Origin of the sequence: Acinetobacter sp. YH12241, assembly GCF_013417535.1 — a bacterium.
In the GTDB taxonomy this organism is placed as follows: Bacteria; Pseudomonadota; Gammaproteobacteria; order Pseudomonadales; family Moraxellaceae; genus Acinetobacter.
Genome location: NZ_VPDQ01000018.1, coordinates 1 through 51,624, shown reverse-complemented (window position 1 = coordinate 51,624; position 51,624 = coordinate 1). Strand labels below are relative to the sequence as shown.

The 51,624-nt window shown below is 41.8% G+C and carries 43 protein-coding genes and 1 tRNA gene; 20 read left to right on the top strand and 24 right to left on the bottom strand.

Annotation, left to right across the window (positions count from 1 at the left end):
- Positions 1 to 167: 167 nt before the first annotated feature.
- Both FTV18_RS10925 and FTV18_RS10920 read right to left on the bottom strand, forming a co-directional pair.
- A complete protein-coding gene (locus FTV18_RS10925) occupies positions 168 to 1,472 on the bottom strand; it encodes a DcaP family trimeric outer membrane transporter (protein ID WP_179993363.1) in 1,305 nt (434 codons plus the stop codon).
- A 359-nt stretch (positions 1,473 to 1,831) separates the two neighbouring features.
- Entirely contained in the window at positions 1,832 to 3,070 is a 1,239-nt protein-coding gene (locus FTV18_RS10920) for an MFS transporter (RefSeq protein ID WP_180017932.1), read from the bottom strand.
- A gap of 137 nt (positions 3,071 to 3,207) precedes the next feature.
- Here FTV18_RS10920 and FTV18_RS10915 point away from each other — a divergent pair, with 137 nt between their 5' ends.
- From FTV18_RS10915 to putP, 5 genes are all read left to right on the top strand, one after another.
- A complete protein-coding gene (locus FTV18_RS10915) occupies positions 3,208 to 3,837 on the top strand; it encodes a 1-acyl-sn-glycerol-3-phosphate acyltransferase (RefSeq protein WP_180017934.1) in 630 nt (209 codons plus the stop codon).
- Positions 3,838 to 3,901: 64 nt separating this feature from the next.
- Positions 3,902 to 4,819 carry a patatin-like phospholipase family protein gene (locus FTV18_RS10910; protein ID WP_004783071.1) on the top strand — a complete coding sequence of 306 codons (918 nt, stop codon included), beginning with the start codon at positions 3,902 to 3,904 and terminating at the stop codon, positions 4,817 to 4,819.
- Positions 4,820 to 4,920: 101 nt separating this feature from the next.
- Positions 4,921 to 5,403 (top strand): NfeD family protein, encoded by a 483-nt coding sequence (locus FTV18_RS10905; protein ID WP_004783073.1) that lies wholly within the window; start codon positions 4,921 to 4,923, stop codon positions 5,401 to 5,403.
- Positions 5,404 to 5,406: 3 nt separating this feature from the next.
- Positions 5,407 to 6,258, top strand: a complete 852-nt coding sequence (locus tag FTV18_RS10900; protein WP_005234507.1) for an SPFH domain-containing protein — start codon at positions 5,407 to 5,409, stop codon at positions 6,256 to 6,258.
- 213 nt (positions 6,259 to 6,471) lie between these two features.
- Positions 6,472 to 7,983, top strand: a complete 1,512-nt coding sequence (gene putP, locus FTV18_RS10895; RefSeq protein WP_004783075.1) for a sodium/proline symporter PutP — start codon at positions 6,472 to 6,474, stop codon at positions 7,981 to 7,983.
- A gap of 83 nt (positions 7,984 to 8,066) precedes the next feature.
- On the opposite strand, the gene FTV18_RS10890 is transcribed toward putP, so the two are convergent.
- Positions 8,067 to 8,975 carry a farnesyl diphosphate synthase gene (locus tag FTV18_RS10890; protein WP_180017936.1) on the bottom strand — a complete coding sequence of 303 codons (909 nt, stop codon included), beginning with the start codon at positions 8,973 to 8,975 and terminating at the stop codon, positions 8,067 to 8,069.
- Positions 8,976 to 9,198: 223 nt separating this feature from the next.
- Positions 9,199 to 10,389: a 2-methylaconitate cis-trans isomerase PrpF gene (prpF, locus tag FTV18_RS10885; RefSeq protein WP_180017938.1), complete on the bottom strand. Its 1,191-nt coding sequence runs from the start codon at positions 10,387 to 10,389 to the stop codon at positions 9,199 to 9,201.
- A 332-nt stretch (positions 10,390 to 10,721) separates the two neighbouring features.
- Here prpF and FTV18_RS10880 point away from each other — a divergent pair, with 332 nt between their 5' ends.
- The 4 genes from FTV18_RS10880 (at position 10,722) to FTV18_RS10865 (ending at position 15,640) form a co-directional block, all read left to right on the top strand.
- Positions 10,722 to 12,074: an amino acid permease gene (locus tag FTV18_RS10880; RefSeq protein ID WP_179993356.1), complete on the top strand. Its 1,353-nt coding sequence runs from the start codon at positions 10,722 to 10,724 to the stop codon at positions 12,072 to 12,074.
- Between the two features lie 90 nt (positions 12,075 to 12,164).
- Positions 12,165 to 12,240 (top strand) — tRNA-Arg (locus FTV18_RS10875).
- A 337-nt stretch (positions 12,241 to 12,577) separates the two neighbouring features.
- The gene (locus tag FTV18_RS10870; protein WP_179993355.1) at positions 12,578 to 14,098 is read left to right on the top strand and encodes an outer membrane protein transport protein; all 1,521 of its coding nucleotides are present in this window, start codon (positions 12,578 to 12,580) and stop codon (positions 14,096 to 14,098) included.
- A gap of 321 nt (positions 14,099 to 14,419) precedes the next feature.
- Positions 14,420 to 15,640 (top strand): OmpP1/FadL family transporter, encoded by a 1,221-nt coding sequence (locus FTV18_RS10865; RefSeq protein ID WP_180017940.1) that lies wholly within the window; start codon positions 14,420 to 14,422, stop codon positions 15,638 to 15,640.
- Between the two features lie 74 nt (positions 15,641 to 15,714).
- On the opposite strand, the gene thrH is transcribed toward FTV18_RS10865, so the two are convergent.
- The gene (gene thrH, locus FTV18_RS10860) at positions 15,715 to 16,332 is read right to left on the bottom strand and encodes a bifunctional phosphoserine phosphatase/homoserine phosphotransferase ThrH (protein WP_179993412.1); all 618 of its coding nucleotides are present in this window, start codon (positions 16,330 to 16,332) and stop codon (positions 15,715 to 15,717) included.
- A gap of 208 nt (positions 16,333 to 16,540) precedes the next feature.
- On the opposite strand from thrH, the gene FTV18_RS10855 reads away from it, so the two are divergent.
- Positions 16,541 to 17,275, top strand: coding sequence for a phosphoadenylyl-sulfate reductase (locus tag FTV18_RS10855; RefSeq protein WP_180017942.1), 735 nt, complete (start codon positions 16,541 to 16,543; stop codon positions 17,273 to 17,275).
- A gap of 172 nt (positions 17,276 to 17,447) precedes the next feature.
- Positions 17,448 to 18,830, top strand: a complete 1,383-nt coding sequence (locus FTV18_RS10850; RefSeq protein ID WP_159122852.1) for a wax ester/triacylglycerol synthase family O-acyltransferase — start codon at positions 17,448 to 17,450, stop codon at positions 18,828 to 18,830.
- A 157-nt stretch (positions 18,831 to 18,987) separates the two neighbouring features.
- Here the strand turns inward: FTV18_RS10850 and FTV18_RS10845 are convergent, their stop codons facing one another.
- The 6 genes from FTV18_RS10845 to FTV18_RS10820 all read right to left on the bottom strand — a co-directional run bounded on the left by FTV18_RS10845 (position 18,988) and on the right by FTV18_RS10820 (position 23,740).
- A complete protein-coding gene (locus tag FTV18_RS10845) occupies positions 18,988 to 19,161 on the bottom strand; it encodes a PA1571 family protein (RefSeq protein ID WP_004783090.1) in 174 nt (57 codons plus the stop codon).
- Between the two features lie 132 nt (positions 19,162 to 19,293).
- Complete coding sequence (rng, locus tag FTV18_RS10840) at positions 19,294 to 20,748, bottom strand: ribonuclease G (RefSeq protein ID WP_005234484.1); 1,455 nt, start codon at positions 20,746 to 20,748, stop codon at positions 19,294 to 19,296.
- Between the two features lie 39 nt (positions 20,749 to 20,787).
- Positions 20,788 to 21,354 carry a Maf family nucleotide pyrophosphatase gene (locus tag FTV18_RS10835; protein ID WP_166139625.1) on the bottom strand — a complete coding sequence of 189 codons (567 nt, stop codon included), beginning with the start codon at positions 21,352 to 21,354 and terminating at the stop codon, positions 20,788 to 20,790.
- A complete protein-coding gene (gene mreD / locus FTV18_RS10830; RefSeq protein WP_166139624.1) occupies positions 21,342 to 21,833 on the bottom strand; it encodes a rod shape-determining protein MreD in 492 nt (163 codons plus the stop codon). Before mreD ends, FTV18_RS10835 begins: the two co-directional genes overlap by 13 nt.
- Positions 21,820 to 22,677, bottom strand: coding sequence for a rod shape-determining protein MreC (gene mreC, locus FTV18_RS10825; RefSeq protein ID WP_166139623.1), 858 nt, complete (start codon positions 22,675 to 22,677; stop codon positions 21,820 to 21,822). Before mreC ends, mreD begins: the two co-directional genes overlap by 14 nt.
- 16 nt (positions 22,678 to 22,693) lie before the next feature.
- The gene (locus tag FTV18_RS10820; RefSeq protein WP_005234480.1) at positions 22,694 to 23,740 is read right to left on the bottom strand and encodes a rod shape-determining protein; all 1,047 of its coding nucleotides are present in this window, start codon (positions 23,738 to 23,740) and stop codon (positions 22,694 to 22,696) included.
- A gap of 132 nt (positions 23,741 to 23,872) precedes the next feature.
- Between FTV18_RS10820 and gatC the strand changes: the two genes are divergently transcribed.
- The 3 genes from gatC to gatB are packed head-to-tail and all read left to right on the top strand — an operon-like array spanning position 23,873 to position 27,193.
- Entirely contained in the window at positions 23,873 to 24,187 is a 315-nt protein-coding gene (gatC, locus tag FTV18_RS10815; RefSeq protein ID WP_005234479.1) for an Asp-tRNA(Asn)/Glu-tRNA(Gln) amidotransferase subunit GatC, read from the top strand.
- A gap of 52 nt (positions 24,188 to 24,239) precedes the next feature.
- Complete coding sequence (gatA, locus tag FTV18_RS10810; protein WP_004783101.1) at positions 24,240 to 25,718, top strand: Asp-tRNA(Asn)/Glu-tRNA(Gln) amidotransferase subunit GatA; 1,479 nt, start codon at positions 24,240 to 24,242, stop codon at positions 25,716 to 25,718.
- Entirely contained in the window at positions 25,718 to 27,193 is a 1,476-nt protein-coding gene (gene gatB, locus FTV18_RS10805) for an Asp-tRNA(Asn)/Glu-tRNA(Gln) amidotransferase subunit GatB (RefSeq protein ID WP_180017944.1), read from the top strand. Before gatA ends, gatB begins: the two co-directional genes overlap by 1 nt.
- A gap of 49 nt (positions 27,194 to 27,242) precedes the next feature.
- Here the strand turns inward: gatB and FTV18_RS10800 are convergent, their stop codons facing one another.
- Positions 27,243 to 27,944: a DUF4145 domain-containing protein gene (locus FTV18_RS10800; RefSeq protein ID WP_257218589.1), complete on the bottom strand. Its 702-nt coding sequence runs from the start codon at positions 27,942 to 27,944 to the stop codon at positions 27,243 to 27,245.
- Between the two features lie 1,355 nt (positions 27,945 to 29,299).
- Here FTV18_RS10800 and yddG point away from each other — a divergent pair.
- The gene (gene yddG / locus FTV18_RS10790; RefSeq protein ID WP_180017947.1) at positions 29,300 to 30,235 is read left to right on the top strand and encodes an aromatic amino acid DMT transporter YddG; all 936 of its coding nucleotides are present in this window, start codon (positions 29,300 to 29,302) and stop codon (positions 30,233 to 30,235) included.
- A 42-nt stretch (positions 30,236 to 30,277) separates the two neighbouring features.
- Here yddG and FTV18_RS10785 read toward each other — a convergent pair whose 3' ends face one another.
- The 5 genes from FTV18_RS10785 to sbmA all read right to left on the bottom strand — a co-directional run bounded on the left by FTV18_RS10785 (position 30,278) and on the right by sbmA (position 38,424).
- On the bottom strand, positions 30,278 to 30,772 hold the full coding sequence (locus tag FTV18_RS10785) for a hypothetical protein (RefSeq protein ID WP_180017950.1): 495 nt from the start codon (positions 30,770 to 30,772) through the stop codon (positions 30,278 to 30,280).
- A gap of 156 nt (positions 30,773 to 30,928) precedes the next feature.
- A complete protein-coding gene (locus tag FTV18_RS10780) occupies positions 30,929 to 32,977 on the bottom strand; it encodes a M13 family metallopeptidase (protein ID WP_180017952.1) in 2,049 nt (682 codons plus the stop codon).
- A 195-nt stretch (positions 32,978 to 33,172) separates the two neighbouring features.
- Complete coding sequence (locus tag FTV18_RS10775; protein WP_180017954.1) at positions 33,173 to 35,215, bottom strand: M13 family metallopeptidase; 2,043 nt, start codon at positions 35,213 to 35,215, stop codon at positions 33,173 to 33,175.
- A 412-nt stretch (positions 35,216 to 35,627) separates the two neighbouring features.
- Positions 35,628 to 36,611 (bottom strand): hypothetical protein, encoded by a 984-nt coding sequence (locus tag FTV18_RS10770; RefSeq protein WP_180017956.1) that lies wholly within the window; start codon positions 36,609 to 36,611, stop codon positions 35,628 to 35,630.
- Positions 36,612 to 37,230: 619 nt separating this feature from the next.
- Positions 37,231 to 38,424 carry a peptide antibiotic transporter SbmA gene (sbmA, locus tag FTV18_RS10765; RefSeq protein WP_179993171.1) on the bottom strand — a complete coding sequence of 398 codons (1,194 nt, stop codon included), beginning with the start codon at positions 38,422 to 38,424 and terminating at the stop codon, positions 37,231 to 37,233.
- A 513-nt stretch (positions 38,425 to 38,937) separates the two neighbouring features.
- On the opposite strand from sbmA, the gene FTV18_RS10760 reads away from it, so the two are divergent.
- The 3 genes from FTV18_RS10760 (at position 38,938) to FTV18_RS10750 (ending at position 41,973) form a co-directional block, all read left to right on the top strand.
- A complete protein-coding gene (locus FTV18_RS10760) occupies positions 38,938 to 39,132 on the top strand; it encodes a hypothetical protein (RefSeq protein ID WP_125279298.1) in 195 nt (64 codons plus the stop codon).
- 569 nt (positions 39,133 to 39,701) lie between these two features.
- Positions 39,702 to 40,547, top strand: a complete 846-nt coding sequence (gene otsB, locus FTV18_RS10755; protein ID WP_180017958.1) for a trehalose-phosphatase — start codon at positions 39,702 to 39,704, stop codon at positions 40,545 to 40,547.
- Positions 40,540 to 41,973 (top strand): trehalose-6-phosphate synthase, encoded by a 1,434-nt coding sequence (locus FTV18_RS10750; protein WP_180017960.1) that lies wholly within the window; start codon positions 40,540 to 40,542, stop codon positions 41,971 to 41,973. Before otsB ends, FTV18_RS10750 begins: the two co-directional genes overlap by 8 nt.
- A gap of 29 nt (positions 41,974 to 42,002) precedes the next feature.
- Here the strand turns inward: FTV18_RS10750 and FTV18_RS10745 are convergent, their stop codons facing one another.
- The 7 genes from FTV18_RS10745 to katE all read right to left on the bottom strand — a co-directional run bounded on the left by FTV18_RS10745 (position 42,003) and on the right by katE (position 48,968).
- Positions 42,003 to 43,250, bottom strand: coding sequence for an MFS transporter (locus FTV18_RS10745; RefSeq protein WP_180017963.1), 1,248 nt, complete (start codon positions 43,248 to 43,250; stop codon positions 42,003 to 42,005).
- Between the two features lie 196 nt (positions 43,251 to 43,446).
- Complete coding sequence (locus FTV18_RS10740; RefSeq protein WP_180017965.1) at positions 43,447 to 44,169, bottom strand: glycosyltransferase family 2 protein; 723 nt, start codon at positions 44,167 to 44,169, stop codon at positions 43,447 to 43,449.
- Positions 44,166 to 44,780, bottom strand: a complete 615-nt coding sequence (locus FTV18_RS10735; protein WP_159122866.1) for a class I SAM-dependent methyltransferase — start codon at positions 44,778 to 44,780, stop codon at positions 44,166 to 44,168. The genes FTV18_RS10740 and FTV18_RS10735 overlap by 4 nt, the downstream gene beginning before the upstream one ends.
- Positions 44,770 to 45,555 carry a PIG-L deacetylase family protein gene (locus FTV18_RS10730; RefSeq protein ID WP_180017967.1) on the bottom strand — a complete coding sequence of 262 codons (786 nt, stop codon included), beginning with the start codon at positions 45,553 to 45,555 and terminating at the stop codon, positions 44,770 to 44,772. The genes FTV18_RS10735 and FTV18_RS10730 overlap by 11 nt, the downstream gene beginning before the upstream one ends.
- Complete coding sequence (locus tag FTV18_RS10725; protein WP_180017969.1) at positions 45,543 to 46,526, bottom strand: acyl-CoA dehydrogenase; 984 nt, start codon at positions 46,524 to 46,526, stop codon at positions 45,543 to 45,545. Before FTV18_RS10725 ends, FTV18_RS10730 begins: the two co-directional genes overlap by 13 nt.
- Positions 46,527 to 46,577: 51 nt before the next feature.
- Entirely contained in the window at positions 46,578 to 46,787 is a 210-nt protein-coding gene (locus FTV18_RS10720) for a hypothetical protein (RefSeq protein WP_034705508.1), read from the bottom strand.
- Between the two features lie 57 nt (positions 46,788 to 46,844).
- Positions 46,845 to 48,968 carry a catalase HPII gene (gene katE, locus FTV18_RS10715; protein WP_125279290.1) on the bottom strand — a complete coding sequence of 708 codons (2,124 nt, stop codon included), beginning with the start codon at positions 48,966 to 48,968 and terminating at the stop codon, positions 46,845 to 46,847.
- 665 nt (positions 48,969 to 49,633) lie between these two features.
- Here katE and FTV18_RS10710 point away from each other — a divergent pair.
- Together FTV18_RS10710 and FTV18_RS10705 are read left to right on the top strand one after the other, a co-directional pair.
- The gene (locus FTV18_RS10710; protein WP_004783133.1) at positions 49,634 to 50,131 is read left to right on the top strand and encodes a Dps family protein; all 498 of its coding nucleotides are present in this window, start codon (positions 49,634 to 49,636) and stop codon (positions 50,129 to 50,131) included.
- A gap of 507 nt (positions 50,132 to 50,638) precedes the next feature.
- Entirely contained in the window at positions 50,639 to 51,502 is an 864-nt protein-coding gene (locus FTV18_RS10705; RefSeq protein ID WP_257218591.1) for a cache domain-containing protein, read from the top strand.
- The last annotated feature ends 122 nt before the right edge of the window (positions 51,503 to 51,624 follow it).

Genomic DNA, 51,624 nt, shown 5'->3' with positions numbered 1-51,624 from the left:
TAATGGAGAAATCTAATCGGTATGTTATACCTGAGAGAAGAGTGAGGAGTTATCCAAGGGTTGTAAAAGGAAAACCTCAAAAATACCCAAGAAAAAGCCAGTCAATCTCTTAACTGACTGGCATTACACCAAGTGGTGGGATTTTTTATTTAGCTTCACATCATCAATTAGAAGCTATATTTGCTCATTAAACCAATACGGTTATCTTTGAATTTTCCATTATTAAAGGTTTTACGCTCACCGTTGACATACTCAACACCAAACTCAAGCGGTTTAACTGGTGAATACACCAAGTTTAACCAAGCTTGTTGTACCTCTTTGTTTGCAGTAGGATTGAGGTCTGCATAGTCTGAGTCTTTATCGGCAAACAATGCACCATAACCAAGTGATGTTTTTAAGTTAGATAAAATGCTGTACGTTAAGCCCGTTTGTACCGCCCAAATTTCATTTTGTTCAATATTACGGTTACCTTCATCATCTACGAATGCAGCATTGGCATTGGTACCATACAAAATACCGTTTACACCTTTGGTATAGCTGACATCCAGCGTCGCTTTTAAAGGATCAAGTACTTGATACGTTGTACCTGCTGCTAGACCCCAACCTGCTTTACGTTTATTAGTGTCTTCATCTTTATAAACTTCAACTAAAGCACGCGCAGACGCATTACCTTTTTTGTCATCAAAGTTGTGTGCCAATTTAGCAGTCAATGTTGGTACACTTGATTTGATATGTTCAACACTTACTCTTTCGCCTTGGGCATTTAATTCAGTCTGTGCAGCACTTGAGTTTGGCTTTTCTGCCGCCAGGAATAATTGCGTTGCCGGTGTCAAATCAAACCCATAACGAACCATTGGTAGACGGGTAGTCCCCCCACCGACGTTGGTGCTGAAGTCAATCATAAACGGTGCATGATTTGACAAGAAGTTAGATTGGGTTTGACCAATCAACCAATTTTCATAGGTTAAATATGCTTGACGTATACGGAATGAATCGTTAGTACCTGCGAAATCACTTTCAAGTTTACCGCCAACCTCTGCACCGTTAACACTGGTTTTAAAATCTAAACCCAATCGTGTTGTTTTTGCTGTTGCGACTAACTTGTCTCTGGTTTGACCATTGGTTTTAGCAACGTCAGAGAAGTCACCTGCTGAACCTTCAATGATATAGTTCGCATCACCACGAACGAAACCATATAGCTTCACTTCAGTATCTGATTTTGTACTTAGTGCTTTCGGTGCAGCTGCTGATGGTTGTGGTGCTGCTTTAACTTGTTCAATCTGCACGGCTTGATTATGCTGAACTTGTTGCTGCTGTGTTACTAATGCTTTTAGTGCTTCAACTTCTTGACGCAGCTGCTTAATTTCTTTTTGCTCTTGTGTTTCAGCATGTGCAACCGTCCCCATCATCAAGGTTGTTACTGCAACTGCTAATCCCTTAGCTAAAAACTTTCGTGTTAAAACTTGATTCATTAAATTCTCCATATTGAACAAACGTTCATTGGCTTTGAAAGCTCACTGATTCCCACTAAAATCTAAAGCGTGTGGAATATCTATAATTATAAATTGACTTATTTTATTATCTCGTGAGATCACTCACGAACAATGTGCATAGTTAAAAACCATCCTTATCATGTTACATGATTTTACTGGATTTATGTTTTTTAACTATACCTACATAATAAGCCGTATAAAAACATCAGAAATTTAACAATTTTAGACTCAGTTTGAAATCATTTTTATCTCATACTTTTAGCTAAAATATGTATTAACGACACTTTTAAAATAATTTGATTGTTTTTAATACGGCTTTAATTGATGCGTTGCAATGATCAGGAGTCTTGCTGTGTTCTACCCCAAAATACAATAGGCCATAATAAAAACACGCTGATCCATACAATATATGTTAAATACTGTGCATACCCCCAATAATCCCCTAGTAGCCCGCTCAGGCTATAAAGTCCCCCGCTTACAGTAGCCATCAAGGCGACCTGAAAAGTGAAATCAGTTCCTGCCAGATGCTTGCGGCTGTATTGCATCACCAAGGTCAACATAACGACTAAGAGCATGGCCGATATCATATCCTCGGCAGCATTAATGAGATAAATGATCCAGTTTTCTACTTTATTTTGGATTTCATACTGGCCAGCCAGCCAGGCATAAGCCATTAAAGTCATGATTTTCAGGACAGAGAAAATCAGTAAACTCCGGCTGCGCGACCAGTATTTCAGACACCAGCCAGCCAATCCTGCTCCAATCAGTGCCGCAAATGCACCAAGCATGGTGACATAAAGGCCAATCTGGCTAAAGCTCAGTCCGAGATCTACCATTAACGGTTTTAATAAAGGCCCGGATAAACCATCGGCGATTTTAAAGGTCAGTAAAACCAGAAGCCACCTCGCCAAGGTTAAATCTGACCAGAAGTATTGAAAATAGGTTTTTATATTGCTGAGTGCAGGTCCTTTATCAGCTGGCGTGATAATTTTTGAATGCTGAGGTTCTCTAAAAAGTAAAATGGGTAAAGTATTAAGAAAAACCAGCGCAGCCAGTAACAGAAAGGTACTTTGCCATTGCAGCAGATCGAGCAGCCATAATATGGCCCCGCCTCCGACAATGAATCCCAGACGAGAACCAATCACCTGAAAGGTATTGCCCCAGTGCTGTTGTTCATTTTTTAGAATATTGACTGCCAGTCCATCTGTAGCAATATCCTGAGTAGCGCCGATCCCATTCATCACTAACAACGTGATAAAAAAGATCAACAGGTACAGCGGCTGGTTTAAGGCTTGGATCGGCAAGAAGGACAGCCCAATCAGTACAGCGACAGAAAGCCATTGCAAAGGAATAATCCAGCTACGGTAATGACCTTTGGCACTCGATCCATGCCGATCAATTAAAGGCGCCCAGAAGATTTTAATCGACCATGGCAGCATGAGCAGGCCAAAGCCACCAATATGTGCCAGAGATACGCCTTCAGCCCGCAGAATGACCGGCAAGGCATGGGTCATAAATCCGACCGGAAGCCCCTGTGCCCAATACAGCGAAAACAGTAAGATATAGATATTCCGCATATGCAGGCCAAGTCCTTAGGGTGAAAATGCATTAACGGCATTTAAGATGCCATACATTTTGCCAATGATCCGGATTTTACAACAGTCTAATATAATCAAAAATAAAGAAAAATTAGTTTCAGGAAGAGACAGAAGTAATGACCCAGACACGTTTCCCCCGGTTACCGCCACATGTCCCGGCTCGTGGCAGCAAACTGAGCCGGACTTTTTTCAGGCAACTTTTCTTGGCTCAGGGCTGGCGTCTGGAAGGAGAATTTCCCGATTTGCCCAAAGCTGTGGCCATTATTTCTCCGCATACTTCAAATATTGATGCCTGGCTCGGTTTTAACGCCTTGCTCGGTCTCGGTATTCAGATTACGATTTTTGGTAAAGATAGCCTATTTCGCACTCCCCTCAAGCCGGTTCTGGAATGGATTGGGGTCGTTCCAGTCGTGCGGGATAGTCCACAAGGTCATACCCGACAGATTGTCGAGATTATTGAAAAATCACCTCAAATCTGGGTCGGTATGGCACCAGAAGGCTCACGCAAGGGTCCTGAAAAAATCCGCAGTGGTTTTTATCATATTGCCAAAGCGGCGCATTTGCCGATTGTGATGTTTTCCTTTGACTATGACATCAAGACCGTTCATATCCTCGGTGTATATCACCTGACAGGTGATTATGAATATGATCTGGAACAGATCTATAAGCATTATGAAGGTAAATTTTCGGCCAAAAATCCGGATTGGGTCGCCAAGCCGTTACAAAAGCTTTTGAAAAAAGACTAGGCAAAACTGGCTTTTTTTGATGTGATAGCCTGAATTTTGTTGATTTAATCGCCAGTTTTTTATAATGAAATTAACCCGTTATGCTCTGATTGGCTGCTTGGGTTTAAGCCTTGCAGCATGTGATAAAGCTACTAAAACCCCAACAACCTCTACTCCTCTTCAGGCTCGTGAACCTGTGGTGGCTATTGCGCTCGGTGGTGGCGGTGCCAAAGGCTTTGCCCATATCGGGGTACTCAAAGTCCTCGAATCGCACGGCATCAAACCGAAGATTGTTACTGGAACTAGTGCCGGAAGCTTCGTGGGCAGTCTATATGCCAGCGGCAAATCTCCTTATCAGTTGCAGCAAATCGCCTTGAACTTTAAAGAATCCGATATTCGTGATTTAACCCTGAACCGCCAAGGGATTATTGCCGGACAGAAACTGCAGGATTTCGTCAATAAAAATGTGGCGAATAAACCGATTGAACAGTTCCCGATTCGCTTCGCGGCAGTGGCAACCCGCCTAGACAATGGCCGTAAAGCTGACTTTATTAAAGGCAATGCCGGACAAGCCGTGCGTGCCTCTTGCAGTATTCCGAATGTCTTTGTGCCCGCTGTAATTGGCGGTACAAAATATGTCGATGGCGGTCTGGTTAGTCCAATTCCAGTAAAAACGGCCAAAGATATGGGAGCAGATATTGTTATTGCCGTAGATATATCTGCCCGTCCGGACAGCAATAAAGCACTCAACATGTGGGGCGTACTGGACCAGACTATTAATATTATGGGTCAGCAAAGTATCAATGAAGAACTCAGGCAAGCTAATATCGTGATCCAGCCTAAAGTAGGTCATATTGGTACGCTGGATTTAAAAGCCAGCAATGAAACCATTCTCGAAGGTGAAAAAGCCGCGCAACTAAAAATCCGTTCAATTGAAAAAGCCATCAGTGATTTTAGGCAGTCTCCGGCTGCATTCAAGCCTGCACGACCGGCAAAATTTTAATCAGAAATTTTTTATATTCATCTGCTGCAGCATCTGCTACATTGGAAGTAAATCATATAAAGATGATGATTAATTAAATACTTAGCAATATAGGTCACGATATGGAATTAGTTCTTGAACCTTGGCACTGGTTTGTATTGGGAATACTTCTTATTCTGTCAGAATTACTCCTGCCCGCTTTTGCTGCCCTCTGGTTCGGGATTGGTGCCATTATGGTCGGCATTCTGTACTGGATGTTCCCGATGATGGGACTGACCACCCAGATCCTGACCTGGATCATCCTGTCTGTTCTTTGTACCTTGCTTTGGTTTAAGTTTATCAAGCCGCTTTCTATCGACAAGACCAAAGCCGGCCTGTCGCGTGAAGCCACTATTGGTCAGATTGGTATGGTGATTCAGACCGATCTTGAACAGGATCAGATCCGGGTCCGGTTTCCGCTGCCTGTTTTAGGCTCGGATGAATGGGATTGCCGTGCTCTGGATAAAGTTCAGGTTGGGGATCGTGTCCGTGTTGTCGATATTCTGGGAAATGACCTGGTTGTACAGCCCCACAGCACTCAATATCAAAACGAAAAAGGTGAATAAATTATGTCTGCTGGCACTATCATTGTTATTGCGTTCTTGGCCTTTGTTGCGATTACCATTTTTAAAGGTGTACGGATTGTTCCACAAGGCTATAAATGGATTGTGCAACGTCTGGGTAAATATCACACCACGCTTAATCCTGGCCTGAATTTTGTCATTCCTTACGTAGATGAAGTGGCTTATAAAGTCACCACCAAAGATATCGTTCTGGATATTCCTTCTCAGGAGGTAATTACCCGCGATAACGCCGTCTTGCTGATGAATGCGGTGGCTTATATCAACCTGACAACTCCTGAAAAAGCGGTGTACGGGATTGAGAACTACTCATGGGCAATTCAGAACCTGGTACAAACTTCGCTACGTTCAATCGTGGGTGAAATGGATCTGGATGATGCCTTATCTTCGCGTGATCATATCAAGGCACGTTTAAAGTCCAGCATTTCTGATGATATTTCAGACTGGGGAATCACCTTAAAGACGGTTGAAATCCAGGATATCAAACCTTCTGTAACCATGCAGACGGCGATGGAAGAACAGGCAGCGGCAGAGCGTCAACGTCGTGCAACCGTGACTAAAGCGGATGGTGAAAAACAGGCCGCCATTCTGGAAGCTGATGGTCGTCTGGAAGCGTCACGTCGTGATGCAGAAGCGCAAGTCGTACTGGCAGAATCTTCACAGCGTGCGATTGATATGGTGAGTCAGGCAATTGGTGACAAGGAAATTCCTGTGGCTTATCTGTTGGGTGAACAATATGTCAAAGCCATGCAGGATATGGCCAAGTCTCCAAATGCCAAGACTGTGGTCTTGCCTGCCGATGTGCTGAATACCATTCGCGGTGTGATGGGACGTCACTAAATTTCAGAGATACTTCACAATAGGCAGCCAATTGGTTGCCTATTTTCTTTCAAAATAAGAAAATCTCAGCAAAGATTGTGAATTTATGGTTAAATTTCGCGTTTATTTTTGAAATCCTCTGGATTCGATGTTGCTTGGCTTTCGGATTAAAGTCTTTCGCATCTGTCATAATCCTTGTTTCGATCTACTGTCCAACTTAAAAATGGATACCGTATGAGCTCCCTAAATCCAACCTTAATTACCTTTCTTTTTTATATTGTCGGCATGGTCGTGATTGGCCTGATGGCATACCGTGCGACAAACAACTTTTCTGATTACATCTTAGGGGGCCGACGTTTAGGTAGTTTCGTAACTGCACTTTCTGCAGGGGCTTCCGACATGAGTGGCTGGCTGCTGATGGGCTTGCCGGGCGCAATTTATCTTTCAGGTTTGTCCGAAATGTGGATTGCGATTGGTCTGATTATCGGTGCATGGCTGAACTGGCTGCTGGTTGCGGGCCGTTTACGGGTCCATACCGAAGTCCAGCACAATGCCCTGACCCTACCGGATTATTTCTCGAACCGTTTTAATGATCAGAAAAAAGTGCTGCGTGTGGTTTCGGCATTTGTCATTCTGATTTTCTTTGCAATTTATTGTGCTTCAGGCATGGTGGCAGGTGCACGGCTGTTCGAAAGCATGTTCGACATGTCTTATAGTACAGCGCTCTGGATCAGTGCGATTGCAACGATCAGTTATGTGTTTATTGGCGGTTTCCTAGCAGTCAGCTGGACGGATACCATTCAGGCAACCCTGATGATCTTCGCCCTGCTTCTTACGCCAATCGTAACCATCCTGACTTTTTCAGATATGTCGCAAGTTACGCTCGCTTTGGAAGCCGCACGTCCACAGGCCATGAACTTGGTCGGTGATCTGAGTACCATCGCGATCCTGTCATTAATGGCATGGGGTTTGGGTTATTTTGGTCAGCCGCATATTTTAGTGCGTTTCATGGCCGCCGATTCAGTGAAGTCGATTCCAAATGCACGCCGTATCGGGATGACCTGGATGACGCTTTGTTTGGGTGGTGCAGTGGCCGCAGGTTTCTTTGGTATTGCCTATTTCCAGCAACATCCGGAACTCGCTGCTGTGGTGAATGCCAATCCTGAAACCGTGTTTATGGAACTGACTAAAATCCTGTTCAATCCATGGATTGCCGGTGTGGTTCTGGCGGCAATTTTGGCCGCGGTGATGAGTACGCTTAGCTGTCAGTTACTGGTTTGTTCAAGTACCCTGACTGAAGACTTCTATAAATCATTCCTACGTAAAAATGCCTCACAAAAAGAACTGGTTTGGGTCGGTCGTTTGATGGTGCTTCTCATTGCTTTATTGGCGATCTGGATGGCTGGTAATCCTGAATCTAAAGTCTTGGGTCTGGTGGCGTATGCTTGGGCAGGTTTTGGCGCTGCTTTTGGTCCACTGATTATTCTGTCTTTGTTCTGGAAGCGCATGACCTTGAATGGCGCCTTGGCAGGCATGATCGTTGGCGCATGTATGGTGATTCTGTGGAAGAATACTATTGGTGGAACAGGTCTTGGTTTTATTCCAGCCGGCATCTATGAAATTATTCCAGGTTTTATCTGTTCATGGATTGCGATTGTGGTTGTGAGTCTATTAGGCAAAGCGCCAACAGCTGAAATTACGACACGCTTTGAACAGGCAGAACGTCTGTATAACGAAAGCAAGTAATTCAATATAAAAGAAAAGAGGACTTTAAGTCCTCTTTTTTATGCTTGTTTTAAGCTGATTTCAGGAAGATTAGTTTATTAAAATCAGCTTTTACGTGTCAGCAGGAACTGGGTAATCTGCATCAGGTCATCGGCTTGACTTTCAAAATGATTCAGTGCAGTCATGGCCTGATCATGTAATTGCTGTGCATAGGCTTGGGCTTTCTCTAAACCCATCAATGCTGGATAAGTTGACTTCTCCACCTGTTCATCCTTGCCCGCCGTTTTACCCAGCACTTCTGTATCAGAAATAATATCCAGAATATCGTCCTGCACCTGGAAAGCAAGACCAATGGCTTGCCCGAATTCACGCAATTTTGGAATGGCCAGATCAGTCCCTTCAAAGATCGTCACCGCTGCCATCATGATCGCTGCACTGATCAAGGCACCGGTTTTATTTCGGTGAATGGTTTCCAATGCTTTCTGATCAATTTTTTTCCCTTCCGCCTGTAAATCAAGTACCTGACCATTGACCATTTTCGAGGAAGCAGTCGCCAGAATCTGCATCTGCTTCAAGACAATCGCAGGTTCTACTGCAGGCCCCTGATCAAACAGACGACTACCCAGAATTTCAAACGCCATAGATTGCAAAATATCACCCGCCAAAAGAGCCGTATCTTCTCCATAGGCAGCATGACAGGTTGGCTGACCACGACGTAACAAGTCATTGTCCATACATGGCAAGTCATCATGCGCTAGCGAATAGCAATGAATAAACTCGATCGCAACTGCGGCACGGCGTACCGCAGCACTATTCTGATTCGGCTTTAATGCAGCAGTGGCATAACAGAGCGCTGGACGTACCCGCTTTCCTCCTAGCATTACGGCATGATGTACTGCCGACTTTAACGGTTCTGGGATAGAAAAGGCTTCCAAAGCAGTCAGTAAATCGTGTTGAATCCGTTGTTGTGCTTGAGTTAGTGCATGGGTTGATACGTCAGTGATAGATGACACATTCGCCTCGAATACGTAGCCAGAATAATAAAATGACAGTTTATAAGTGCCTGTCTGTTATCAGGCATTGTACCTAGAATTGCATTGAATTTTCAGTCTTAAATCCAAATGTTGTTCCATAATTCTGTATTGAGACTGAAAATTTAAGGTAGAAAATCTGCATCAATAAAAAACCACCAGAGAACTGATGGTTTTACTTAGGCTAATTTCTCAAGGAATAATTTTAAGAGAGAACATCTTCAGGGACACGCACCCAACCTTCCATTAGCACACGCGCACTACGGCTCATAATGGCTTTTTTCACTTTCCACTCTCCATTTTCCTGCACTGCTTGCGCACCCACTCTTAAGGTGCCGGAAGGATGACCAAAGCGAACTGATTCATGCTCCCCGCCACCTGCAACACGATTTACTAAAGTTCCCGGAATCGCTGCCGCTGTCCCAATCGCTACAGCCGCTGTCCCCATCATGGCATGATGCAACTTACCCATTGATAAGGCACGAACCAGAATATCGCTATCTGCTTCAGTGACTTCCTTACCACTAGAGGACGTATAAGTCTTTGGCGGAGCCACAAAGGCGATCTTTGGCGTATGCTGACGTGTAACAGCTTCACTAATGTCCTGAATCAGACCCATCTGTTGAGCAGCATAGGCTCGAATGGTTTCAAACTTCACCAAAGCGGCTGCATCATTATTGATATGGTCCTGTAACTCGGTACCGTTATAGCCCAGATCTTCTGCCTTTAAGAAAACTGTCGGGATCCCGGCATTAATCATTGTCACTTCAAAACTGCCAATATTCGGTACTTCCAGCGTATCGGTTAAATTTCCGGTCGGGAACATTGAACCGCCCTCGGCATCATCATCGGCAGGATCCAGAAATTCAATCTGTACTTCGGCTGCTGGGAAAGTTACGCCATCCAGCTCAAAATCACCTAATTCCTGAACCTGACCATTCTGCATCGGTACATGGGCAATAATGGTTTTCTGAATATTCGCCTGCCAGATTCGCACCGTACACAGCCCATTTTCAGGAATACGTGCAGGATCGACTAGACCATTGGAGATCGCAAATGCCCCAACTGCTGCAGTCAGATTGCCACAATTACCACTCCAGTCCACAAAAGGTCGATCAATCGATACCTGACCAAACAGATAATCCACATCATGATTTTCTTGCTGACTTTTAGACAGAATCACAGTTTTGCTGGTACTTGAACTGGCACCGCCCATCCCATCAATCTGCTTGCCATATGGATCCGGGCTGCCGATCACTCTTAATAATAACTGGTCCCGAATTCGGCCTGCCTGTTGTGCAGCAGCAGGTAAATCGTCCAGTTTAAAGAACACCCCTTTACTGGTGCCTCCGCGCATGTAAGTGGCCGGGATTTTGATTTGGGCAGCGAAACTCATGAATACTTTCTTCCTCTGGCTTGTCTTTATTCTGATCAAAATTATTGAATATTTCTGAGACGAGTATAATCGGTTTAAAGCCAAGTAGCTGCCTTGCCCGACCTAAGTATAAAAAAACAGCATTTGTGTCGAGTTAAAAAAACAGCAAACTCATCAGTTACATTTTCAATAAAATTAATATATTGATTCACATATCTTTTATTCTATTTATTTTTATAATTTTTTTTTATAAATACGATAATAATATTTTATCCAGACGGGTGCTCTAGGCTTCTTATCTTTGTTCCATTACAATCTTTATACCTATTTCTTACATTGTCGGGCTGAACACTTTGAATAACGAGTCTTCACAACTTCAGCGTGGCTTAAAGAACCGTCATATTCAGTTGATCGCCATGGGCGGTGCAATTGGCACAGGCTTATTCTTAGGTTCCGCACAGGTGATCCAATCTGCGGGTCCTTCTATTATTCTTGGCTATGCCATTGGTGGCTTAATTGCATTCTTAATCATGCGTCAATTGGGTGAGATGATTGTTCATGAACCTGTAGCAGGTTCATTCAGCCATTTTGCTTATAAATACTGGGGCAAATTCCCTGGTTTCCTTGCGGGTTGGAACTACTGGATCTTATATATCCTGGTGGCTATGACCGAGCTCACCGCCGTTGCAAAATATATTAATTACTGGTGGCCTCATATTCCTGCTTGGACCTCAGTTCTGTTTTTCTTCATCGTAATTACGCTGGTCAATCTCGGCAATGTGAAATTCTACGGTGAATCAGAATTCTGGCTGTCTATTGTGAAAGTGACTGCGGTCGTTTCCATGATTGTCTTTGGTCTCTATCTGATCCTGACTGCTGATGCCTCTTCAGGAGCTTCTTTCAGCAACCTTTGGACAGCAGGCGGTTTCTTCCCGAATGGTTTTGAAGGCTTATTCTATATGCTGGCCTTCCTGATGTTTGCCTTCGGTGGGATTGAACTGATCGGGATGGCGGCAGCAGAAGCTGAAAATCCAGAAAAAACCATTCCAAAAGCGATTAATCAGGTCGTATTCCGTATTCTGGTATTCTATGTAGGTGCATTGACCATTCTATTGTCTTTAGTACCTTGGAATCAGTTAGAGCTTGGCGGCCTAGATAAAAGCCCGTTTGTGATGATCTTCAGCCAGCTGGGGATTGACTGGGCAGCACATCTGCTGAACTTCATCATCCTGACAGCGGCACTCTCTGTTTATAACAGTGGTATGTATGCCAATAGCCGTATGCTTTATGGTCTGGCACAGCAAGGTAATGCCCCTAAAATCTTCAAGACTGTGAACAAACAAGGGGTTCCTATTCCTGCAGTACTGTTCTCTGCCCTGCTGATTTTCGGCTGTGTACTCCTAAACTACTTTGTTCCTGAAGATGCCTTAAGTCACCTGATGTATGTGGTGGTAGGTGCATTGGTACTGAACTGGGCCATGATTAGCTTGACCCACTTCAAGTTTATGCAAAGCATGAAGCAGTTAGGACAAAAGACCAGTTTCCCTGCATTGTGGTCACCTGCAAGTAATATTCTGGTTTTAGCTTTCATTGCAACCATTCTTTACATCATGTGGACACAAGGCTTTAAAGAATCAGTACTGATGCTTCCGATCTGGGTAGTGATCATGTTTATTCTGTTTAAGGCACTGCGCCCTAAGAATTAATCAAAAAATCTTTTAATCGATGATTTTTAAAGTTATTGCTTCGGCAATAACTTTTTTTTTGCATTTTTTACAGTACAATAGCCTTCTTTCGCGCCCTTAGCTTAACTGGATAGAGCAGTTGCCTCCTAAGCGACCGACGTGGGTTCGAGTCCCGCAGGGCGCACCATCCTTTCAAAATGTGATCTATACTTCAAAAAATTAGCGTTAATCTTCATATTTTTAGAATATTTTTTATACAAAAAATCATTTTTTCTCCATTATTTTATTTCTTTTACTTTCAAATACTTATTTTAAAATACAGCTATTTTTTGGTGCAAAAACTCTATTTTGGTGCTTTTTTAGACTAATTAGTTTTTTCTAGAGCATTTACTCTTATTTTAATTGTGCTATTTTTGTCACATGGAGTAACAAATGATTGCGGATAAATACCCGAAATCTCCAAGAATTTAATAAGTGCAAACAACAACGCTAGATATAAATTTGTACCTCAAGGAAAGACGTAAATGAAATTAAAAACATTAACTACTGCAATGATTCTCGCAACTGTACCAATGACGGGTGCATTTGCTGCGGCAATGGACCGTTCAGGCCAATCTATTGCAGCCTTCCTACAACCTGGTAACTATTTTGAAGCAGGTATTTCTGTTTTAGATGCAGATGTCTCAGGACAAGAAGCTGGCGAATTAGACACACGTCGTTCAATTAGCGATATGGCTGACAGCTATTATTTTCCTCATGCTGCATTAAAATTACAACTTACAGATAAGTTTTCATTTGGTCTCTTATATGACCAACCTTTTGGTGCAAATGCAGAATATAGCGGTAATAACGCTTTTGTATCTCAAGGAACTGACCAAGTTCTCACTCCATCAAGTATCGCGAATATTACTCAAAATTCAGTTAGTCAATTAGTGCAAGCAGCTGGAGCTAGTTTTGCTCCAGCTTTGACTGCTGTTACAGCAGCTGCACCAGCAGGCACTCCACAGCAGAGCTTAGTACTAGGTGCTTTACAGCAAGTTGCTGCATCAAATCCAATCGTTGCAGCAGGCTTACAACAATTACAAGGAACTCAAACTGCTTTAGTGAATGCTAATGCTGCATTAGGTCAAGGCAATACTGAGGTTGAGGTACATACACAAAATCTTAGTTTTGTTTTTGGCTACCAACCAACCCAAAACTGGAATATCTATGCAGGACCAGTATATCAAACTGTTAAAGGCGACTTAAAATTACGCGGACAGGCATATAGTATTTTTAATGGCTATGATGCAAATTTCAAAGAGACAGGAGACTTAGGATGGTTAGCAGGTATGGCTTTCCAAATTCCTGAGATTGCCTTAAAAGCTTCTTTAACTTATCGCTCTGAAATCGACCATAATGCGAGCACTACTGAAAGATTATCAGTTTTAAATAATCCTCTTGCTGCTGCATCAGTTACAGGACTCTTAAATGGTTTAGGTGTACCAACTACTTATACAGATGCAATGACTGAATCTGGTAAAACCAAAATTACTACTCCGCAATCTGTAAACTTAGACTTCCAAACAGGTATCATGGCAGATACCGTAGCATTTGCTAATGTACGTTGGGTAGAGTGGTCTAATTTCTCTATTCGCCCATACCAGTTTGGTAAAATAAGTGAAGCTGTTGGACAATTAGATTCTGTGAATCGTCCAGATGGTTTCCACGTAGTTGAATATGATAAAGATCAATGGTCTGCAACAGTAGGTGTAGGTCGTAAGCTTTCTGAGCAATGGGCTGGGAATGTCTCTGTGGGTTGGGATTCTGGTGCAGGTAATCCAGTTTCAACACTTGGACCAACAGAAGGTTATTGGAATGTTGGTTTAGGCGTTCAATTTAGTCCTACTCCAGCTACATTTATTGCTGGTGGTGTGAAATACTTCTGGTTAGGTGATGCAGAATCACAAACTGCAGCTCAAGTCGGTGAAGATAACCGTATTGTTGGTGACTTCAGCGATAACCATGCAATCGCATATGGCTTAAAAATGGGCTATCGCTTCTAATTCCTGATAGTTAATAAAGACCACCTTCGGGTGGTTTTTATTATCCCAATTATATTTTTATACACCTGTATACTATTCGATGCTTTTATCACCAATCAAATTTTGCCTAAATTTTGTTTTTAATATATTTTGATAAAAATTATTATTTGTTTATTTTCATTAAGTTAATCAAAAAAATATAGTATAAATACTCTAAGCAATCATTTTTTATAACCGCCATAGTTCATTTCTTGGACGAAGTGGAGCATTTACTCTTTTTAAATTTGTGTTACTTTTCCACAACTTTTATTAATATTTGTGCAACATTGTCAAGGATGAGCCATGAAGCTTAAGCCAATCTCTATCGCTATTCTTCTTTCTAGCCTGCCTACTTCTCTCGTGTTCGCTGCCGGTTTAGACCGTTCAGGCCAGTCTATTCAGGCTTTTTTACAACCTGGTAACTATGCGGAAGCGGGTATTTCTGTTTTAGATCCAGAAGTTCAAGGTAAAGACAATGACGGCAATAAAGTCAGCGATATGGCTGAAGATTACTACTTCCCTACTGCTGCTATAAAAATTCAGGCAACTGATAAAATATCTATGGGTTTACTTTATGACCAGCCATTTGGAGCTGACGCTCAATATGCGCCTGAATCTAATGCTTTTGCTACAGTAAATACCAATACTGGTGTATTGGAGGGCACTTCTGTTGAAGTAAAAACCAATAGCATTACAGCACTTATAGGGTATCAGCCAAATGAGAACTGGAATGTTTATGCCGGACCTGTCTATCAAAGCGTAAAGGCGAAAGTCTCCCTACGTGGTACAGCTTATAGAGGCCCGCAAGTTCTTGGCGGTTATGATATTGACCTTAAAGAAAGTGAAGCTTACGGTTGGTTAGCTGGTTTTGCATATTCTATTCCTGAAATTGCCTTAAAAGCTGCTGTGACTTATCGCTCTGAAATTAAACATGAATTAGATACCACAGAAACCTTCGGTTTTGGTACAGATGGGGCTTTATATATTCCTGGATTAACTGGCACATTATTGGGTAAACCAGTAATTCCAACTTACCATAAAGCGGAAATTACTACACCACAATCAGTCAACATTGACTTACAGTCAGGCATTGCAAAAAATACCTTAGCCTTTGCTAATATTCGCTGGGTACATTGGGATCAGTTTGCAGTAAAACCTGCTTATTTATCTCAGCTAACTGGCGCACTCACCGGAAAACAGCAGAATCTTGTCGATTATTCAGATGATCAATGGTCTGCAAATGTGGGTTTAGGTCATAAATTTAACGTTAAATGGTCAGGCTCTGCTGCTGTAGGTTATGACTCTGGTGCAGGAAACCCGGTAACCACCTTGGGTCCAACTGAAGGTTATTGGAGTGTCGGTCTAGGCGGCCAATACAGCCCTGCAGAAAACTATTTTATCCAGGCTGGGGTTAAATACTTCTGGCTAGGAGATGCACAAGCACAAACAGGTGGTGAAGTAAAAGGTAGCTTTGAAGACAACCATGCAATCGGCTATGGTATGAAAATCGGTTACCGTTTCTAATTGCGTTAAAAAATTAGTATTCAACAAGAAAGGGCGCTATAAGCGCCCTTTCTTTTATTACATACACTTAAATATTAAGCTGGAATATCACGTACTGAAGCATTACGAATCGCTTCTTTTAACGCATCATAACCACGAATTGGCGGGAATTGCGGGAATTCAGCAATCACATTTTCAGGCGCATCAAATAGGAAGCCATGATCTGCTTCACCCAGCATTGTGGTATCGTTATATGAATCACCGGCTGCAATCACACGGAAATTCAGACCGTGTAATGCTTTCACTGCCTGACGCTTCTGATCTGGCTGGCGAAGTTTATAAGCAGTGATCATGCCCTCTTCATCAGTTTCCAGCTTATGACAGAAAATCGTTGGCCAGCCTAGTTGCTTCATTAGAGGATGAGCAAATTCATAGAAAGTGTCAGACAGAATAATCAGCTGAAAATGAGTACTTACCCATTCTACAAATTCCTTGGCGCCTTCAAATGGCCCCATATCCGCAATCACAGCCTGGATATCATTTAGACCCAAACCATGCTGTTTTAAAATATTCAAACGCTGGGTCATCAACACATCATAGTCAGGAATATCACGTGTCGTTGCTTCGAGCTCTTTAATACCTGTTTTTTTAGCAAAATTGATCCAGATTTCTGGAACCAAAACGCCCTCTAGATCTAGACATACGACTTCCATGAAGCATCCCCTCAGTTGTATTGAAAAAATTTTGCCCTATCATAGCTGAAGAAAAAGATTTTGCACTGTTCTTTTTTAAATCTGTTTTTTTCATAAGTATTTATTTTTTAGTGATAAGTAGCTTTGGGCATTTCTATTAAAATAGAATAAATCTGAAATAAATTCATATAGGCCACGTCATTTCCAAGCCTATGCCGCCAGGACTCATATGACCAAAATCCCCACTATTGCTATGGTAGATGCGCTTGCATCTGAATATGCAGATAAATCACCAAGTGAAATTTTAGCGCTTGCTCTCGAGCAGGAAGGCGAAATTGCCATTTCATTTTCTGGTGCAGAAGATGTTGTACTGATTGATATGGCATATAATTTAGGTAAACCTTTCCGGGTATTTAGCCTGGATACAGGGCGTCTGCATGCTGAGACTTATCAATTTATTGAAAAAGTTCGCCAGCACTATAATATTGATATCGAAATCTGTTTCCCGGAAACAGATGCGATTCAACAACTGACGACTGAAAAAGGTTTGTTCAGTTTCTACCGTGACGGCCATCAGGAATGTTGCGGAATCCGCAAGGTGCAACCTTTACGCAAAAAACTGGCAACTTTAGATGGCTGGATTACCGGTCAGCGTAAAGACCAAAGCCCGGGAACACGTAATGACATTCCAGTGGTTCAATCTGATGAAGGTTTTTCTGGTCCAGGCAAACAGCTGATTAAATATAATCCCCTTGCCAACTGGTCTAGTGCAGATGTGTGGAATTATATCCGAATGATGGAAATTCCATACAACCCACTACATGAAAAAGGTTTTATCTCCATTGGCTGTGAACCTTGTACCCGTCCTGTGCTGCCAAATCAGCATGAACGTGAAGGACGCTGGTGGTGGGAAGAAGCCACCCATAAAGAATGTGGCTTGCATGCCGGGAACTTGAAAAAATAATCTTAAAAAACCATCCGTTCGTCGGGTGGTTTTTTTGTGAACCAATCGGCTACAGAAAAATCAGTACCTTTATGCGACAAAATCGCTATACTTTGTAATGTGATACCAATAATTCTAACAAGGTTGCTTATACATGAGCAGCTGAAGAAAATGCAGTGAGGCAATCTACGCTATGCGTCCATTACATCCGATTGACTTTATTTTTTTGTCTTTAGAGAAACGGCAGCAGCCTATGCATGTAGGCGGGTTATTTTTGTTTCAAATTCCTGACAATGCACCAGCCTCTTTTATCCGGGATCTGGTGACTGATATTCGCAATTCCAAATCCTCACCGATTCCTCCATTTAATAACTATTTAAACGGTTTATTTTGGGATGAAGATGAAGAGTTTGATTTAGATCATCATTTTCGTCATATTGCCTTACCGAAACCTGGGCGTATCCGCGAGCTGCTGACTTATATTTCCCAAGAACACAGCGCACTGATTGACCGCGCTAAACCTTTATGGACCTGTCATATTATTGAAGGCATTGAAGGCAACCGTTTTGCCATGTACTTCAAGATTCACCATGCGATGGTAGATGGTATTGCAGGCATGCGTCTGGTAGAAAAATCACTTTCCCATGATCCACATGCGAAAAGTATTGTGCCACCTTGGTGTGTAGAAGGTCCACGAGCAAAACGTCTGAAAGCGCCGAAAGTCAGCCGCATGAAGAATGTGTTACAGGCGATTAAAGGCCAGCTGGAATGTACGCCACGAGTGGCTTATGAATTATCACAAACCGTACTAAAAGATATGGGGCGTAACCCGGATTATGTGTCCAGCTTTCAGGCACCAAGTTCTATTTTAAATCAGCGTGTCAGTGCCTCACGTCGTTTTGCAGCACAATCTTTTGAGTTCTCGCGTCTGCGTCATATTTCTAAAGCGCTGGGCGTGACCATCAATGATATTGTGCTGGCGATCTGTTCAGGTGCCTTACGCGAATATTTACTCACACAAAATGCTTTGCCAAAAAAACCATTGATTGCGATGGTGCCGGCTTCTGTACGTAGCGATGATTCCGATTTTTCCAACCGTATTACCATGATTCTGGCGAATCTGGGCACGCATAAGGATGATCCTTTGGAGCGTCTTAAAACGGTACGTCGCAGTGTACTCAGTGCTAAAGAACGCTTTAAGCGTATGAATGCCAATCAGATTCTGAACTATAGTGCTTTTGTCTACGGTCTTGCAGGATTCAATATTGCATCTGGCTTAATGCCAAAACGTCAGGCATTTAACGTGATCATTTCCAATGTCCCTGGTCCTCAGGAACCTCTGTACTGGAATGGCGCACGTTTGGAAGCCTTATATCCGGCTTCGATTGTACTGGATGGACAGGCACTGAATATCACCATGACCAGTTATATGGACAAGCTTGAAGTAGGTCTTACTGCTTGCCGTAATGCTCTACCCAAAATGCAGAATCTATTGACTCATCTTGAAGAAGAAATTCAACGCTTCGAACGGATTGTGGATGGTGAACCCGTCCCAAAGTTGAAAGCGGTCAGTTAGCCGCGGACGAATAAAATCTGGCAATGGACTGCTAAAAAGTGTGTGAGCACTTTTGCCAATCATTTAGTAAAAAATAAAGGGCCAATTTAAGCCCCTTTATTTTATTCTTTTTACAGTTTGAATGAAATTCATACAACCGCAATCTATTTTGGTTTAATTAACTTTTAATAGTACGACATTGTTTCAATAACTGATGGCAGACAGAGCGAATCATAGAAGCTGTAATCTGAACTTCATTCCCGCGTTCATCCACAATATATCCTGCATGCACAGCCTTTGGTTCTAATACGTGTTTCAAGCTTTTATTGATTACAACTTTACTCATACTCATCATAGACTCCTTTTGCTAAGCCTAGAACTGGGAGAAAGGCTTTGGCTAATTTGATGTTTCTAGTATTGTAAATATCAGTAGAGTTGTAAAATTTCAGATGTAACAAGTGTTTAACGATATTCTGTTACAATTTCAGCTAAGAATGATATCGTATTGCTCTTGTGTGTATAAATTTTCGACCTGGAATTTAATTACACGATTAATAAAGTGTTCCAGATCCGCCACAGCCGGGGCTTCTGCAGTCAACAGCCGATCAATCACTGCCGGATGGGCAACAACAGTAAAGCCACTTTGTGATTCATAAGCGCGAGCATAGCGCAGGATTTCCCGAAAGATTTCGTAACACACTGATTCTGCTGTTTTCACATATCCACGTCCCTGACAGGTCGGACAGGACTCGCATAACAAGTGTTCCAAAGACTCACGGGTACGCTTACGCGTCATCTCCACCAGCCCCAGTTCAGACACCTGGGTGATCTTGGTTTTGGCATGATCACGTTCCAACATTTTCACAAACTGGTTCATCACCTCTTCACGGTGCTGGGCTTCCTGCATGTCAATAAAGTCGATGATGATAATACCGCCCAGATTACGCAGACGCAGCTGACGTGCAATCACCTGTGTGGCTTCCATATTGGTTTTAAACACCGTATCTTCCAGCGAGCGGCCGCCCACATAAGAACCGGTATTAACATCAATGGTGGTCATGGCTTCAGTCTGGTCAATCATCAGATAACCGCCAGACTTTAGTGCGACACGGGTTTGTAAAGCCTTTTGCAGATCTTCTTCGACATTGTACAAATCGAAAATTGGTCGCTCGCCCGGATAATGCAGTAAACGGTCTTTCATATTCGGCACGAACTCATCCACAAACTCTTTCAACTTGCCGTGAATTTCGCGTGAATCGATATAGATCTTTTCGGTTTCTTCATTGGCCAGGTCACGAATAACACGCTGTGGCAAAGGCAGCTCTTCAAAGATCAATGAAGGCACTGCGATGACTTTTTGTTTGCGCTGGATGTATTCCCACAGTTTAGCCAGATAAGCCATATCCTGTGCAATTGCTTCTTCCTCAATGCCATCCGCAGCAGTACGGACAATCACGGAACCTGGCAGCTTGTGTTCTGCCTGAATACGCTCAATGATCGAGCGTAAACGATTGCGTTCATCTTCGGATTCAATCCGCTGCGATACACCAATATGATTGCCATATGGCATCAGGACCAAATAACGTGAAGGAATAGAAAGATCAGTAGATAGACGTGCGCCCTTGGTGCCGAGCATGTCTTTCATCACCTGAACAGTGAGAATCAAACCCGGTTGCAACAGCTCGAATACATTCGGCGTTGGCTGGTTACGTGGCCAGACCATGTCATTGATATGCAAAAATGCCGTTCTGGACAGACCAATATCGACAAAAGCGGCCTGCATGCCCGGCAAGACCCGGACCACTTTCCCTTTATAGATATTCCCGACCAATCCGCGCTTGGCCGTACGCTCGACAAACAGTTCATTCACCGTGCCGTTTTCAATCAACGCCACCCGACATTCCATCGGTGTGACGTTAATCAACAACTCGTCAGACATAACAACACTCAAAACATTATAAGAATTCTTTTTCAGCAGTTAATTTAGTGCCTTAACCGTCTGCAATAACTGTACTGTTTCATATAGTGGCAATCCCACTACATTAGAATAACTACCTTCTATTCTTGGAATATAACGCGCTGCAATTCCCTGTATTGCATAGGCACCTGCTTTCCCAAGCGGCTCACCTGTTGCCCAGTAACTTTCCATATCATGGCTATTTAGTGGCTGAAATTCAACCTGTGTACGGACTACTATACTGTATTTTTCTTCTTTTGTGCGGACGCACACCCCAGTATACACATCATGCCATCTTCCTGAAATTTTTTCCCACATTTCAAAGGCATGCTGTTTGGATTCAGGTTTCCCCAAAATCTCATTATTCACACCTAAACTGGTATCCGCAGCAATAATAATGGCATCCGGAAACAGCTTGGCCACCGCTTCCGCTTTGACTTGCGCCAGACGTTCGACATAGGCTGCAATGGACTCATTTTCCAGTATAGATTCGTCTACATCTGGGTTACAGATCTCAAAGTTCAGCCCGAGTTGCTGCAGAAGTTCACGGCGTCGGGGTGAGCTGGAAGCGAGGATTAAATGCGCCATTTTCTCAAAAAGTAATAAAGCACTGGCCATATGATGACACTAGTCAGCATGGGAATCCAATGTCGTGCAAATGAGAATTGTACGCCGGTCGAAATCTGGGCAAAGAAGATAATCATCAAATGTGCCAGAATCGCAATTGCCGTAATGACCCATAAATTAGCAAAGGTCAGAATACGGCGCTCACGGGTCAGGAAACGTGCCACAAAAGCAATGATGATAAAGCTAAGTGCATTAAGACCTAAGGGCGCATCAAGCAGTAAATCAATGAAGATCCCGGTAGCAAATGCAAACCAGATTCCACACCAGGTCGGCTGACACAATACCCAGAACAGCATGACCATTAACATAAATAATGGACGCCATCCCGAGGTCTCGTAAGACAGTGGATAGACTGAGAGAACAGAAGCCACAATCACTGAAATAACAATGGCAAATAAAGGATCACGATGTGTTTTAGGTCGCATCTTAGCGATTGACATGCGGTTGCTCCATCGCTAATGAGTCAGAGAACAGCACGACGACATGATGACCACCGGCCAACTGTGCCGCTGGAGTAACATCAATCTGGGCAAATTCCCCTGAATTATGCCGTTTCACATTGGATACTGTTCCCACCAGATAACCTGCCGGAAAATGCTGTCCCAGACCTGAACTGTAAACTTTTTCACCAACTTTGATATTGGCGCTGGTCGGTACATATTCCATTTTCAGGCGTCCCAGATCCCCGGTCCCCGAGACAATGGCACGCATGCCGGTATGTTCCAGACGTACAGACAAGGAGTGTTCTTTATCAGAGAGCAGCATGACCCGGCTACTATGCGGATAGACATCAATAATCTGTCCCATAATCCCCATATCATCCAGTACGGTCTGACCGACTTTCAGCTTGTTATTGGAACCACGGTTGATCACGATGATATGGCGTAGCGGATCAGCATCGGTACCAATCACCTCAGCAATTTCCATACGTCCATCAAGAATCAGAGGGGTATCTAAAAGACCGCGTAAACGAGTATTTTCTGCAGAAAGTTCTGCAATTTTTTGTAGGCGAACTTGCGCCTGCAATAGCTCAGCCTGCATCGCGGTATTTTCACGACGCAGTTGCGCTTCAGATTTGGTTTGTTGATTCAGCCATTCTCGCGACAGTACCGGATAGCTGGCCACGGCATAAATGGGATTATAGGCCGCGTACAAGACATCCCTTGCAGGTTGAACAACATGTGGCATGCGCCAGTCAAAGAACAGCACCACCAGACATGTTATCAGTGCAATGATAAAAGAGCGAAAAGATGGCGGTTGTCGAGAAAACAGATGTGCTTGCACCCGCCGAATCCTTGTCTTAGCCTACAAATAACATGTCATGATTTGGATTGTCGAAGAATTCGAGTACCTTACCGCCACCACGAGTCACACAAGACAGTGGATCTTCAGCAACCACAACAGGCAGACCTGTTTCTTTGGCAAGCAGCTTGTCCAGGTTACGCAACAATGCACCACCACCGGTCAACACGATCCCGCGTTCAGCGATATCAGAAGATAGTTCAGGAGGTGTTTGTTCCAGTGCAGATTTCACCGCAGACACAATGTTTTGTAGTGGATCAGAAATCGCTTGAGTGACTTCATCCGAGTTCACCACAATCGCACGAGGCACACCTTCAGCCAGGTTACGGCCACGGACTTCAATTTCCAGCGGTTTTGCACCTTCATCTGGAAGTGCCATGCCGACTTCTTTTTTGATCACTTCAGCTGTAGTTTCACCGATCACGCAACCATGTGCCTTACGCACGTAGTTGATGATCTGTTCATCAAATACATCGCCGCCAATACGCAGCGAGTCTGCATATACACAGCCCTGTAATGAAATTACTGCAATCTCAGTTGTACCGCCGCCCACATCAACAACCATCGAACCACACGCCTGCTCAACCGGCATACCTGCACCAATTGCAGCAGCCATCGGTTCTTCAATCAGACGTACTTCACGCGCACCCGCATTATAAACTGCTTCACGGATCGCACGGCGTTCAACCAGTGTCGATTTACATGGCACGCAAACCACCACGCGTGGCGCTGGCGGGAATAAACGTTTTTCGTGTACCTTACCAATGAACTGATTTAACATGGTTTCGGTCACTTCGAAATCCGCAATCACGCCGTCTTTCATCGGACGGATTGCAGAAATATTTGCTGGGGTACGACCAAGCATTTGTTTCGCGTCAAGACCTACGGCAGCAACAATTTTATGTGAACCACTGTGACGGATGGCTACAACCGTCGGTTCATTTAATATAATGCCTCGTCCTGGCGCATAAATAAGTGTATTTGCAGTACCTAAATCAATAGCGAGATCTGGCGAAAACAAGCCTATTAGTCGTTTTAGAATCACGGGGACGTTCTCAGTTAAACTTTATATGGACGCAAGGTGGCCACTTTAACTAAATGTGATGATTTGGACAAGTCAATCGCTTATCATAACGCATGATAATTTGAATTTTTTTAATACTGATTAGGTAATATTATGTCTACATCGGATGCACAGTCTTCTGCAGATTTAAATGCAGAAACAGTTTCAGCTATTGCCAACCTCGCAAGGTTATCTCTTAATGATACGCAATCTGCTGAATATGCTCAAAGTTTAAATAAAATTTTAGGCATGATGGAAACCCTGAAAGGCATCGATACTGACGGTGTTGAACCACTGAAAAGCCCTTTCGACCACCCACAGCCTTTACGTGAAGATGTCGTGTCGGAAAGCAATCATCGTGAGGAATACCAAGCAGTTGCACCTGCTGTACAGGACGGTTTGTATCTCGTCCCACGCGTGATTGAGTAATTACTACCCAGTTCATTCTTTTTATTAAATTAAACGTAAAGAATTATTTCTCATGACAGATTTACACCGCTTATCCATTCGTGAACTAACTGAAGGTTTGGCAAATGCTCAATTTTCATCCCGCGAATTGACTCAACACTATTTAAAACGCATCGAAAAAATTGATGCACAGGTCAAAGCTTATGTGACCGTGACTGCTGAACAGGCATTGGCTCAAGCTGATGCTGCCGATGCTGCAATCAAAGCAGGCAACGCCACCGCCCTGACTGGTGTGCCCATTGCACATAAAGATATTTTCTGTACCCAAGGCATTAAAACCACTGCCGGTTCTAAAATGCTGGACAATTTTATCTCTCCTTACGACGCGACCGTTGTAGCGAAAGGTAAAGCTGCGGGCTTAGTCACACTTGGTAAAGTGAACATGGACGAATTCGCCATGGGCTCAACTTCCGAGTCATCTTACTTTGGCGCAACCAAAAACCCTTGGGCACTGGATCATGTTCCGGGCGGTTCTTCAGGCGGTTCTGCTGCAGTTGTTGCTGCGGATTTAGCGCCATTTGCAACCGGTACGGATACCGGTGGTTCAATCCGTCAACCAGCATCTTTCTGTGGTCTGACTGGTTTAAAACCGACTTATGGCCGTGTATCACGTTTTGGTATGATCGCGTATGCATCATCTCTAGACCAAGGCGGCCCAATGGCACGTTCAGCTGAAGACTGTGCTTACCTGATGAATGTGATGGCTGGTCATGATGCTAAAGATTCAACATCAATGGACAAAGATGTTGATGACTATGTGGCAAACCTGAACGGGACTTCTGTAAAAGGTCTGCGCATTGGTATTCCAAAACAGTATTTCAATGTTGAAGGCCTGGATGCAGACGTGAAAGCACGCGTTGAAGAATCACTGAAAAAACTGGAAGAAATGGGCGCAACTCTGGTTGAGATTGATCTCAACATGACAGAAGCTTATGTTCCAACTTACTATCTGATCGCACCGGCTGAAGCATCTTCTAACCTGTCTCGTTATGACGGCGTACGTTATGGCTACCGTTGTGAAGAGCCAAAAGATCTTCTCGACCTTTACAAACGTTCCCGTTCAGAAGGGTTCGGTGCTGAAGTTCAGCGTCGTATCCTGATCGGTACTTATGCTCTGTCTGCTGGTTATTACGATGCTTATTATGTGAAAGCACAAAAAGTACGTCGTTTAATCCAGCAAGATTTTTTAAAAGCATTTGAATCTGTAGATGTCATCGCTGCGCCTTCTGCACCGACTACTGCATACCGTATCGGTGCAAACCTGTCTCCGGTTGAAATGTACCTAGGTGACATCTATACCATCGCGGTCAACCTTGCAGGTCTTCCTGCGATTAACGCGCCTGTTGGTTTTGACAAAGACAACTTGCCAGTTGGCTTACAGTTGATTGGTAACTACTGGTCAGAATCACAATTGTTGTCTGTGGTACACCAGTATCAACAAGCAACGGATTGGCATACTAAACGCGCTGCAATTGCTGAGGAGAATGCATAATGGCTAAAAACGCTGCTAAACCAAAATCTAACCTGATTGACGGTTGGGAAGTCGTTATTGGTATCGAGATTCACACTCAGCTTGCGACTAAATCTAAAATCTTCTCTGGTTCATCGACCGAGTTTGGTAATGATCCAAACACTCAAGCCAGCCTTGTAGATTTGGCCATGCCGGGCGTGTTGCCAGTACTGAACAAGGAAGTGGTTGATCTTGCGATTCGCTTTGGTCTGGGGATCGATGCATATATCGATCAGGCTTCAGTATTTGCACGTAAAAACTACTTCTATCCGGATTCTCCAAAAGGCTACCAGATCAGCCAGATGGACAATCCGATTGTGGGCCTAGGTCATATCGACATCCAGCTTGAAGATGGCACAGTAAAACGTATTGGCGTGACTCGTGCGCACCTTGAGGAAGATGCTGGTAAATCAATCCATGACCAGTTTGAAGGCATGTCAGGCATCGACTTGAACCGTGCCGGTACGCCGCTTCTTGAAATCGTATCTGAACCAGATATGCGTTCTGTTGAAGAAGCTGTTGCCTACATCAAAGCAATTCATACGCTGGTTCGCTGGTTAGGTATTTCTGACGGTAACATGGCAGAAGGTTCGTTCCGTGCCGACTGTAATGTATCTTTACGTCGTCCGGGTCAACCGTTCGGTACACGTTGTGAATTGAAAAACCTGAACTCATTCCGTTTCATTGAGCAAGCGATCAATGTTGAAATTGAACGTCAAATGGAAATTCTGGAATGGGACAGAACCATCGACCAAGAAACTCGTCTGTTCGATCCTGTGAAGATGGAAACCCGTTCAATGCGTTCTAAAGAAGAAGCGAACGATTACCGCTACTTCCCGGATCCTGACTTGTTGCCTGTGGTGATTCCAGATGCGCAAATCGAAGCGATTAAAGCGCAAATGCCTGAGCTGCCTGCTGCTCGTCGTGCGCGTTTCGTAGCTGACTTCGGTGTGACTGAGTATGATGCTCACGTACTGACACTGACTCGTGAAATGTCAGAGTTTTACGAAGATGTGGTGAAAGCTGCTGGCGGTGCTGCACAAGGTAAGATTGCGGCAAACTGGGTAATGGGTGAATTCTCAGGTGCTCTAAACAAAGCTGGCCTAGACCTTGCTGATTCTCCTGTGTCGAGTGAGAAACTGGGTGGCATGATCGCACGTATTGTGGACAATACCATCAGCGGTAAGATCGCGAAACAAGTGTTCGGCTTTATGTGGGAAGAAGGCAAAACTGCGGACGAGATTATTGCGGAAAAAGGCTTGAAACAGGAAACTGATACAGGCGCGATTGAAGCGATTATTAAGGAAGTTCTTGCTGCCAACGAGAAGATGGTTGAAGAGTATAAATCTGGTAAAGAGAAAGCTTTCAACGGTCTGGTTGGTCAAGTGATGAAAGCGTCACGTGGTAAAGCCAACCCTGCTCAAGTGAATGAGTTGATGAAGAAATTGATTGGTTGATCTGATCTTTCTTTAATAGAAAACCCGCTTTAGAGCGGGTTTTTTACATTTAAATTGAAGCTCTTTTTTGTTCAGGAAATAGTGCATTTATCTCCTCTATTTCCTTTGGCTTTGTAATTGCATAATCCACTATTAAATTTATATAGGTGAAAATAGCTGGATTAATATCTTCTAGAACTTCATCACAAATAATTCCTGGATGAACATTTGCGTTACCAATTAATCTAATATTATCTGCAGCTTGGGCAACTTTTATTGGGATAATTTGTTGTTTTGCTAATTCTTCGATCGACTCTTTAATATTTTTCCTCTTCACATCTAAATGATGACATAATTTTTCTAATGCTAAACGAATCAATGCTGCAGCTGAACGGGGTGATAATTCAAAAATTAAGGCTGCCTCTATATAAAGTTTTTTCACATTTCCGGGCATATCAGCATTGGCATTTGGAATATCCTTATTCGCAATCTCTTGAATAGGATACAATCTAGTTAATTCATTATTATCTCTTGGCTCATGAAAATTATTTGGAGGCAACCAATCCATCTCTGGCGCATGGTTATACCATATATTGTTATTATCACATGAAGCACAATTAGCTTGATGTACCTTTGTTCTAATATAAAAATCATTACCCACTGGATCTTGTGAAATAACATATAAGTTATTCCACTCCATATAAGCAAAAGCTCCACAATGAGGACATTTAAAACTTTTTTGATTGAGAATTGTCTTTGGTTCTTCTGACATTTTGACTTTATTATGAACTTAGATACTTTTATTTAACATTTATCAATACCAATCAGCAAGTTTAAAAAGTTCAACTATTGTATGAAAGCCATTTAAGAATATGACCATCAAAAAAGTATCCTCTTTCGCCAAACTCGAAGACTTAGGACGAATTCAACTTTCAAAGTCTTTCTTTATGCGTGACTTTCTGTATAGCGAAATCGCTAATTGGTACGGTGTACCAAACTTCCCCGACCATCCTGACATTGCCATTCGTACAGGCACAAAACTCTGTGAAGAATTACTTTAACCTCTCCAAGACAAATTTGGGCGTATCACCATTCGATCTGCTTATCGTTCACCAAGCGTCAATCAGCTTGGTAATGAAAAAGGATATAATTGCGCCAGCAACGAGAAAAACTTTGCTAGCCATATTTGGGATTATCCAGACGAAAAAGGTTATGGTGCAACAGCGTGTATCGTTATTCCTTCATTTCTAGAACTGTATGAAAAAGATCAAACCACCTGGCAACAGCTTGCATACTGGATTCATAACAATCTGAACTATAGCCACCTACAATTTTTCCCAAAACTTTGCGCTTTTAATATTGGCTGGCATGAACAGCCTGCACGGGAAATTTATAGTTATATTCAGCCAAAAGGTTATTTGCTGCGAGGTGAAGTGGTGAATCCAGATTTTGAAAAGTTTTATCCTGATTTGTTGTAATTCTTTCTCCCTCACCCCAACCCTCTCCCTGTGGGAGAGGGAGCATCAAATAATTTTATGACTGCATTAATTTAATAGTGAATAATCTCCTCTCCTTTTAGGAGAGGGTTAGGGAGAGGTGAATTTTAAGAATCCCTCTCCTTGCGAAGCTTCGCTTCTCACCTTTAAAAAGGAAGACTTTGTCAGGCCATCAATTTGATGCGCGTAGTTCCCTCTCCTGAGCGAGTTTTAAAGCATTGCTTTTAAAACGAAGCGCAAGAAAGGATGAGGGCTAGGGAGAGGATTTAAAACATGCTATAAAATCAAAAACAAACCGAAAAAAACAAAAAAATGTCAAATTACATTATTTTACTTAGCATTATCCTGATCATTCTTATCTTCATCATTGCCGCATATCAGTCAAGACGACGCAAACCCATCAAACTACGGAGGCACACAGCCAGAGAAAGCAAATTTGCCAATCTTTCCGATGGTATCGAGCTAATTTTCACACCCATTTTCTGGATCATTAAACTCATGATCGGGATATTCAAATCATAAAGCGGTTGTTAACGATTTTTTTGAATTTGATCATAAAATCGTGTTTATCCCATATTGAAAATCACTCAACAGGAATACAATCTGCACATTCTCCCATCCCGCCCTTACCATGTCGAAAAACTTCGCTACGCTGATTGGCTTAAGTGCCATTTTACAGTGGTCGCCTATCGTGGGATTGCTCAAAAAAATCAGTTTTAGTATTGGACCTGATCTGGCTGTACTTATGATGTATAGCTTAAGCACCCTGCTCTTACTGGCTGTTTTTGGCGTTCCCAAACTCAAAACCATACCCAAGTTCTATCTGCTCAGTGCAGCTGCATTATTTCTGGTATATGAAATCTGCTTTGCCTATGCCGTAGCACTCGCACAAACTGCACAGCAAGCCATTGAAATTAGTCTGGTGAATTATCTGTGGCCCAGTATGACCATCGCCATGCTCATTCTATTTCATGAACTAAAATTTCACAGCTTGGTGGTGGTAGGGCTCAGTATTAGTCTGGCAGGTATTTTTTATATCCAGACGGGCAACGGCGATATTCATTTAGCAACCGTCATTCACAACATGCAGGCCAATCCAACCAGTTACATATTGGCATTCATTGGGGCGAGTTTATGGTCGTTATATTGTGTATTTACCAAAAAATACAGCCAAGGACATAACCCAATCGTGTTCTTTTTCGCGATGGTAAGTGTGGTTCTCTGGAGCAAGACGCTGCTCTTAGATCACGAACAACTGCCACAACTTCTTAATATTGACTTGAATATTATGCTGTATATGTTGCTGGTTTCGGTCGTAACTGGCTTGGGTTATGCAGCCTGGAATATCGGGATTAACCAGGGTAATATCGCAATGCTGGTCGCGTTATCTTATTTTAGCCCGATCTTTTCGTCTATCATTTCGATGTGGGTGCTGAATACCAGTTTATCGCATACCTTTTGGATCGGCACGATGATGGTCACCTTAGGTTCATTTATTTGCTGGCTATCGACCAACTGGAATGAAATTCGAGACCGACTGTTTCCGGGCAAGCTCTATAAAACTTAAACCACATTTTTGTGGTTTAAGTTTGACTGCATCTGCAATCCATTAACGGGTGATGCCTAGTTTATTCCACACGTCAGGGGTCAAAAACGTCGTGACCAGTTTGCTCATATCGATATATTTAAGTACGCCACTTAGCTGACTTTTGATTTCCGGATTTTTGAGAATTTCCTCACCCGTGACCTGCCCAAGCTCCTGGAAACTTTCACCCACTGCTTGTACCCCTTCAGCCTGAATGACCGCTTTGGTCTGGGTTGGACATTGCTCAACCAGAATCCGCTGTAAAACTGTCGCTAAATTTCTGTCGAGTGTTTCCTTTTGAGTTGCAGTTACATTGCTAAAAGCTTTCAGATCGGGATGATTACCCAATGCCACAAAGGTCCATTGCAAGACTGTGGTTTTATCAGTGGCCGTCGTGGATTTCATTAAACAGTCACTAAGCTGATCAACTGTTGGACCGGCTGTCGCAATCTGAGTTGCACCCAGCAATGCTGTAGTCATAAAGACTGCCCGAAGACCCGATAAAGCTTTGAATCCCATATTCCTTTCCTTTTTCACCCGTTCAAACTGCTTGAACAATGCAGTTTCTTTGTAGCATGTAAAAGGTTGGAAAACCTGTAGAACTCTGTAACCTGAGAGATAAAAAAATCCCGACATCAGTCAGGATTTTGGGAACCTATAAATTAAATTTCAGACTTACCAGATTTTTACCCGTTTATCTTCTTCCAGATACATTGGATCTTCTTGCTTGACGCTAAAGGCTTCATAGAAAGGTTTCTGGTTAAGTAAAGTGGCTCGGCCACGAATGGCTGCTGGTGAATGCGGGTCTGTTTTTAACAGCTGTAATGCCAGTTCCGGACGAACTTTGGCACGCCATGCCTGTGTCCAACCAATATAGAAACGCTGATCTCCGGTATATCCATCAATCACCGGAGCAGGCTTGCCATTTAGTGACAATTTATAAGCTTCATAGGCAATCGCCAGACCTGAGTTATCGGCAATATTTTCACCTAAGGTTAGTTCACCATTGACGTGATAGCCCGGTATTGCTTCATAGGCATTGTATTGCTCAACCAGAGCTTTGGTTTTTTCCTTGAATTTTTTATCGTCTTCTTCGGTCCACCAGTTTTTCATGTTGCCGTCTGCATCAAAGCGGCTGCCCTGGTCATCAAAACCATGACTGATTTCATGACCGATCACTGCCCCGATTGCGCCATAGTTCACGGCATCATCAGCATTCATATCGAAGAACGGCGGCTGTAAAATAGCAGCAGGGAAAACAATTTCATTGCCCATTGGGTTGTAGTAAGCATTTACCGTTTGCGGCAGCATATGCCATTCTTCACGATCAACCGGTTTCCCCAACTTATCCAGCGCAATGTCATAATTGAAACTGTTGGTACGACGCAGATTACCAATCAGGTCGCCATCTTTAATTTCCAGCTTGCTATAGTCACGCCATTTATTTGGATAGCCAATTTTTACTCTAAAGCTTTTCAGCTTACGGTGTGCCTGTGCTTTGGTTTCTGCACCCATCCAGTCCAGTTTTTCCAGATTCTGTTCAAATGCCAGCAACAGGTTTTCTACCAGTTTTTCCATACGCTGTTTCTGTTCAGGCTGGAAATGTTTTGCGACATAGACTTGTGCCAGACTTTCACCGAGTACGGCATTAGTCATATCAACCCCACGTTTCCAGCGTGCCCGTTGCTCGGTCACACCGCGTAAGGTTTTGCTGTACATTTCAAAGTTTGCATCAGCAAATTCCTGGCTTAAGTAAGGTGCAGCGCCATCAATCAGATGGAATTTGAAATAGGTTTGCCATACATCGAGGGGTGTGCTGCTTAAAATCTTGTTTAAATCTTCAAAATAACTTTTTTGCGCCACAATCACGGTTTTGGTTTTTTTATCTAAACCCGTCGCTTTAAAATAGGTTTTCCAGTCAAATTCTGGCACCAGGCTTTTGACGTCTTTTAATGTATAGACGTTATACATTTTTTCGAGATTACGGTTCTGCACATTATCCCACTGAATTTTGGCAATTTCAGTTTCTAAGTTCAGGATAGATTGTGCATGTGCAGCCGCATCTGCTTCTGTTTCACCCGATAGCGTCAACAGCTTAGCAATATGTTTAACATAAGTTTCACGGGCACTTTTCAGCTTTTCATCATCTTTCAAATAGTAATCGCGATCCGGTAAACCCAAACCACTTTGACCCAAAAACACCGCCATTTGGTCAGACTTTTTCAAGTCAGGAATCACGCCAAATTCAAAAGGTGTACTGACACGGTTTTTTGCATAGTCTGCAAGCAACAAAGTGAAATCTTTTTTGTTTTTCATGGCATCAATTTTGGCGATATCTGCTTTTAGCGGCTGGATACCTTTTGCATTTAAAGTTTCCGTGTCCATAAAGCTGGCATATAAGCTCCCCACTTTCTGCTCATTGCTGCCATAATCCGATTTGGTTTTCGCCAGCTCTTCTACAATGTCATGTAATTGCTGGGTCGAGTTTTCACGCAAAATCGTGAATGCACCCCAGTTTGGCATATCAGCCGGAATTTCTTCATGCTCTAACCAGTGCCCGTTAACATGCTGATAGAAGTCCTGTTGTGGTGCGATTTTTTTATCAAAGTGTTGAAGATGAATCCCCGAACCAAGTGCTGCAATAGCGGTTTGATCTGAAGCATAATTTGCAGAGGAAACGGCTAATAAAGCACTTACCAATGCGGTTTTTAGAAAAATTTTCAAAGCTTGCTATCCTCGCGCTTCACTGCGCAGTTGAATTTATCAATGCGTGTTGACCTGATAATCAAACACTTAAATCTTTATAAGCAGCATATATGCCAATTTTTAAACTGTTTTTGGCTCTGTATGTGGCTCCTTTAGATAAAAAAAATAGGCCTGTCTCTTTTCAGATAAACAGACCTAATTTTTTAAATCCTGTTACCAGATGGATATCCGTTTTTCAGGTGATAAATACATCTTGTCCCCTTCTTTAATCTCAAAAGCTTCATAGAAACTTTGCTGATTGCGGATGGCGCCATTGCCACGTACATGACCTGGCGCGTGGCTGGCAAGGTTTAGGCTATTTAACAGATATTCAGGATTACTTTTGCTACGCCAGACTTGTGCCCAGCCTATATAAAAACGCTGATCTCCACTAAAGCCATCAATGATAGGTGCTGGCTGCTGACCCTTGAGCGATAACTTGTAAGCCATATGAGCGATCCCTAAGCCCAGGTTGTCAGAGATATTTTCACTTTTATTTAATTCCGCATTCACCTTATGCCCTGGCAGAGCTTCATATTGTTTATATTGCTCGACTAAGGCTTTGGTGCGTTCATTGAACTTCTTACGGTCGCGCTCGTTCCAGGTTTCTTCACCCTTGCCTTTGGCATCAAAGCGGCTTCCTCTATCGTCAAAACCATGGCTAATTTCATGTGCGATAACAGCCCCTATAGCACCATAATTCACTGCAGGATCATGACTATCATCATAATAAAATGGCGCCTGCCAGATGGCCGCAGGTAATACGATTTCATTCAGCTTGACGTTATAGTAAGCATTGGCTGTTTGTGGCGACATGTGCCAGGCTTCTGGATCAATCGGTTCTCCCACCTTGTCCAGTTCACGCTGGTAATTGAATAGCCGGGTCCGCTGGATATTACCAATCAGATCATCCTTACGAATTTTTAAGGCTGAATAATCCTGCCATGTTTTCGGATAACCAATTTTGATATTGATGCTATCCAGTTTATGCCGCACTTGTTTTTTGGTATCCGAACCCATCCAGTCTACCTGATCCAGTTTCAGATGAAAGGCTTTACGGACGTTTTCTACCATTTCCAGCATGGCCGGGCGCTGGCTTTCATTAAAGTGCTTTTCTACATAGAGCTTGCCAAGCACATTACCTAAAATACCGTTAGTGAGTTCCAGAGCGGACTCATTCCGTGGAGAACGTGCTTGTACACCCTCTAGTGTTTTGTCATAAAATTCAAAATGATGGTCTTGAAAAACTTCTGTTAAAAATGGCGAATAACTATTGATCAGGTTGAATTTCAAATAGGTTTGCCAGGTTTCAATTGGAACAACCTTCCATAACTGATCCAGCTGACGCAAATAATTAATCTGCGAGATCGCAACCTCTTTTCTTGCACCTTTTAAGCCCAGTTCTGAGAAATAATTCATCCAGTCAAAAGAAGGCATATAGTTAATAATATTTTTAGTTTCAACGAGATAGGTTCTCACCTCATCATTGCGTAGCTCCACAGCGGACCAGCTAATTTTTGCCAGTGCCTTTTCCAAAGCCAGGATAGTGCGAGCATCTTCAATCGGCTTGGGCTGACCGGCAAAATTCAGGGTATTGGCGATATAAAGCAGATAAGTATTGCGAATTTCCTGTTGTCGAGGCTGCTCACTCAAATAAAAATCACGGTCAGGCATTCCCAAGCCACCTTGCCCTACATACATCATGGCCTTGGAAGAAGCTTTACGGTCCTGATAAAAACGGGTAGAGAATGGCAAATTCAGATTGATTTTTTCCGCATAGGCAAAAAACTCTGCCAGATCTTTTTTGGTCTTGATACTTTCAATCCGCTGCAGGTCTTGTTGCAATGCCTCAAGCCCAAGTTGTTCCAGCCGATCGGTATCCATATAACTGGCATAGAGATCTGCGACCTTTTGTTCATTGCTACCTTGCGGATACTGTTTTTTAGCCAGCTCATTAAAAATGTCAAATAACTGCTGGGTTGATTTCATACTCACTTCAGCAAATGCACCCGACAATGCCTGATCTTCTGGAATCTTTGCGGTTTTCAGCCAGTTTCCATTCACGAATTGATAAAAATCCTGCTTTGGATCAACCGTCCGATCAATCGCATTCAGATCAATTGCCGATTTTAATGAAGTTGTACTCACTGCATAACTCACAGGTGAATGTAGAAATGCACCCACAAGAATCAAATGACTTAAAATATGTTTTCTCAAGCGATAAATCTCATTATTGTGTATGTTAAAAATCAATTAGTTTTTCTTGCTCTGTCCATAAGCACAAAACTGATAATTTTTAAGCAAAAGATATACCAATAATTTTTAGAATATGCCGTTGAATGGGCTTGTATTTGATAAGAGAGATAGAGGAGAAAATCTGAGATGGCGGTAGGAGATTCACTGTGAAATAAGGTTCGATTTGCAACCTAATACTAATTAATTTTTATTCCTATCAATAGGATAACTATTTATCTTCTATCATTGGTATTCAAAAGAAAAATATTATTTTTAAGTTCGCCTATGCTTAAGAAATACTTTTTTCAATATCCCCAATCCTTAAAGTAGATGACTTTTCATGTGCATCTACTCTGCTAAATAAATGATCAAACTGCATGTGAAAATAATAGACTTATTTTAACTGTCTCAACTGATTCTTTGCCCCAGTATGGTTATAGTTGGTGGCCAGATTCTGCAGTACTCGTTTGGCCTGAACCTTGGAATTTGGAATACGGTTGGCATAGACTGGAATACTGCTTAAACAGCGTGCCACTAGCATGCCGGATTCGGTATAGACACGTGTTCCTTCTGTACCCTGTAATTTGCCATAGTTATAGGCACGCTGGGCATTATTGCAGGCATTGTTCAGGTTCTTACCGCTATTGATATCACGGCGTGCAGCTACATACAGTTTCATCTGCTGCTGTTGTGGCGTTTCGATACTACTTGTACGAGCAGCGGGAACAGCAATCACTGCCGGTTCAACAGCAGGGATTTTTATCTCTTTCTTATCGGCTTCTTTTTTATCTACTTCCTTCTTCTCATCTTTGACTGAGGTTTTGGCTGCATTCTTTTCAGCAATTTTATTAGACTTAGCCGTAGTTTTATGGCCCTGATAGAAATGACGCGCTTCAGACGAGCTTTGAAGTTTGCTCAGGATCCGGACTACACGGGTAGTATTATTTTTTTCTGGCTGACGTTCAGAAATCGGCTCAATAGAAACAATCCAGTTTTGTCCTTGAGGCATCGTACATTGATAGGCACCAATACCCTGAGTGACATAACGGTTTTTGCTTAAACGGTTCTTCTGGGCAGAATCTTTTACTGAAGCCAATTGGCTCTTATACAGTAGAGAAAACTTGCCGCCCCGTTCATGACAATACTGGCTTAAGGTGGTTCGTGGATAGAGGGATTGTGGCTCCAGATGCTGCTTGGATTTTTCCCATGAATAAACATATTCTTTTGCCGAACCGTCAGCCTGATTCAAGTTTCTTTTAACAATCAGTTCTTGAGGACTTACATAAGGATGCTGCATATCTGATTTCATTTGCTGAATACTGTTACATCCAGCCAGGCTTGCTACACATATTGTTGGAATTATTAATTTTAGCTTCACTGCTTATCTCCCCCAGGCCTCTATAACATATAGCAAATGTGCCAAAACAACAATCTCAACAGATTGATAAATATAAAAATATAGCGAGACCTATCACTAAAAATAGGAAATAGAATGCCTAATCCATCTAGCTTATAGCCGGATAAATTGATCGAATTAACATTCTTCAAGTCAACAAATACGCTGGATTATTCGCCAATTAGAAGATAGAGCAGTAGAAAAAAAGATATAAAAAAACCGAAGAAACAGATCAGTTCTCCGGTTACTCATTCAACAAAAATTAGAGATATTATTATCATGGATGATAACGGCAATTATGCTCTCTATCGCTGTCTGAATGAAATTATAATTTGAATAATTTCCTTTACGTACACTAATTATTTTTATACGCCATATTATTGGAAATTAAACACCACCCTGGCTGGCCTTTAAAATTCTAGACAAGAAAAAATAGCTTGGATACCCTAATATTGGGATGTTTTAGTGCTATTCATCCTAATTTCTTCGCACCTCTCCAGATCGTAATTTTCAATTTGATTTTGAATAAAAATTAATCAATAAAAAAGCCAGACCTATAATGATCTGGCTTTTAAAATTGTCTAGGAATAGAAGAAAAAAATTAATCGAGATGGGATTCAAATGCTTTCAAACGTTTATAGATGGAGAGCAATTCAATAATCGTAGGCCAGGATAAAATCAGATATTGGAAGGATTCACGAACTTTACCGAACACATTCAGGATCTGCATCATCAAACCCAGTGTAATCGCACCCGCGGCAATACTTGGAAACAAAATAAATAATCCGTAAATATTGTCCAGTTGTAGATACCAGATACGAACCATATTGAAATAGGCATAGTGGAAATACAAACGGAAATAATTCGTACGTACCCGACTAAACAGTTCTTGCAAGGTAAGCGGGTGAGCACGATCAGCATAATCTTCACCATAAACCAGCTCTTTACGATAAGCCGCTTCAACTTTCTGATTATTGAATTCCAGTCCAGGGAGTTTCATTCCGACAATCATTAAAATCACAGTTCCCAGAACTGCCCATCCGATCGACGCCCACATTAATGCATGCGGTATTTCACCGACAATGGGCAGTACTTTTACATGACTCGATAACTCATACAGAATTGGCAGGAATGCCATTAATAGCATCAGAGATTCAATAAGTGAGACACTCAGCTGTTCCGTAGTTTTGGCAAAACGCATGGTATCTTCCTGAATACGCTGTGATGCCCCTTCAATATGACGTAACTTTTCCCAATGCGCCGTATAGTAGTCATTCATCGCCGTACGCCAACGGAATACATAATGGCTGACAAAGAACAGGTTAAACACCGCCAGCGTGACATAGACCATGGCAATATAAATAAAGGTCAATGCACCTTGATATAGTAGGCTGACATCTCCGCCTCCTTGCGTGAGCATATTCTGGATCTGGTCATAGAATGGACTATACCATTCATTTAAGACGACATTAACCTGCACCCCAAACCAGATATTGAACAGGATAAAGGCCGAGCCCCATACAGACCAGCGCTGCCAGGGATGTTTCGCTTTAAAATACCAGAAGGTAGCGAATATCGCGGTACTCACAAAAAACCAGAGATAAAACCAGAGAAATTTTGGCGCCCAGAAGCGGCTGATTCCTATCGGCATTTTAAGATCATGATAACCTTCGGTCATACCCAAATAGACACCCCAGCCTGATCCACCACTATGCCAAAGGCCAAGATTGATCAGAAACCACAGTACCAGACTACTAAAGAACCACACTGGTTGTGGAAAAAATGACTTAAACATTGGGGCTTAATTCTCCTTATAGATGTACGGGTCATCCAAATGACGCACAGTTTATTCTTATTTTCAGACTTTCAACGAACTGCAGCATAAATTTGCAATTCAATGTAAAAAATTACATACAAACACAAAATCGCTAAAGCCAAATTGATATCAGATTATATGATTCTTGCTTTAATACTAGCGCATAACGTACGCAATAGAATGGAGGAGATCATGACTGGCCTGTCAAAAAGTGACAAGTAGATTTTGCGCTAGATTTACTATTTGGGGCCGTTTGTCTCCTTCTCTTCTTTTCGTCGGTAAATAAACTGAAAATATTCGAGTTTAAGAAACACAAATCGTTTGAAAATTAAATCTTAATCTCTATCCCTTTAATTTACTGACTTAAGCGCTTTTTAAGAAAAATTGACCGACTTGTTGACTTATGTCTCGGTTTTTCAAAAATTAGTTAAATGTGCAAAAATCATGTTAAGATTAAAAAACAGCGAAGTATCAATATTTGGGAATAAAAATATGGAAAGTTCTGTGATTGAATTACTTAAGCCAGTGACCTTGGAAAAGGAAAACTGTCACCCGATTATTTTTGAAGCTGGTACTGTTTTAAAAGTTTTGATGCAAACCCCTACCAGTCTTTTAGTCAGTAATGATGATGACTTTAACTTTACTATTCCATTGAAAGATGAGAACGATGTCTGGAGAGAGCTATAAGCACTCTGCTCTCCTCTTTATGGGGTTATGTCTACACCTAGTCTCTCAACGATATAACCCTCTCTCTTCTATGTAGCACCAAGATTTTATAATTTATCCTTCCTTTCAAAACTGGCTTTAATAAAAAATTAATAGGCTGCGCTATATTTATATTTTATATTAAATGTGTTTTTAAATATTTCCAATTTAATACCTATTATTTAATAGAAAGCTAATGAATTAATTTCTAGAAATATAAATCAAAACCATTTTTTTACATTAAATAATCAAAAGAGTCTTATTTATAGCACTCAAAATTACTCAATCACTTAATATGCATAACCTTAAATATCATTATTAATATATTAAAAATCACTGAAAAATTATTTTACAAATATACAAAGAATATCAACTTTTTCTGCTGAATATTTCCAAATTTTACAAAGTAACTTTACATGTCAAAAGTGTTTCTTTTCTGCGCCTAAAGCCATTTTAAAAAATAGAATATGTTATAAAACTAATTAGATTAAAAATCACACAGTTTAACTCTAAATTTTAATCTATTTTATATCATGTACTTAGGTGGATTTATGTCAGGCATACATAGGGAACAAGATTTAGAAGATTCATCTAGCTCATCTTTTTATATATCGCCAAAGATGATTTTAAATGATTGCAACCTGAATATGGACTCAAATCAGGTTGTTTTATTTCTTGATATTGACGGAACAATCTCTGAATTTCACCCAGATCCAGATAAAAGTATAATTCAACCTGAAATTATAAATATATTGGAAAATTTACAACAATATATCCAGCTGATATTAGTTACGGGTCGTTCTATTTTACAAGCACAAAGACTTATTCATCCTCTGCAATGGAATATCGCTGGATCACATGGTCTGGAATTAATCTATCAAGCTGATTTAAAGACATTAATCTCTTTAAATAAGCCGCAGCTACAAGCCCTAAAACAATATATTCAGGAACAGGCAGTTCAAATCCCTGATTTACGGATCGAGGTTAAAGATTATTCTGTTGCGCTACATTTTCGTGAACATCCTCAACTGGAAGATCGCGTACATGCCTTTGCGCTGGAATGTCTCAACCAGTTTTCCAACTTTGAGTTAAAAGCTGGCAAGTATGTTTTTGAACTGGTGCCCAAAGGCGCCAATAAAGGTTCAGCGATTCAACAGATTATTCAGCAATACCATCTCACTGATCATTATCCCATGTTTATCGGTGATGACCTGACCGATGAAGCCGGATTCAAGGTCATCAATGCCCTGCACGGCTGCTCAATCAAAGTAGGCCCTGGCCAGACCGTAGCACGGTACAGACTGGAAAATGTCTCTCAAGTTCAGGCCTTCCTGAAAGAATTTTTAAATGTAATCGAAGTACAAGAACAACAACGATTGGAGAAATCACATGTCTAAACTCATTGTGTTATCAAACCGTGTGAATCTACCTAACCCAGAAAGTATGAAGGCTGGTGGATTGGCTGTTGCATTGCAGGATGCATTGCAAGATATAGGCGGTATCTGGGTTGGATGGAATGGCTCCAGAGTTGACCATAACAAGGAACAGAAATTTCAGATTCTGAAACATCAGAATGTGGAATATCATACCAGTGCACTAAGCGAAGCCCAGTACCAGGGTTATTATTGCGGCTTTTCTAATAATGCCTTATGGCCGTTAATGCATGACCAGCATCAACGTGTCGAATATCAACCGCAGGATTTTAAAATCTATAAAGATGTCAATTTGCGTTTTGCCAAACACCTGAAACAGGTGGCTTCACCGCATGACATCATCTGGATTCATGATTATCATTTTCTGAGTGTTGCGCATTACTGTCGTAAATTAGGCATGCGCAACCGGATTGGGTTCTTCCTGCATATTCCTTTCCCAGAACTGAAACTTTGGCAAACGCTGCCTCCTTATCAGGAACTGGCCAGACATCTGGGAGATTTTGATGTCATCGGTCTGCAAACTCCACGCGATCAGGCCAACTGTATTGACTTCTTGGAACAGGTATTAAATATCCAGCATCGCAATGATGAAATCCTGACTTATCAGTCTAAACGGATTTATGTGAAAGCTTATCCAATCGGTGTACACCCGGCGCAGATTCAGAAGCAGGCTGCTGAGAGCCAAGTCACTGACCTGCCCTTTGATCTGGATAAAGCACATGCCCATAAGACCATCATTTCTGTTGACCGGATTGATTACAGTAAAGGGCTGCTGGAGAAAATTCATGCATTCCAGGAGTTGCTGGATGAACAGCCTGAATTTAAAAATCAGTTCCAGCAATTACAGATTGCCTGCCCATGTCGACTAGATGTGAACAGCTATAAAAAACTCTATGAACAGTTCCAGGCTGCGGTACAGAATTTAAACCATCAGCATGGCAATGCAAACTGGCTGCCTTTTGACTGTAGCTACGACACTTTGGGTCATGAAGCCCTGATGCAGCTCTACCGTAAGGCCGATATTTGCTGGGTGAATTCAATCCGTGACGGGATGAATCTGGTCGCCAAAGAATATATTGCTGCGCAAGACCCGCTAGATCCAGGCGTATTGATTCTGTCTAAATATGCTGGGGCTGCCGAGCAAATGAAAGAAGCCTTGCTGGTTGATCCTTATGATCAGGACAGTATGGCCAAAGCCTTGAAAAGAGCCTTGCGTATGCCGAAGTCGGAACGTTTGGAACGTTATCGCTATTTACAGCAAGGCTTGAAGAATTTCGATATCATTCGCTGGCGTGATCAGTTCCTGTCGGACCTGAAAAAATCACAAAGCTTGCGAATTTATCGACCAGTGGCCAAAGGCATCTCGACCCAGTTCAATATGCATGCATAAGTCTGAAAAGCCCATAAAAAACACCAGCTTTATGCTGGTGTTTTATGGTCTAGGCCGGCAATAAGACCTTCTGCTTTTTCTGATTCTTTGTGACCGGCAGTCAGATGGTTCAGGATTACAATGCTCATTAAAGCAACTGCGATGACCGTAAATACTAAACGCAAGCCAATAATTTCACTACCGAAACCTACCAGCGCTGGTCCGATCAATGAACCGGTATAAGCAAATACCGATACATAAGATAATGCTACATGAGAAGCCATAGTTTTTTGACGGCCTGCACGAGAGAACATCAATGGAACAATGTTAGCACTACCTAGCCCCAAGATCGCATAACCAGTTAAAACGACTTGCCATACTGGTGCAAAGATCACCATGAATAAGCCTGCTGCAGCCAGTAAAGCACTTAATAAAATAGTGGTTTTTTCACCCAAACTTTGAATAATGAGATGACCGCTAAAACGTCCAAGCACCATCAAACCAGCAAAGAAACTATAAGCCAAACCGGTATGTGCTGCAGGTAAGTTAAACTGGGTTGCCAGATAAATACCGCTCCAGTCCATTGCTGCACCTTCAGACAGGAAGGATACAAAACAGATCAGACCAATACCTAAAATTGCGAATGTTGGTAGCGCTTTTTTCGCAGGTTTTGCTGTAGCTGTATTAGTTTCTTCTGTAGTTGATGACTGACCACCTAAGCAGAATGGAATTGCCAGCATCGCAATCACAAGCAACATCACACTTACGACCAGTGCGCCAGTTAAAGGTGCCAGACCAAATCCCATTAACGTGGTCATGCCCAATACACCGACCAGACCACCCAAGCTACATACGCCATGGAAACCAGACATCAAGCTTTTATCCATGAGTTTTTCAATCTGGGCAGCCTGAATATTTACGGTTACCCCCAAAGCGCCTGCACTGGCACCAAAGAAAAACAAGGTAATTGCCATCATCAAGCTGGTAGGACTAATCGCTAGTGCTGGCAAGATGAACAGAAATGCAGCCAGAATAACAGCCAGTACTGTACGGCAGCCAAACTTACTTGCCATACGACCTGCCAATGGCATTGCCAGCATTGAGCCAACTCCGGCACATAGCAAAAGCAAACCAAAGTCAGCATGATTCAGTAATAAGCGCTGCTGCGCATAAGGAATTAATGGCGCCCAGGCAGCTGTACTAAAACCTAGACTAAAAAAACACAGTGCAGTGGCGATTTTCTGCCAGAGATACGGTGATGGAGACTGAAGACGAGAAATTAACTGTGAATTTAACATTGTCATTCCAAAAGAAAGAGCTCAGGCATCCATTACCGATCATCCATAGAAAAACCCCGCGGACTTATAGCTGAAAAATATAAGTAGCAGGGCTTAATTTGTGTGAATTATAAACAGAATTTTTCTAAATGAAATAGCTTTTAGAGATGAATTTTTAAATTTTTTACAAGTAATTGATTGTATAAAATTTATAATTTTATAGTTTTATTTGTATACGCTGATCGGTTTTTTTCATTGCTTCCTGTAACTCAAGATTTTGTAAAAAACAGGCGAAACCTTCAGCAACTTTTGATTGTAGTCGACTACTGGTCGCTACCCTCAACTGATTGGACCAAGTAATGTCGACTCCTGCCTGTTGTAAACGGCGAACAAAGTCGACATCTTCATGACAATCTAGCTGGCGAAACCCATTAAAATCATTATATATACTTGTTTTAAAACATAAATTTGCACCATGGATATGGCGATGATCCATTTTGTCCTGATAGTGGTCTAAATATTTCAATCGGGCTTCCAAGCTTAAATTTTTCCATTCGTCCACTTCAACGACCCCACAAATTGCGTCAGTAGGTTGATGCTGCCACATGACTTTGAACCAGTCTTCCTGAACACATGAATCTGCATCGGTACAACAGATCCAGTCGCATCCTTGTTCAATTACTTTTTGAATTCCTAAATGACGGGTCTTACCCACCGAACGAAAATTACAACTAATGACTTCTATGCCAAGTTGCACCGCTTTGATCGCGGTTTGATCGGTACAACTGTCTAAGACAACTAAAATCTTAATCTCGGGAATATTTTCTGATGAACCAAGGTATTGATAAAATTCAAATTGTGCTTTTTTTAAGGCCAGCAAGCAGCGTTCTATATAGGCTTCTTCATTACAGGCAGGAATAACCACGCCAATTTTATTCATTTAAGGCCCTCTTGCTCTGCCACAGACTGTGGGCTATTCATCCAGACATCAATCAGAAAATCAGGTTCCTGAAGTTGTGAACATTTTTTATAAGGCAGGTGAGTATTTAGATGGTCATGAATATCATCACCAGTAAAGCTAAAACCTGAAATCGGTGCCCGCCAGTGACAAGCCAGAATACAGCCTTCTGCATCAAGAGCGTGCTGCAGCCAGTGGGTCAATTTCTCTAAAGCGGCCTGATCCAGATAATATAAGACTTCACTCAGCACAATTAGCTGGAATTTACGCTCTGGCAAGTCTTCCGGAACAACGCCTTGGACAAAACTGACATGAGAATAATCTTGCAGACGTTGTTGCGCCAGCCGGATCGCTGTCGTATTGGCATCCAGACAGATGAGTTCTCCGGTATGAGGAGCTAGTTCCTGACTTAGCATGCCATTACTACAACCGATTTCTATGGCAGATTCAAAATGCAGTTTGGGCAAGAGTGCTTTACAAATTTGACGTTTACGCTGTTCATACCAGCGCTGTTCATAATGCCATGGATCTCCCTGATTCAACGCATATAAAGCATCAAAATAGGCATGATCATAAGTTGATTTACTGTTCATACAGATAAACCTCCCATGGCTGTAAAACACGCTCTAATGCATGCTCAGGGACAATCGGTGCCTGTTCTGTCGTCGGATCATTCTCAATCTGACTTTTGAAACATCGTGCAGCTCGGGCTTTACATTTTAATTCTTCATCTGTCAGCCTGAGTTTGTGCGCAACCGTCCAAGGAATTCGGGTATCTCCTGGTGTGGCCCAGTGCCACGCCCAGATTAGAACCTGAATATACGGTAACTGTAGCTCAGTCGCGAGTTGCTGGGCGACCTGGCCGGTTATTTCATGGTCTGGATGTCCATCATGAACAAAAGTCGTGACCAATACATCATTAGGCTGTAAATATGAATACAATTGCTGTTTGAGCAAGTCTCGCTGCTCAGCCACTTTTCCATCCTGAATATCCAAAGCAATCCGAAGAACTGGCTGTTCTAAGGACAATTCTTCCAGAGCTTGGCGAGTTTCTGCTGGACGAATCTGGTTCAGTTCTTCTGGCGTATACAGACTCGAACCGGGATGACTGGCCGTACCATTGGTCACTGCAAACAGTACAATCTTATAGCCGAGTTTATCCAGACGTTGCATCAGTCCGCCACATCCCAGAATTTCATCATCCGGATGCGGTGCCATAATACAGACTCTGGCATCTGCAGGAATTACATTGGAAATATTAAATTCTGGTATCTGTTGCAGTATTTCGCAGTTACGCCATTCTTCCACCCGTGTCCCCTCCCCATGGATCACACGGTCTTCAACAATGTCATGTTTTAAAGTGCCCATAGTTCTTCCTCCTGTGCGCTTAGTTCTCCAATACGCTCAAGATCAAAAGCAGCATGGCTTTGACGGATAAATACCGGCAGATCTGCTGCGAGCTGGGCAAAATAAGAATTGGTACAATAAGGCGATGCGCCAAGCGCTTTTCCAACCTGGTTGAGTACATTTAATGCAGTAGCTTCAACCTGCGCACGCAAAGCCTGAATCTGAAGTTGATGAGGAAATTTAGGTTGCTGGTCAATCAATTCTGCAACCCGATAGAACAAAGCCTGAGTAGCTAAAAGATCACGGCTGATTTCACCCAGATACATGGCTTTATACATATGTGGTTTTCTTAACTGTTCCTGCTGCAGATATTCAGCAAGAGCTACTGTCGCACCATACCAGCAAGCGGCAACGCCTGCTGCTCCATGCCAGAATCCCACCCGATCCAGATAAGCATGTGGATCGGCAACTTTTTTGACAGGGACCTGATTAAATTCCAGTTGAGCCGTGGACGTATGCTGCATTCCCAAAGCTTGCCAGATAGTATGGTCATGCTGAATACCAGGCTGCTGCATATCTACAATTAGCAATTGAGAGCGATTTTGTTCATCCCGATACGTCAGTAAACCTGACTCTACCCAGCTCGAAGCGGAACACCAGGTTTTGATGCCAGTCAGCTTGCCTTCATCCAGCTGCAATGGTTGAGGCCCTCCTTCTGCTGCCCAGACTGCCCAGAGCTGATGAGGATTTGCCGGAATATTTAATTCATGCAGAATTGCGAGTGCATCCAGATGCGACTCAAATATTTTACCCAGACTTAAATTGGTTGCCGAGATCTGGCTTAAAATTTGCCAGCGTTTTAAAGTTTCCCCTGATGCAGGAAAAGGAACCTGATCCGAAAGTTGCACCAGTTCCTTCAAAGTCATTTGAATATTTTCTTTAGGTTCTAATGATGAATTTTTAAATCTTTCTAATATTGAACTGAGGTCCATAAAAGTGCTTCCTCAAAAATATCGATATTGTGGTCATTTGATGAAAGCCAGCTAAGGAAAAAGTCTTTTCATCTGTTTTAAACGGGTCATTAGTCCTAGTACCTTACGGCGCGCCATAATTTCTTCTTCACTAAAAGGCAATTGTTCTCTAAGTTGACTCATAGGTAGATGGTTATGTTCGATCAGATAAATATCCTGCTCCCTGCTCCATTGCGCATTTTGCATCTGTGCCAGTAATTTTTTAGGATCTGGTCTCGCCATAAAAGTTTTATTCCTTGAAATAGAGAATAGAAGCCGAAGCTTCTATTCTCATGGTATTTATGCAGGAATAGTTTCTGAGATCAATTCACGCGCCCAAACACGGTGATTCATGATCAAGGTCTTGAAGCTATCTTGCACAGTATCGAATTGAGAATTTGCTAAAGTACCTTCATCACTAATCAGTTTTAGATCTTCAATCAGCTGACCTTTATCTCCCAAGAAGACAATCGGTTTCAGATGCTTATAAGCCTCAAGCAGATAGTGAGTCGCGATACCATCTTTCAGCACCATGTCATAGTTATCGCCATCGACAATAACCACAGCATCATAGGCAATTGACGGTTCAGCTTTCTGCATACCATCAGATGGGATCACTGTACCTTGCTGGCTCAGAACTGGTCCTGGACGAGGTGTTAACACATCAGCCACAGCACTCTCTGATTCAGCCCAAGCCTGTACAGCTTTGATACTGGCTTCATTGGCTTTGTCATGTGCGAGAATCGCGATTTTGCGTGCCTTAATATCGGCAGGTTTAAACGCTTCAAAAGACAGACGCTTAGAAATCAGAACATCAGGCAGTTTTGCAGCTTTTTTCTCAGCTGGGATTTCAATACCCAATTGATCCGCGACCTGTTGAGCCAGCGTCAAGTCGATATTGCACAGCACTTCGAGAACTTCACGTTCACGGATATTTTGGCGCTGTACTTTACTCAGTTCGAAGACATAGGCATCAATAATATGCTTCTGTTCATGTGGTGCCTGGCTTTGATAGAATAAACGGGCATGAGTGAAGTGATCATTAAAAGACTCACTACGCTGGCGGATTTTATGACCGTCAATACGTTCCTGATAGCTTTCGAAACCACCTGCCTGAGTCGCACCTGGTGCTTCAGCCGGCCAGTTATCATCAATCGAGTTTGGTTCGTAGTTGGCCTGTCCGGTGTGAATAAGACGTTGATGCAGACCATCACGCTGGTTGTTATGGAATGGACAAACCGGCTTATTGATTGGAATCTGATGGAAGTTTGGACCACCCAAGCGGCTTAATTGAGTATCTGTATAAGAGAACAGTCGTGCCTGTAGTAGCGGGTCGTTGGTAAAGTCAATGCCTGGTACGACATGACCTGGACAAAAAGCAACCTGCTCAGTTTCACCGAAGAAATAATCAACATTACGGTTCAACACCATACGACCAATTGGAGTCACTGGAACCAGTTCTTCCGGAATGATTTTGGTTGCATCCAGCAAGTCAAAATCAAATTTCATTTCATCTTCTTCAGGAACAATCTGTACACCTAATTCCCATTCCGGGTAATTACCTGAAGCAATCGCTTCATACAGGTCACGACGATGGAAATCCGGATCCTTACCTGCCAGTTTTTGTGCTTCATCCCATACCAGCTGTGTCAGACCTTGTTTAGGCGTCCAGTGAAACTTCACAAAGACAGCTTTATTTTCAGCATTAATCAAACGGAAAGTATGCACCCCAAAACCTTGAATCGAGCGTAAATTACGTGGAATAGCACGATCTGACATTGCCCACATCACCGCATGTGCAGATTCAGGCACAAGAGAAACAAAGTCCCAGAAAGTATCATGTGCTGATGCGCCTGATGGAATTTCGGTTTGTGGTTCAGGCTTTAACGCATGGACAAAATCAGGGAACTTGATACCATCCTGAATAAAGAATACTGGCGCATCGTTGGCCACCAGGTCAAAGTTACCTTCATCCGTATAAAACTTAGTCGCAAAACCACGAATATCACGTACCGTATCTGCTGAACCGCGAGGACCTTGTACTGTAGAGAATCGAACAAAGACTGGAGTCTGGGCACCGGTATTGGTTAGAAACCCGGCTTTAGTCCATTTTTCATTGCCTGGATAAGCTTCAAAAAAACCATGTGCCCCAACACCACGTGCATGCACAATTCGCTCTGGAATACGCTCATGATCAAAATGGGTAATCTTTTCACGGAGAATAAAATCCTCCATTAAAGTTGCCCCACGAACGCCCGCTTTTAGACTGTTCTGGTTATCCGAAATCTTAACACCTTGGTTAGTAGTCAGTGTCTGTTCGGTGGAGTCGCTACGATATGCATCAAGCTGCTCACTTTTTTTATTGGTATTCTGCTTATCTAAACCATTTTTACCTGTGGCTGGACTGTTCGCCTTAATTTTCATGACATTTTCCTTGCTGATCTTGAGTTTAGTGAAGTCTTTTTTTGCCTATCTCAAATTCGCTTGAGTTTTATTCAACATCTTGGCGTTTTTACAGAAAAATAAAGTTCCACTTTTATCTGCATGCGGTGAGCTGTTGCTGAGTATGAAAATCTTTTTATTGATTTCGTCTGTATCCCTAACATAACGAGATTTGACGAATACATTGCTGAGTCTTTGTAGTGGCTTGTTTAATAAAGGCACAGTTCTGTTATTTTTCTTAACCACACAGTTTTCTTGCCGAGTAACGATCACAAAGTTTGAAAAATTTAAAGCTGATAGTTTTTACTAAAAGATAAAATCATGAAATAAAGGCTTAATCATCTAAAAATGAAAATAAGTTTTAAAAAACCAATCTAGATCTTTGAGTTCTTATAGGACAAAAATTAGTTTCTTTTTACAGTTACAATCCTGTCACCAGGCTATACAGAATGCCTAAACTTATATCTTTTTCCGTCCTATAAACTATATAACTCAGAAGTACTTAAAATTATTTCCACATATAAATAGTGGCAAAAAGCTATTTCATATAAAAGGTCATGCTGCCAAGATTTCCTATCTTTTCAGCCATGACTGGCAAACTTCTATTTTAAAAGATATCTCTCTACAAAATTGTTAAGGAGTAAAACATGGGCTCTTCAGAAAAAAATGCTAAAGCTATGAAAATTGATATTGGTATTTCTTACGAAGACCGTGCCAAAATCGTCGAAGGTCTATCTAAATTATTGGCAGACAGCTATACCCTCTATTTAATGACCCACAACTTTCACTGGAATGTCACCGGACCACAGTTCAATAGTCTGCACAGCATGTTTATGACCCAATATACCGAACAGTGGAATGCTCTTGATCTGATTGCAGAACGTATCCGGGCCTTAGGCTTTGCCGCACCCGGCACTTACCAGCAATTTGTTAAGCTGACTGCTATTAAAGAAGTAGAAGGTGTACCAGATGCCCAAGAAATGTTGCGTTTATTGGTAAATGCTCATGAAACGGTAGCTCGTACCGCACGCAATCTTTTTGAAGTTGTTGATGAAGTCAACGATCAACCGACTGCAGATTTAATCACGCAACGTCTTGATGTGCATGAAAAAACAGCCTGGATGTTAAGAAGTACTTTAGAGTAATTAACTTTTCTCATTGAGAAAATAACTGTAAAATCAGAAAATTAGCTTTTTCTAGAACAAATAAGTGCTCAAATTTAAGTCATATCCTTTTGAGCACTTATTTATCTCACCTTCCACCCTATAATGAAGGCTTTGAAAAATAAATATTTACCTTTTAAGAAATTACTTTTTAATCAATAAATCTTTATTTATTATCTATTTAATTATATTAGCTTAGATAGGGAATTTGGCTTTTAAATAAAAATTTCTTATATTATAAAAATATAATTTTTACTAAATCAGCATTTAATCACTTTTTTTGATCTCAGTCTTTTCTCTATATCTTTTAAATATATTCAATAAATGGACCAAACCATTTCTGCTTACAAAATAAGCAACAGATTAAGCTTCAAAAATGCTTACAAACTGAATATTATTCATCTAAAATAGAGGACTGCATAACACAATATAATTATTGAAATATATTGTATACATTTTGTATTTCTGAAAGATTCAGGGGATTAAGTTATGAGTGTTCAAAAGTTGCTCATTTCACTCAAACTTAATTTACGTAAATTGATTTTAATCCTTTTACTTGTAAGTCTGGTGATTCTTTTTTCAATTACATTGATTGTGAGCAATGTAATTCACCGACAACAACTGATTAATAATTCTCTTGCAACAAATTATGAGTATGCAGCTAAAGTTGCTTCTATTTCTGATTTATATTTTAAAAATATATTTAATGATTTAAGCCTCAGTGCCAATATTATTAAAAATGATTTTCATAATGAGCAGTTATTAAAAGCTGAATTAAATAGATTGATTCAACAATCTAATTCTTTTAGCAGTGTTTTGATCAGCGATGCAGATGGTCATGTCATCGAATATGCGCCTGAAACCTTGAAATTAGATAAAGTTGCGATTATTCGGTCTTTGGGCTTTAGTAAATCACTGGAATCAAAGAAGCCTTATATTTCCTCACCCTATTATTCATTAAAAGGTAATCTGGTCGTCCTGGTTAGTTTTCCAATCTTTGATCAGAATAATAAATACCAAGGGTTTATTGCAGGGTTTATCTATTTACATGAAGAGTCCTTATTAAAGACACTTTTAAGCGAAAATTATGGTTATAAAAATAGCTACTTATATGTTTTTGATAAAGAAGATAAAATTATTTATCATCCAGAAAGAGAGAGAATTGGAAAAACATTCCAACACAATACCAGTTTAGCTTATATGGAGTCACATAGCTCAGGAAAAATAAAATTAAATAACGATATGGGAGTTAGCGAACTAGCAGGTTTTGCAAAAATTCCTACCACTAACTGGACCGTGGTGTTTCAGCAGCCTACAGAAGATTTATTTGCCCAAGCGCGTCTTCTTGGGTAGTGTTCAAAAAACTGTGTCATTTCCTTAAACTGTTAAAAACAGGAATGATGCATTATGGCAACTACATTTGATTTTGAAACAGCCTTAAAACAACTCCAGTCAGGACAAGCACTGACTGGAGA

Coding starts and splice junctions, on each gene's coding strand:
- FTV18_RS10725 (WP_180017969.1), bottom strand. CDS start 46,526: ATGGACCTCAGTTCAATATTAGAAAGATTTAAAAATTCATCATTAGAA.
- gatA (WP_004783101.1), top strand. CDS start 24,240: ATGACAGATTTACACCGCTTATCCATTCGTGAACTAACTGAAGGTTTG.
- sbmA (WP_179993171.1), bottom strand. CDS start 38,424: ATGTTTAAGTCATTTTTTCCACAACCAGTGTGGTTCTTTAGTAGTCTG.
- FTV18_RS10905 (WP_004783073.1), top strand. CDS start 4,921: ATGGAATTAGTTCTTGAACCTTGGCACTGGTTTGTATTGGGAATACTT.
- FTV18_RS10835 (WP_166139625.1), bottom strand. CDS start 21,354: ATGGCGCATTTAATCCTCGCTTCCAGCTCACCCCGACGCCGTGAACTT.
- FTV18_RS10800 (WP_257218589.1), bottom strand. CDS start 27,944: ATGTCAGAAGAACCAAAGACAATTCTCAATCAAAAAAGTTTTAAATGT.
- FTV18_RS10720 (WP_034705508.1), bottom strand. CDS start 46,787: ATGGCGAGACCAGATCCTAAAAAATTACTGGCACAGATGCAAAATGCG.
- FTV18_RS10870 (WP_179993355.1), top strand. CDS start 12,578: ATGAAATTAAAAACATTAACTACTGCAATGATTCTCGCAACTGTACCA.
- putP (WP_004783075.1), top strand. CDS start 6,472: ATGAGCTCCCTAAATCCAACCTTAATTACCTTTCTTTTTTATATTGTC.
- FTV18_RS10730 (WP_180017967.1), bottom strand. CDS start 45,555: ATGGGCACTTTAAAACATGACATTGTTGAAGACCGTGTGATCCATGGG.
- FTV18_RS10915 (WP_180017934.1), top strand. CDS start 3,208: ATGACCCAGACACGTTTCCCCCGGTTACCGCCACATGTCCCGGCTCGT.
- FTV18_RS10925 (WP_179993363.1), bottom strand. CDS start 1,472: ATGAATCAAGTTTTAACACGAAAGTTTTTAGCTAAGGGATTAGCAGTT.
- FTV18_RS10845 (WP_004783090.1), bottom strand. CDS start 19,161: ATGAGTATGAGTAAAGTTGTAATCAATAAAAGCTTGAAACACGTATTA.
- gatC (WP_005234479.1), top strand. CDS start 23,873: ATGTCTACATCGGATGCACAGTCTTCTGCAGATTTAAATGCAGAAACA.
- FTV18_RS10705 (WP_257218591.1), top strand. CDS start 50,639: ATGAGTGTTCAAAAGTTGCTCATTTCACTCAAACTTAATTTACGTAAA.
- yddG (WP_180017947.1), top strand. CDS start 29,300: ATGTCGAAAAACTTCGCTACGCTGATTGGCTTAAGTGCCATTTTACAG.
- FTV18_RS10740 (WP_180017965.1), bottom strand. CDS start 44,169: ATGAATAAAATTGGCGTGGTTATTCCTGCCTGTAATGAAGAAGCCTAT.
- otsB (WP_180017958.1), top strand. CDS start 39,702: ATGTCAGGCATACATAGGGAACAAGATTTAGAAGATTCATCTAGCTCA.
- FTV18_RS10850 (WP_159122852.1), top strand. CDS start 17,448: ATGCGTCCATTACATCCGATTGACTTTATTTTTTTGTCTTTAGAGAAA.
- gatB (WP_180017944.1), top strand. CDS start 25,718: ATGGCTAAAAACGCTGCTAAACCAAAATCTAACCTGATTGACGGTTGG.
- FTV18_RS10855 (WP_180017942.1), top strand. CDS start 16,541: ATGACCAAAATCCCCACTATTGCTATGGTAGATGCGCTTGCATCTGAA.
- FTV18_RS10920 (WP_180017932.1), bottom strand. CDS start 3,070: ATGCGGAATATCTATATCTTACTGTTTTCGCTGTATTGGGCACAGGGG.
- FTV18_RS10785 (WP_180017950.1), bottom strand. CDS start 30,772: ATGGGATTCAAAGCTTTATCGGGTCTTCGGGCAGTCTTTATGACTACA.
- prpF (WP_180017938.1), bottom strand. CDS start 10,389: ATGAGTTTCGCTGCCCAAATCAAAATCCCGGCCACTTACATGCGCGGA.
- FTV18_RS10910 (WP_004783071.1), top strand. CDS start 3,902: ATGAAATTAACCCGTTATGCTCTGATTGGCTGCTTGGGTTTAAGCCTT.
- FTV18_RS10750 (WP_180017960.1), top strand. CDS start 40,540: ATGTCTAAACTCATTGTGTTATCAAACCGTGTGAATCTACCTAACCCA.
- rng (WP_005234484.1), bottom strand. CDS start 20,748: ATGTCTGACGAGTTGTTGATTAACGTCACACCGATGGAATGTCGGGTG.
- thrH (WP_179993412.1), bottom strand. CDS start 16,332: ATGGAAGTCGTATGTCTAGATCTAGAGGGCGTTTTGGTTCCAGAAATC.
- FTV18_RS10900 (WP_005234507.1), top strand. CDS start 5,407: ATGTCTGCTGGCACTATCATTGTTATTGCGTTCTTGGCCTTTGTTGCG.
- FTV18_RS10760 (WP_125279298.1), top strand. CDS start 38,938: ATGGAAAGTTCTGTGATTGAATTACTTAAGCCAGTGACCTTGGAAAAG.
- FTV18_RS10745 (WP_180017963.1), bottom strand. CDS start 43,250: ATGTTAAATTCACAGTTAATTTCTCGTCTTCAGTCTCCATCACCGTAT.
- mreD (WP_166139624.1), bottom strand. CDS start 21,833: ATGTCAATCGCTAAGATGCGACCTAAAACACATCGTGATCCTTTATTT.
- FTV18_RS10865 (WP_180017940.1), top strand. CDS start 14,420: ATGAAGCTTAAGCCAATCTCTATCGCTATTCTTCTTTCTAGCCTGCCT.
- FTV18_RS10735 (WP_159122866.1), bottom strand. CDS start 44,780: ATGAACAGTAAATCAACTTATGATCATGCCTATTTTGATGCTTTATAT.
- katE (WP_125279290.1), bottom strand. CDS start 48,968: ATGAAAATTAAGGCGAACAGTCCAGCCACAGGTAAAAATGGTTTAGAT.
- FTV18_RS10710 (WP_004783133.1), top strand. CDS start 49,634: ATGGGCTCTTCAGAAAAAAATGCTAAAGCTATGAAAATTGATATTGGT.